38 protein-coding genes and 2 pseudogenes are annotated in these 46,674 nt (G+C 70.2%); 20 read left to right on the forward strand and 20 right to left on the reverse strand.

What is annotated here, in order from left to right; translation table 11 throughout:
- Positions 1–103: 103 nt before the first annotated feature.
- A complete protein-coding gene (locus HET64_RS39815; protein ID WP_308369862.1) occupies positions 104–271 on the reverse strand; it encodes a hypothetical protein in 168 nt (55 codons plus the stop codon).
- Positions 272–343: 72 nt separating this feature from the next.
- Between HET64_RS39815 and HET64_RS40005 the strand changes: the two genes are divergently transcribed.
- Both HET64_RS40005 and HET64_RS06665 read left to right on the forward strand, forming a co-directional pair.
- Positions 344–508 (forward strand): hypothetical protein, encoded by a 165-nt coding sequence (locus HET64_RS40005; RefSeq protein WP_374105542.1) that lies wholly within the window; start codon positions 344–346, stop codon positions 506–508.
- A 60-nt stretch (positions 509–568) separates the two neighbouring features.
- Positions 569–976 (forward strand): annotated as a pseudogene (locus HET64_RS06665) (site-specific integrase); the annotation flags it as partial.
- Positions 977–1,211: 235 nt separating this feature from the next.
- Here HET64_RS06665 and HET64_RS06670 read toward each other — a convergent pair.
- The 5 genes from HET64_RS06670 to HET64_RS06690 all read right to left on the reverse strand — a co-directional run bounded on the left by HET64_RS06670 (position 1,212) and on the right by HET64_RS06690 (position 15,934).
- Positions 1,212–1,667, reverse strand: coding sequence for a DUF4240 domain-containing protein (locus HET64_RS06670; RefSeq protein WP_215103114.1), 456 nt, complete (start codon positions 1,665–1,667; stop codon positions 1,212–1,214).
- Positions 1,668–1,678: 11 nt separating this feature from the next.
- Positions 1,679–8,578 carry an RHS repeat-associated core domain-containing protein gene (locus HET64_RS06675; protein ID WP_251144893.1) on the reverse strand — a complete coding sequence of 2,300 codons (6,900 nt, stop codon included), beginning with the start codon at positions 8,576–8,578 and terminating at the stop codon, positions 1,679–1,681.
- Between the two features lie 133 nt (positions 8,579–8,711).
- Positions 8,712–12,383: a LamG domain-containing protein gene (locus tag HET64_RS39820; protein WP_215103115.1), complete on the reverse strand. Its 3,672-nt coding sequence runs from the start codon at positions 12,381–12,383 to the stop codon at positions 8,712–8,714.
- A gap of 29 nt (positions 12,384–12,412) precedes the next feature.
- The gene (locus tag HET64_RS06685) at positions 12,413–13,915 is read right to left on the reverse strand and encodes a VCBS repeat-containing protein (RefSeq protein WP_308369865.1); all 1,503 of its coding nucleotides are present in this window, start codon (positions 13,913–13,915) and stop codon (positions 12,413–12,415) included.
- Positions 13,916–14,851: 936 nt separating this feature from the next.
- Complete coding sequence (locus tag HET64_RS06690; protein WP_215103116.1) at positions 14,852–15,934, reverse strand: GH25 family lysozyme; 1,083 nt, start codon at positions 15,932–15,934, stop codon at positions 14,852–14,854.
- 117 nt (positions 15,935–16,051) lie between these two features.
- Here HET64_RS06690 and HET64_RS06695 point away from each other — a divergent pair, with 117 nt between their 5' ends.
- On the forward strand, positions 16,052–16,921 hold the full coding sequence (locus tag HET64_RS06695) for a peptidoglycan DD-metalloendopeptidase family protein (protein WP_215103117.1): 870 nt from the start codon (positions 16,052–16,054) through the stop codon (positions 16,919–16,921).
- A 3-nt stretch (positions 16,922–16,924) separates the two neighbouring features.
- On the opposite strand, the gene HET64_RS06700 is transcribed toward HET64_RS06695, so the two are convergent.
- Positions 16,925–17,386, reverse strand: a complete 462-nt coding sequence (locus HET64_RS06700; RefSeq protein WP_215103118.1) for an ATP-binding protein — start codon at positions 17,384–17,386, stop codon at positions 16,925–16,927.
- Between the two features lie 154 nt (positions 17,387–17,540).
- Here HET64_RS06700 and HET64_RS06705 point away from each other — a divergent pair, with 154 nt between their 5' ends.
- Positions 17,541–18,419 (forward strand): helix-turn-helix transcriptional regulator, encoded by an 879-nt coding sequence (locus tag HET64_RS06705; protein WP_215103119.1) that lies wholly within the window; start codon positions 17,541–17,543, stop codon positions 18,417–18,419.
- The gene (locus HET64_RS06710) at positions 18,416–18,661 is read left to right on the forward strand and encodes a DUF397 domain-containing protein (RefSeq protein ID WP_215103120.1); all 246 of its coding nucleotides are present in this window, start codon (positions 18,416–18,418) and stop codon (positions 18,659–18,661) included. Before HET64_RS06705 ends, HET64_RS06710 begins: the two co-directional genes overlap by 4 nt.
- Before the next feature lie 22 nt (positions 18,662–18,683).
- Here HET64_RS06710 and HET64_RS06715 read toward each other — a convergent pair whose 3' ends face one another.
- Positions 18,684–19,541, reverse strand: a complete 858-nt coding sequence (locus HET64_RS06715; protein WP_251144894.1) for a trimeric intracellular cation channel family protein — start codon at positions 19,539–19,541, stop codon at positions 18,684–18,686.
- Positions 19,542–19,552: 11 nt separating this feature from the next.
- Positions 19,553–21,406, reverse strand: a complete 1,854-nt coding sequence (locus tag HET64_RS06720) for an alkyl/aryl-sulfatase (protein ID WP_215103121.1) — start codon at positions 21,404–21,406, stop codon at positions 19,553–19,555.
- A 175-nt stretch (positions 21,407–21,581) separates the two neighbouring features.
- On the opposite strand from HET64_RS06720, the gene HET64_RS06725 reads away from it, so the two are divergent.
- Both HET64_RS06725 and HET64_RS06730 read left to right on the forward strand, forming a co-directional pair.
- On the forward strand, positions 21,582–22,055 hold the full coding sequence (locus HET64_RS06725; RefSeq protein ID WP_215103122.1) for a hypothetical protein: 474 nt from the start codon (positions 21,582–21,584) through the stop codon (positions 22,053–22,055).
- A gap of 56 nt (positions 22,056–22,111) precedes the next feature.
- Positions 22,112–22,768 carry an SIMPL domain-containing protein gene (locus HET64_RS06730; protein ID WP_215103145.1) on the forward strand — a complete coding sequence of 219 codons (657 nt, stop codon included), beginning with the start codon at positions 22,112–22,114 and terminating at the stop codon, positions 22,766–22,768.
- A gap of 78 nt (positions 22,769–22,846) precedes the next feature.
- On the opposite strand, the gene msrB is transcribed toward HET64_RS06730, so the two are convergent.
- From msrB to HET64_RS06750, 4 genes are all read right to left on the reverse strand, one after another.
- A complete protein-coding gene (gene msrB / locus HET64_RS06735) occupies positions 22,847–23,254 on the reverse strand; it encodes a peptide-methionine (R)-S-oxide reductase MsrB (RefSeq protein WP_215103123.1) in 408 nt (135 codons plus the stop codon).
- Between the two features lie 50 nt (positions 23,255–23,304).
- On the reverse strand, positions 23,305–24,705 hold the full coding sequence (murC, locus tag HET64_RS06740; protein ID WP_215103124.1) for a UDP-N-acetylmuramate--L-alanine ligase: 1,401 nt from the start codon (positions 24,703–24,705) through the stop codon (positions 23,305–23,307).
- Between the two features lie 67 nt (positions 24,706–24,772).
- Entirely contained in the window at positions 24,773–25,225 is a 453-nt protein-coding gene (locus tag HET64_RS06745) for an indole-3-glycerol phosphate synthase (protein WP_215103125.1), read from the reverse strand.
- Positions 25,226–25,388: 163 nt separating this feature from the next.
- On the reverse strand, positions 25,389–26,207 hold the full coding sequence (locus HET64_RS06750; protein WP_215103126.1) for a pyrimidine reductase family protein: 819 nt from the start codon (positions 26,205–26,207) through the stop codon (positions 25,389–25,391).
- Between the two features lie 37 nt (positions 26,208–26,244).
- Between HET64_RS06750 and zapE the strand changes: the two genes are divergently transcribed.
- The 5 genes from zapE (at position 26,245) to HET64_RS06775 (ending at position 32,236) form a co-directional block, all read left to right on the forward strand.
- Positions 26,245–27,339 carry a cell division protein ZapE gene (zapE, locus tag HET64_RS06755; RefSeq protein ID WP_215103127.1) on the forward strand — a complete coding sequence of 365 codons (1,095 nt, stop codon included), beginning with the start codon at positions 26,245–26,247 and terminating at the stop codon, positions 27,337–27,339.
- Positions 27,340–27,431: 92 nt separating this feature from the next.
- Positions 27,432–27,857, forward strand: a complete 426-nt coding sequence (locus HET64_RS06760; RefSeq protein WP_215103128.1) for an OsmC family protein — start codon at positions 27,432–27,434, stop codon at positions 27,855–27,857.
- A gap of 139 nt (positions 27,858–27,996) precedes the next feature.
- Entirely contained in the window at positions 27,997–29,370 is a 1,374-nt protein-coding gene (locus HET64_RS06765) for an alkaline phosphatase PhoX (protein ID WP_215103129.1), read from the forward strand.
- A 134-nt stretch (positions 29,371–29,504) separates the two neighbouring features.
- Positions 29,505–30,350: a polysaccharide deacetylase family protein gene (locus HET64_RS06770; protein WP_215103146.1), complete on the forward strand. Its 846-nt coding sequence runs from the start codon at positions 29,505–29,507 to the stop codon at positions 30,348–30,350.
- Positions 30,351–30,529: 179 nt separating this feature from the next.
- Entirely contained in the window at positions 30,530–32,236 is a 1,707-nt protein-coding gene (locus HET64_RS06775) for a discoidin domain-containing protein (RefSeq protein WP_215103130.1), read from the forward strand.
- A gap of 72 nt (positions 32,237–32,308) precedes the next feature.
- Here the strand turns inward: HET64_RS06775 and HET64_RS06780 are convergent, their stop codons facing one another.
- The 4 genes and pseudogenes from HET64_RS06780 to HET64_RS06795 form a co-directional block, all read right to left on the reverse strand.
- The gene (locus HET64_RS06780; RefSeq protein ID WP_308369871.1) at positions 32,309–32,512 is read right to left on the reverse strand and encodes a hypothetical protein; all 204 of its coding nucleotides are present in this window, start codon (positions 32,510–32,512) and stop codon (positions 32,309–32,311) included.
- An 8-nt stretch (positions 32,513–32,520) separates the two neighbouring features.
- Entirely contained in the window at positions 32,521–32,874 is a 354-nt protein-coding gene (locus HET64_RS06785; RefSeq protein WP_374105543.1) for a hypothetical protein, read from the reverse strand.
- An 85-nt stretch (positions 32,875–32,959) separates the two neighbouring features.
- Positions 32,960–33,085, reverse strand: a pseudogene (locus HET64_RS40010) (ABC transporter); the annotation flags it as partial.
- Positions 33,086–33,101: 16 nt separating this feature from the next.
- Positions 33,102–33,776: an AIM24 family protein gene (locus HET64_RS06795; protein WP_215103132.1), complete on the reverse strand. Its 675-nt coding sequence runs from the start codon at positions 33,774–33,776 to the stop codon at positions 33,102–33,104.
- A 71-nt stretch (positions 33,777–33,847) separates the two neighbouring features.
- On the opposite strand from HET64_RS06795, the gene HET64_RS06800 reads away from it, so the two are divergent.
- The 5 genes from HET64_RS06800 (at position 33,848) to HET64_RS06820 (ending at position 39,653) form a co-directional block, all read left to right on the forward strand.
- Positions 33,848–34,576, forward strand: a complete 729-nt coding sequence (locus HET64_RS06800) for a peptidyl-tRNA hydrolase (RefSeq protein WP_215103133.1) — start codon at positions 33,848–33,850, stop codon at positions 34,574–34,576.
- Between the two features lie 138 nt (positions 34,577–34,714).
- The gene (locus HET64_RS06805; RefSeq protein ID WP_215103147.1) at positions 34,715–35,461 is read left to right on the forward strand and encodes a DUF4142 domain-containing protein; all 747 of its coding nucleotides are present in this window, start codon (positions 34,715–34,717) and stop codon (positions 35,459–35,461) included.
- A 123-nt stretch (positions 35,462–35,584) separates the two neighbouring features.
- On the forward strand, positions 35,585–36,889 hold the full coding sequence (locus HET64_RS06810; RefSeq protein ID WP_215103134.1) for a DUF692 domain-containing protein: 1,305 nt from the start codon (positions 35,585–35,587) through the stop codon (positions 36,887–36,889).
- A gap of 5 nt (positions 36,890–36,894) precedes the next feature.
- Positions 36,895–37,962 carry a TIGR04222 domain-containing membrane protein gene (locus HET64_RS06815; protein ID WP_215103148.1) on the forward strand — a complete coding sequence of 356 codons (1,068 nt, stop codon included), beginning with the start codon at positions 36,895–36,897 and terminating at the stop codon, positions 37,960–37,962.
- Positions 37,963–38,090: 128 nt separating this feature from the next.
- Positions 38,091–39,653, forward strand: a complete 1,563-nt coding sequence (locus HET64_RS06820) for an alpha/beta hydrolase (protein ID WP_215103135.1) — start codon at positions 38,091–38,093, stop codon at positions 39,651–39,653.
- 153 nt (positions 39,654–39,806) lie between these two features.
- On the opposite strand, the gene hemQ is transcribed toward HET64_RS06820, so the two are convergent.
- Both hemQ and hemG read right to left on the reverse strand, forming a co-directional pair.
- Positions 39,807–40,535, reverse strand: coding sequence for a hydrogen peroxide-dependent heme synthase (hemQ, locus tag HET64_RS06825; RefSeq protein WP_215103136.1), 729 nt, complete (start codon positions 40,533–40,535; stop codon positions 39,807–39,809).
- Positions 40,536–40,539: 4 nt separating this feature from the next.
- On the reverse strand, positions 40,540–42,015 hold the full coding sequence (gene hemG / locus HET64_RS06830; RefSeq protein WP_215103137.1) for a protoporphyrinogen oxidase: 1,476 nt from the start codon (positions 42,013–42,015) through the stop codon (positions 40,540–40,542).
- A gap of 126 nt (positions 42,016–42,141) precedes the next feature.
- On the opposite strand from hemG, the gene HET64_RS06835 reads away from it, so the two are divergent.
- Both HET64_RS06835 and HET64_RS06840 read left to right on the forward strand, forming a co-directional pair.
- Positions 42,142–43,125, forward strand: a complete 984-nt coding sequence (locus HET64_RS06835; protein ID WP_215103138.1) for a DUF4349 domain-containing protein — start codon at positions 42,142–42,144, stop codon at positions 43,123–43,125.
- Positions 43,126–43,192: 67 nt separating this feature from the next.
- Complete coding sequence (locus HET64_RS06840; RefSeq protein WP_215103139.1) at positions 43,193–44,581, forward strand: FAD-dependent oxidoreductase; 1,389 nt, start codon at positions 43,193–43,195, stop codon at positions 44,579–44,581.
- A 48-nt stretch (positions 44,582–44,629) separates the two neighbouring features.
- Here HET64_RS06840 and hemE read toward each other — a convergent pair whose 3' ends face one another.
- Complete coding sequence (gene hemE, locus HET64_RS06845; RefSeq protein ID WP_215103140.1) at positions 44,630–45,727, reverse strand: uroporphyrinogen decarboxylase; 1,098 nt, start codon at positions 45,725–45,727, stop codon at positions 44,630–44,632.
- Positions 45,728–45,819: 92 nt separating this feature from the next.
- Between hemE and HET64_RS06850 the strand changes: the two genes are divergently transcribed.
- The gene (locus tag HET64_RS06850) at positions 45,820–46,479 is read left to right on the forward strand and encodes a DUF3000 domain-containing protein (protein ID WP_215103141.1); all 660 of its coding nucleotides are present in this window, start codon (positions 45,820–45,822) and stop codon (positions 46,477–46,479) included.
- Positions 46,480–46,674: the final 195 nt, after the last annotated feature.

A 46,674-nucleotide genomic window follows, 5' to 3' on the forward strand; every position in this document is an offset into this window, starting at 1 on the left:
GTGCGGCGGGGGTGAGCGGGAGTCGGGGGCGATCTCAGGCCGCCCCGGCCCCGCCCCGGAGGCTCATGGCGACGCGGTCCGGCATCCGCGGGCAGCGCATCCATCACGCCTGGTCCCCCGGGGTCACCGCCCCGTTCAGAACGGTCTTCACCGCGTACACCGGGTCGAGGGGCTCCACGAGTTCTCTGGTGGCGACGGCCACGAGGCGGGCCGGCGCGTCGCCCTGCAACAACGCGCCCACGTACTCGATGGCTTCAGCGGGCGAGAGCACGGGGAGCCTCCGGCGCAAGGTCCGCACAGCGTGCATGCGTCCGCGCGTGATAGCGACGTCACGGAGCGCATCGTGGAGATCATCCACGGCGGTGCGAACCGGCACCCCCCGGATACGCCCCCGCGACGTCGCCCGGAACGTCAAGACCACTACGCACCGGCCGAGGCCCGCGAGTTCCTCGACGCGGCCCACGCTGACCGGCTCCACGCGATGTACGAACTAGCCCTGCGCACCTGACTCCGCAAGGGCGAACTCCTCGGCCTCCACTGGGAAGACCTCGACCTCGACGCAAGCACCGCCACCATCCGCCGCTCACTACAGCGCACCCGAACCGGCGGCCTCACCCACCTGCCCACCGAGACCCGCGCATCCGAACGCCGCATCGCCCTCCCCGCCGAATGCCTCCACTCCCTCAAGGAGCACCAGGAACGGCAGGACGAGGAACGCGAAGCGGCAGGATCAGCCTGGCAAGACAGCGGTCTCGTCTTCACTACGCCAACCGGACGGCCTCTCGATCCGGCCAACCTCACCCGCCGTTTCCGCAGCTTCCTCAACCGGGCCGGACTCCGACGCATCCGCTTCCACGACCTCCGCCACTCGACCGCCACGCTGCTCCTGGAGCAAGGCGTCGACCTCGTCGTCATCAAGGAACTCCTCGGCCACGCCCACATCGGCGTCACCGCCAGTGTCTACGCCCACGTCTGACTCCGCCTCCAACGCCAAGCCATCGACACCTTGGGCAGCGTCCTCGGTAGCAAGGCTGCCAGCCAGTAGCACTGCACTCATCCAGAACGGCCGACGGCCCCATGAGAAGACTCGTGGGGCCGTCGACGTCCGGCTGCGTTGCCGTCAGCGTTGCCGTCAAAGCAGCTCAGAGGACCGCTGGCGGAATGCCAGAAGACCACTGGCGCGTTTGCGTAGCACGCCGTTCACGGTAGACCTATTCCGCCCAGCCCTGCGCATTCGACATTGATTCAGTGGGGAATCCGCCGACCGCCCCCATTTCACTGCCGAATTTCTTCTTGTAAACGCTAGGAGCGAGATAGAGAAGCCCCTCGGCGGCCTGGAAGAGTGGCCTGACGAAACACGTAAACTCTGAGGTCGATCTCAAGACCGCATCGTACGCATCCCTCCCATCCAAGATGCACGCGCAACGCGCATACAGGAAGTGGTCACTTGTTTGCGGCAGCTCCAAGCCAACCGCCAACACCACCGGGATCTCCGCTAGCTCCCGCCTGTCAATCCTATAAAGAGCCTCGCGCAGCTCTTCGGAAAACTTGACCAAATCGGTCGCATCCAGCCGATCAAGTCGCCCAGAGACCCGATCGAGAGCTGACCGCACATCGTCTCCCGACTGAGCGGGATTCGACCCGATGATGCTCCAGAAGTCGGTCACGCGATCCACCCTCACCAGAGCTCCAATTGCTGAAACCCTCTTTGTTGCAGCTTCTTCTTACCAGGCGAAGTAATGTCGTTACCCAACTGAACCCCTTGGCGCTTCAACTCCCCCATGCGGAGGTGCTCAGCGATGAAAACGTCGTCCTCTGTGCCGCATACGTGCGTGCACTTGACGTCATCGAGGCTCTTCAACCGCCCACTGTCAAGGTGATCCTTGAGCCTGTTCTTGAAGTTCAGCGTCTTGCCGACGTATGTCTTCCCAGGGTTCCACTGATCGGGAAACTCGTACACGCCCTGATTCTTGTTGCAGTTATGAACGAGAACCGGCGTGGCCCCCGCCAGCACATAGTACGTGTGGATGTCGCGGATCGTGAGGTCGTGGGTGCGCTGGCGCTGTTCAAAGGTGCGGGTGGCGGCGACTGTGGTTGTGTCTCCGTCGGCGGTGCGAAGGGTCATGCCGGGCTTGAGGTTCCCGGCTTCGACCCACTTCCGCTCGGAGGGTGACCAGAAGGGGTGGTTGACGGTGGAGGTGAGCGTAGCGTTCGAGGTGTTGTTGTTGCTGTTTGCCTCGTCTGTTACGCCTCCCCGGCTGGCCCCGGAATCTTTCTCTGCCTTGCCGTCCACTCCAGCGGGCTTCGTGCCGATGGTTAGGTTGATGAAGTCTTTGTCGTCTTCGGTGGTGATGGTGCGGACGACTTCACGGACGGTTGTTTTGCTTGTTTTTGGGTCAGTGGCGATTATCTTTTCGCCGAGCTTGACGTCCTTAATGGGCTTGGTCTTCCCATTGGCGGTCAGAACCTTGGTATCGGGCAGGAAGCTGTGCTTCTCGCAGATCCCGGAGGCGGCTTCCGCTGAACGCTTCTGCGCTGCTTTCAGGGCTGATTCAGCCCGCGCCAATGACTCCTTCGCCTTGGTGACCTTTTTGGAGGCGCTGATCATTCCGGCGACCCCGCCGACAATGTCATCCACTAGGCCGACGACTCGCTTGAGTAGCTTTCCGCCCTTTTCCCATCCCCAGGGGGCTCCGTATTTCGCGAAGAGCTTTCCTGCTAGGCCGCCGGAGAAGCTCCCTGCGATGTTGAGGACAGTTTCGCCACAGGCTCCCAAGTCTCCGGTAGAGAGGCAGTCGAGGCCGGCCGTGATGCCGATCTCGTCCATGAGGATCTTGACGATGGCCTTGGCGGCCCGAACGGTGCGCTGTCTGGCAGAGGAGAACTGCTGCTCGGCAGCCGCCTGGCTTGATGCGGCCTCGTCCCGGCCCTTCTCTGCCTTTTCCTCGTCTGCTTCAGCGCGGTTGGTGATCGGTGTGCGGGAGCAGCTCCGGGGGTCGGAGGAGCCGCAGTCCGCGTAGAGCCCGCTGGGGTCGGACAGTGTGACGGGGCTGTTGTCGGCGTAGGCGTAGCCGTTGATCTGTTGAGGGCGGGTGTAGTCGATGATCGGGTCGACGGAGATGAATTTGCCGAGTTGGGCGTCGTAGGAGCGGGCGCCGATGTGGGTGAGGCCGGTGGAGGCGTCGATGGTGCCCCCCACGAAGCCCTTCTCACCGGGCCAGGTGCCGTTGGCCTCGCCACGATCAACGCCGTAGGGGTCGGAGCGGCGCTGGGTGACGGTTCCGGTGGTGGCGTCGATGGCGAGTTCGCCGGTGCCGTGGTGGTCGGAGGCCAGGAAGGACAGCTTGTTGTCGCTGGTGCGGACGGCGATGGTCTGGCCGGCGTGGCTGTAGTAGCGGGTGGCCTTGACGGTGCTGGAGCCGGCAGCGAGGGAGAGTTCCATGCCGGGGAGGTAGACGGTGGTGGCGTTGGGGTCCTTGCGGACCAGGCGTGAGCCGTCGGGTCCGTAGATGTAGGTGGTGTCGCCCGCGGAGGTTTTGATCTTGGCGGGTTGGCCGGTGGTGTTCCATTCGAGGGTCTGGGTGTTGCCGCCGATGACGCGGGTTTTGGTGTTGCCGCCGTCGTCGTAGGTGTAGGTGGACTGGCTGTTGCCGGTCGGGGTGTTCTCTACGACTTTGGTGACCTGGTGGGGGCCGTCGCCGTCGGTGCCCGCTCCGCCGTAGCTGTAGGTGTGGGTGATGTCCTTGGTCGCGTCGCGGCCGACATCGTGGAGGACTTCCTTGTTCCGGTTGCCGATCGCGTCGACGCTGTACGACTTCCAGTACGGGGCCGGCCCGTTCAGCGCGGTCGCGCCGGGAGCGGCGTCGCAGGCGGAGGGCTTGGAGGCATCGAGGCCGTTGCTGCCGAGGGTGCCCGCGCCTTGGGCTGTGGCGGTATTCGCGGCGGGGGTCCACGCGTCTTTCAGGCGGGCGCCGGTGTCGTAGGCGAAGCACTGGACATCGGTGGTCGCCGTGGAGTTGGTGTTGGCGGTGTCGGCGATGGAGAGGACGTTGCCGGCCTGGTCGTAGGTGTAGGAGGAGCGTTTGACCGGGTTGGTGGCGCCGGCGACGTCGACGGTGGAGGTACGCAGCCGGCCGGTGCCGGCCTCGTATTCGAAGGTCTGGCCGACTTTCCTGCCGCTGCCGGTGTACAGCTCCAGGCCCAGGACCTGGCTGATACCGGAGTAGGTGGTGCCGGTGACGTAGGAGGTGGTGCCCGTCAGGGTGGTGGGGCGCTGGAGCTCGTCGTAGCCGTAGGTGAGGGCTTCGGCCGGAAGGCCTCCGGCAGCGGGCAGTCCGGTCCCGCGGACGGTGCCGTCACGGTTGTAGGCCGTTGTGAACTCATACGTTCCGCCGAGTTCGCCCTCGGTGTTGGGTACGGCGTAGAGGGTCTTCAGTGGACGGTAGAGGTCGTCCATCGAGGTGACCGAGGAGCCGATGTACTGCGTTGCGTTCACGTAGCGCATGGACGCCCATGCGTGGCCGAGCCAGCCGGCCTTGTCGTACCGGGTCTCGGTGAGCTTGGTGCCGGTCGTCGGCTCGCCTTCCCACGTGAACGTGGGTCGGGACAGGGAGTCGTACTGGGTGGAGACCTTCTTGCCGTTGCCGTCGATCGCCCATTGCACACGGTCTAGTTCGTCGTAGTGCGTGGTGGTGGTGCCGGCATCGGGGTCGATGGATGTGACCTTGCGGCCGAGCTGGTCGTATCCGTAGGTCCAGACGTTGTTCTTGGCGTCGGTTACGGTCTTGAGCTGGCCGTTGAGAGTGTAGGTGTACTTGGTGTCGTCGTAGCCGAGCAGCGCGTCGGGACGGTCCCCGCGGTAGTGGCGCAGCGTGGTGGTGCGGCCGTCGGCGTCGGTGGTGGCGGTGGAGGCGACGCCGCCGGTGGGCGGGTCGGTGTGGATCAGTTCGCCGTCGTAGCGGGTGGAGGTGCGCCACTGCTCGGTACCTGCGTGGAGGCTGATTTCGGCGGTGGGGCGGCCGAGGCCGTCGTACTCGGTGCGTGTCTGTGCGCCGACCGCGCCGTTGCCTGCGGTCACGAGTCCGTCGCCGGGAACTCCGGCGGCTCGGTAGGTCGAGTTGGTCTTGACGACCTTGCCGACTCCGTCGTACCAGGCGTCGGCGACCATGCGGGTGCCGCCGGGGCCTTCGGTCTGCTTCTGACGGCCGCGCAGGAGGCTGTCGAAGAGCTCGTACTCAGTGCCGTACGTTCCGTCGTTCTCGACCTTTTCGGTCTTGATGGCCGTGGGCAGGTTGGTGCGGACCAGGTAGGAATACTTGATGCTGGGGGTCTGGGACTTGGCGCGGTCGGGAAGCCAGACGGAGGTGAGGCGGCCGATCGCGTCGTGAGCGAGATCGGTGCGCTTGCCGTTCGGGTCACTCTGGCCGGTGGCGGCGCCGCGCGCGGGGTTGTAGTCGGTGATGGTGATGTGGCTGGCGGCGTTGGCGGCGGTGGTCCGGGTCAGCAGGCCGTTGGTCTCGGTGTACTGGGTCTTTGTTTCGTTGTTCTTGGCGTCCTTCTGCCACAACGGGCGTCCGAAGCCGTCGTACCCGGTGGTTCCGGTGGTCTGGTAGGTGGGGGTGGTGCCGTTGTGGGCGGTCATCCTCTCGGTTTTGGTGGCGTCGCCCTTGGTGGGGGGCGCGCCGAACGCACCGTTGTCGTAGGAGGTGCGCTCGTCGGCCAGGACTTGCTTGGAACGGTCCGGTGTGGTGGCGCACTTGACTGTCACCACCTCGCTGCGGGATGGCAGTGAGAGGATGTTCTTGTCGGCGTTGTCCGCGTAGTACGTGCGGGTGCAGGTGTCATCGGTGGCGGTGGAGACGTCACCGAGGTCCTCGACGTGGGTGACCCGGCCGGTGCGCGTGGCGGTGTCGTAGGTGGTGGTGCTTTTGGTTTCACGCCAGCCACCGGCCGATAGCGGGGTGAAGCCCCGTTCGACGCGCGGCTTGGAGATCACGGCGTATCGTGTTCCCCAACTGCGCGTCTGGGTCGCGGTGTTGTGTTTCCACGGCTGGCTGATAGTCCGGGAGGCGATGGTGCTGCCGTCGTAGGTGACTGCTTCCAGCTCGTGGCCGGTGTGCTCCTCGGCATCCGTGTGCTCGGTGCCCTGGGAGTCCTTGACCTTGACGTTGCGCGTGGCACCGTCGACGTCCTTGTCGCCGTCCATGCCCTGGAGATAGGTGTAGTCGATGCGGGTGGACTGTTTGTCCGCGGTGCCGCTGGTGACCGAGACCTTTCCGTAGCCCTGCCAGTTGCCCCAGGTCAGGAACTTGTCTTCGGTGATGCCGTCGGGCTTGGCCTTCCGCCATGCCGCGTCGCCCTGGTAGTTGTAGCGGGTGACGCTGCTTTCGCCGCCGCCGGTGCGGTCGGTCTCGGTGATCTCGGCGACGACGTACTTGTGGAACCAGTCCGTAGTGGGTTCCAGATGGCCTGGAGGCGCCCATTTCACCGGGTAGCAGCGTTTGGTCGACTCGCCTGGCTTTGGCAGGGTGGACGCGGTGCAGTTGGTGGCGGCGTAGTTGACGGTCAGCTGGGAGCCGGTCTCGCTCAGTACGGTGGCCAAGCGGTAGCGATGGAAGGGGGCGATGTTGTCGCCGACCGTGTCCACCCGGTTGACCAGCTGCTCGCCGAACAGCTCGATGGCCGGCATCTTTACGGCGGTGCCGTCCCGGCCCTCGTGCTGGATCTTGTCGAGCCAGAGGGCCTTGGAGTCGTCGCCGTTGTCGTGAAACCTGTGGGTGAGCGACCAGTGGTCGACGTCCCGGTATGTGGTGGCGCCTGTGCGGATCTGGGAGGTGATGCCGGTCAGCCGCTTGGTGGTGAAGAAGGTCTGGCCCACCGTGCACTTGGTACTCGCAGCGCACTCTTGGTCGACCGGGACGTCGGGCCAGTTCGCCGCGTTGGCTTTGGTCCGCTTGGACGGGGCGCAGTCGAAGGTGTCGGTGGGCAGGCAGCGCTCGGTGACCTTGAAGTCGATGCGGGCCGGGGCCTTGGCCGCGTAGGCCTGGCCGTCGCGCTGACCGTAGTCGATGCGCTTGAGGTGACCGCCGCGGTGGTAGGCGGTGCCATTGACATCCGTCTTGCCGTTCAGGGCGTAGTAGTTGGTCTCCGGCTCGTAGAAGTAGGACATCACGTTGCCGTGCGTGTCCTTGACGTAGTCCAGGCTCCAACGCCAGGCCTGCTTGCAGTGGGCGGAGGTGAACGTCGCGTTGTAGCAGTGCTCGCCCTTGTCGTCACCGAAGACCGGCGCGGTCCACGTGGACTTGGTCTCTTCGTTGCCTGCCGCCCATCCGGGCAACTGGTTGAGGCCGAAGGAGTACTCGGTGCCGTCGGTAGTGGTGACGACCCAGTGCTCTCCGTCGTTGTCGCCGTTCTTCGCGCCGGTGCGCTGCTCGACCTTGGCGCCGTCGTCACTGGACAGGTGCCACTTTTTGGTGGTGTCGTCCTGGATCAGCTCGCTGGACTGCCCGTTCAGCAAGATGGTGGCGTTCTCGAACGCCCAGCACTGCTCACCGGATGAGGGGTGCCCGTCCTCCGAGCACGGCTTGTAGCGGCGCTCGATGTATCCGGGGTCGTAGGAGAAGCCATCGCCCGCCCAGGAGCCCTGGTTGTTGGTGGCTGCGGTACGGCCGTCAGCGGCCTGCGAGGAGTACCCGAGGCCGACCGTCGGCACCAGACCACCGGGCGTGGGCACCGCTTTGAGCGGATAGTTCCATGAGAAGCCGCCCGAGGAAGCCGCCACGCTCCAACTCGACGACGGGGCAAGCCCGGTTGCCTTGTAGGTGCCCTGCGCCGAGGACGGCCCCGCTGCCACCGCGAACAGACCGGGGGCGCCAGCCTTGCCGCCGGTGGCTCGAGGAGAGGCGTTCACCTCGGCAGACAAGGTGCGGGCCTGCGGGTCATTGGTCGTCGCCAGGACCTTGGGGGTTGCCGGGCAGGCCTTGCTGCCTGGGGTGGCCACCGCCGCGCACGCCGGCAGCTCGACCATGCGCAGACGTGAACCGTAGGAACCGCCGTAGCCCTCGGCGAAGGAGGAGTAGTCGATGCCGAGGCGTACGGGTGCGGAGCGTTCCGCGTCGTCGGCGCGCTGCACCTTGAGTACGGCGCTCGCGCCCAGGCGCTTGGCGTCGGCGGCGCCCAGCACCTCGACCGCGATCTTGTCCGGGGCGGTGGTCGTCCGCCTGCCTTGGACGGAGGCGGCTGCGACGGGGAGGGAGCCGACCATTACGCCGCGGGAGGTCTTTGCGCTCGGGGCCGCGACCGTGATCTCGGCTTCGGCCCTGCCAGGCCAGGATGGCTTGTCGAGACGAGGGTCGACGGTCTTGCTCATGGTGTTCGTCGGCCGCTTGGCTGCCTTGGCCTTGGCCCCCTCGACCACCGGGACCGGGTCCTTCGCCCGCTCCAGTTCCGTCGGCCTGTCCGCGGCTGACGCGACCGGTTGTAGCAATGCGCCGCCGAGCGCGAGAGAGAGGGCGAGCGCGAGAGATCCCCCCACGCGTCTGGGTATGAGCTGGTCGACCAACCGGCCACGGAACGGCATCTGGACTCCACACATCGGTAGCGGCACAACGGGCGCGCGGGCATGTTGGCCGGGCGCATGCATCATGCGAGAGGAATGAAGGACGCGAGAGCGGTGAGGGGCAGGGTGTTTTCGTCCCGCCCCTCACCCCGGGCTACATGTCGGGTATGGCGGTCTGGACCGACATCTGCTTCACCACGGTGAGGTCGAGTGCCCCGTCGTACGCGCGGACCTCGTCGATCGCTCCGGCGAAGTGCTCAGCCGAGCCGAGCGCCGATCGCCCGACCTGGAGTCCCTTGGTGGTGGACCACAGGGTGTTGTCCGTACCGTGTGCTGTGCTGGCGAGCTGACCTTCCACATAGAGACGGATCTCGTTCGCGAAGGCGTCATAGACCACGGCCAGGTGCTGGCCGGAGCCGCCGGTGTCGGGCAGTGCCTGGTCGTCCTGAAAGACCTTGACCGCCGCCGACGCGGAGTCCGTGTCGGCCACCGCCAGCTCCCAGCGCGATGCGGTGCCGCCGTTCGGATCGGGACGGAACCGCACCTGTACGCGGTTGGCGGCCGCGCCCGGCAGGGAGAGCACCGTCTGCGGGACCGTGCCGTCGATGGCGGTGAGCTGGGCGCGAGCGGTGACCGTGAAGCTGCTTGCCCCGTTGGACGGAGCGGCTGCGGTGGCCGCGTAATCCCCTGCCCCGTCCAGCACCAGGTGCCCTGCGCCGACCAGGGCCGGCGGATCGGGTGAGGCGAACGGATCATCTGGATCGGCCGGTGCGGGCCTGTAGACCCGTGCGTCACCGGCCAGGGTCAGGGCCTGCCCACCACCGGTCTCCGCCGACGTGGTGCCGTTGGCTGAGTCAAGCTGCCAGTAACCCTGGCGTGTCGGCTTGATCGTCATCAGCTCCGCTACCTGGCCGGCCGGCAGGACACGATCGAACACCCGCACCTCGGCGAGGTCGCCCTTGAAATGGTTGCGGTATCCGCTCTTTGCCAGGGCTCGGCCGATCTGGAGTGAACCGTAGGTCTTCCAGGCCGAGCGACGCTGCGCTGTACCGACGGAGGTCTTGTTCACGTACAGGCGCAGTTGCGGACCGCCGGAAGCCTGCGCGTCGTACACGCCGGTCAGCAGCACCCACGCGTCCTTGACCGGGACGAGGGGATTGCCGTCCGTTCCCCTGGCCACAGCCTTCCACTCCCCGAGAGTGTCCACGTCGGTCAGCGGCGTTCCGAACGCCCACGTGCCGACCGTGGTGTCGTAGCCGAGGGTGAAGCCGGGCACTCCAGTGCCGTCCTGGCTGACCACCGTCATGTCACGGCTCAGATCCGTGGGCCGCACCCAGGCGCTGACGCTGAAACTCCGGGCGGTGTCCAACACCGTGTTGACCGAGTCGAGATAGGAGCTCTCCGTACCGTCGAAAGATGCCGCGGCATCCGCCTTGCCGCCCGGGCCGACTGCCCCGAAGGCGACGCCGGAACCCTTGTCGGCAGCGAATTTGTCGCGCTCGTCGTGCGCCGAGGTACTGCCCGCCGCATCAGCAAGGTTCCACTGCGCGGTGGCAGGCCTGCCCTCGGTCACCAGGAACTCGTAGCGGGCCTTGGTGCCGGCGTTCCCCGCCTTGTCGACGGAGACCACCTCAACCCAGTTGCGGCCCCACCTCGAAGGCGTCCACGTAACCGAGACCGGCCCGCCGGCCTTGGAGGGCTTGGCAGCCGTAGTGGGGTCCGCGTCGCTGTTGAAGCCGTACCGGTAGGACTCCACGTCGGTGTCCGGGACGGAGTCGTTGGGGTTGGGCGCGAAGGTGAAGGTTCCCGCTGTGCCCACGCCGTCGTGCTCGACGGAATTCGACGGATACTCCAGCGAGTTCACCAGCGGCTTACCTGGCTTGGTCTTGTCGAGAATGAACTCACAGCGCTGCGGAGCACCGTCCGTGCTCCACGGCCCCCAGCCGTCACCGTCGTAGGCCCGCGCGCTCCAGTAGACGACTACGCCTTCCGGAATGACCGTCTTCACCCGGTGCCTGTATGGAGTGGTGGAGGTCGGCGACAGATATGAGGTGTCGTACGTGTACGAGGTCTCGGCAGCTGCGCCCTTGGGCGTCCACGCCACCTTGAACTGCACCTTCACCTTGTCCGTCTTGCCGTCGCCGTGGTCGGGGTCGGAAGCGTAGGCGGTCAGCATCGGAGGCTCTTCCGCATACGGCCGCGAGCTGCCCCACTTGCAGGAACCGCCGGGGTCCGACGACATCTTGGCAGTCGACATCTGTCGGGGCAGGTTGTTGTAGCTGACCGACAGGTAGGCGTTGCCACAGATCCGCTTCCACTCCGCGAACCGCGACTCGTCCGCGGCACGCAGCCCCAGAGTCATCGACGACCAGCCGTCTGTCGCGGCCGCCTTGAGCGCACCGGTCAGCTCCCCGGACGCGCCGCTCTCGAAGTGCAGGTTGGCCTCACCGCCGCATGAGGTCGGCGAGATCGCCTTGTCCACGGTCTCCAGGTGATCGACCCACTCGTCCTTGGTGTTGTTCCAGTCACTGGAGGACGACAGTGCGCGGTTTTTGCCACCGACCCTGTACAGCCGGATCGGTTCAGCCTTCGGGGTCGCGCTGTAGATGTGGGCGACGCGGGCGGAGAACGAAGCGCCCAGGACCTGCTTGCCCTTGTAGAACGAGATCGGCATCGTGTACAGCACCCGGCGTACGCCGACGCCGTTGCAGGAGACCGGGTTGTAGTCGGTGGGGCACTTACCCACCCCTGCGGAGTCGGAGTACTTCCAGTCCTGCTCTGACGGCATCCCCGACATCACACCGGTCCAGGACGTGCGCGGGGTGGTCCGCTGGGTCGGGTCGATCACCACCGGCCACACTGTGTCGGCGCCCTTAAGCAGCGCCTGGTCTGGCATGAGAGTCAGCTTGCCCTTGCTGACCTCGATGTCCAGGGGTGCCCTGCGGCCGCCTCCGCCCGGCCCCTCCAGGGCCGGATCGAGCTGGGCTTCTCCGTTCTGTGCAGCCGTCCGCGACCGCTTCACCCCCGACAGCCCGGCCCGGGGCGTTCCGCTCTCGGCGGTCGCGGCCGAATCCCACATGGTGGGCCGGCCTGCCTCGAAGACCGTGCCGTCGACCTCAGCGTCCTTCGCCACGATCGCGCCGGACGGGTCCTCCACGACCTTCAGCCCTGACGTCTTCAGCCCAATGTCGATCTTCGCCATCTCGGGGTCGGCCGCTGCCTGAGGCGTCTTGACCACGAGCAGATGTCCGAAGCCGTCGGCCTCGGCCCGCACCACGAGGTCGACTCCGGGGTGGACCTCCGAGTAGGTCGCGGTGGCCCCCTCGACACTCGGTGCAGGAAGCACACCTTTGGGCCAGGTCAGCGACATCTCCCTGCCCGCGCGGCGCAGCGTCACGAACGGCTCGTTCGTCGCCCCTCCTGCGAAGGACAGATCGACGGTCGCGGCCTTGGGACCCCACCGGCCGTCCTTTCGCTTCACGAGCGTCTCGTCGACCTTCACCCACGTGCCGGACCGGATCGTGCGGATCGGCTCGGTGTACTCCCTCGCCTCGAACGTGCCGTCCGGCTGGGCGAACACCTCCCGGCGCTCAGAACGCAAGCCGACCACCTCGACCGGCGCACCGCTCCTGTCCGCCGCGGCCGACGCCGCCGCTTCCGTCTGCGCCGGCCCCGACGCCGCCACCGGAGCCGGCGTCAGCGCCGGATCGGTGGTCTTCAGGTCCGGCTCGGAGTCGAAGGTAAGCCCGGTGGCCATCACGGCCCCGGCAAGCGTGGCTGCCAAGGCCGCGCGCAGCGCGAGACCGCTGCCGATTCGTCTGGACACTCGTCCGCTCTCCATGTCATTCATCGCGGTCAGCGAACGGTTGCGCCGAAGGCGGCAACGTCGGTCGGGATCCCGCCCTCACCGGGCCTAAAGGCCTGGGTGGGAGCACCGCCCGAGGAGACGTTCCACGGGAAGCCGTAGACAGCACGGCCTTGGGCCGGGCCATAGGGCATACCCACGAACAGCAGGGAGGGACTGCTGCCCAGGCTCATGCCGAGGAACTGGCGGGGTGCGGGTTCCCCGGGGATGCCGTGGCCGGGCTCGATCCAGCTGTCCGCAGCGCCGGGTGCACCCAGCATCGAGAACAGGGCGACGCCACCGCTCTCAGTGCGCTCGGCTCCGTACTCCTCACCCGGCACGCCGACGGCAAGACGCATGGTCGCAGCCGTACTGACCGAGTTGGGGGCGCTGTTGACGGCGGCGACTTTCTGTCCGAAGAAGTCGCCGGGCTCAGCCTCTCCCTCGACGTCAGGTGCGTTCTGATCAATCCACTGGGTATGTACGACGGACTGGTCGGCCTTGATGTGGTAGACCTGCACCGCTCCGGCATCGACCGTGGTGGAGAGGTCCTCACCTGGTGCTCCCACGGCCAGCATCGAGTCGGTGGCGGTAGCTGACCCGCTGGGCCGGTAGGACGCCATCGCCAGCGAGGTCCCGTAGCCGTCACTGTTTTGCGCGGCGCTGTCGGGGCCCTCGACTCTGCCCTGCCCCATGCCGAACATCGGATCCGGTATGCCACTGGTGTTGAGCGAGGGCCGGAACGCGAGGACGGCACCGGCGAACTGCACGGCACCGATCGACTCACCGGGCGCACCGACGACGAAGTGTCGGTCGGTGGATGCGATCGAGGAACCGAAGCGGTCGTAGGGTTCGGTGTCCTCCCAGACGCCTGCGCTGTCCTGGCCGAACGGCGCGGACTCCAGGTTTGTACCGTAGACGTAGTGCGCTATCCCGATATCCGCACCGCGGGGCCCGTCCTCACCCGGCACGCCGACGACCAGGAAGGGAACGTTGGTCGCCGACTTGCCTGCGGCCAGGGCGTATCCAACCCAGTCCTCAGCCTCGTAGCCGTCGGCCAGTTTTCCGTCGGATCCCTGTCGCAGCCCCACGGAGGCAACAGTTCCCTGTCCGAGGCCGGTAGGCGATCCATAGATCAGATGCACCAGACCGGCGTCCTTCACGGTGCCGACATCCTCATAGGGAATGCCGACCGCGATATCGGAGCATCCGTCCAGGTTCGCGTCGTACACAGCGATGGAGAATCCGAACTCGTCGCCGCGCTCGGCCCCGTCGGAAATGTTGGGCGTCTCCTGACTCAGCTCGAGAGTGCCCTTCCCGCCGCCGTAGACGATGTGGACGAGCCCTGCCCGCTCGATTCCGGAAACGGTTGCTTCCGGGTCCGCTATGGCCACGTCGCGTATGCCGTCTCCGTTGAAGTCGGAGTCCGCTCCGGAACAGGCAGCGGCTGCCACCGAGCTCTGGACGACCGTCCCCGGCGCCGGCGCAGCGTTGAAGGCCAGTGCGGTGGCCACTACAGCCCCGGCAAGGCCGGCCGCCAGGGCTGCACGCAGCGCGAGTCGGCGTCCCGCCCTTCTGGTCGAGATCTCGCTACGGCTCGACTGCAGGAAACCAGCGGGGATTTCAGGGGGAACACGCCGGGACTCTGTCACATCACCACCGCGCCGAGGGGCTTGCTGCCGAGGCTCGAAGACATTCCTACCGCGGGACAGCGGCTGAACAGGCCGTCGTCGTCAGGGCCGCCACGGAAGCGCTCCGGCTCCTGCGAGGACCGCAGGCCGCCTTTGCCACCAGCGCACGCCATGTACACCACGTCGGCATCAGCAGGACCGTCGATCGTCGCCCCGGGAGAGGCGGTGAGCCGGTCCCGATGCCCGCTTTTGTTGAGATCCGGCTCCGCACCGAACGGAAATGCCGTTGCGGCCCTAGCCGGTGCAGCCGCGCTCTCTCTGAAACGCGCTGCGCCCAAAGCAAGCGAGCACGTATGTGTGCGCCTCATCCCCACCCCGTGTACGACCTGTGAAATACCTGTGACCATGCAGCAGTGGAGACTACTTTTCCGGATCATGCTCTTGTCAAGGTTCCGCTCACGCAGAGACACCAAGGCTCACTGAATTGGCCATTCTTGACTGGTTCTCACCGAGCTCAGGCGGGTTGGTCTGCTCAGGAGGTCCGCCCCGGGTCGGTGGCCTCCGCTGCGTCCGCCGGCGCGCTGCCGGGCCTGGCGGGATACTGGACGGGCCATCCGCAGAACCGAGGGCCGGGTCGGCGGCGGAGCTGCGGCGCCCGACTCACCCGCGCGGGCGCCGCAGGCACATCCCTGCCCCTGGACCAGCCGCAGCCCGGCACGCCTTGTCGCAACTGGGCGGGGCACGTCTCACCGAGCATGGCGATAGTCGGCAGCGGCGGCTTGGTTGTACTGGGGACAACAGCGCGGAAGAATTGTCGAATCAGTCCCAGTTGTTCTGGTTGAGGAAGCGGGCGAAGCCGCGCCAGGAGTTGGGTCCCATCGCGCCGTCGATCGGGCCGGTGTAGCCGTGTGACGCGGCCAGGCGCTGGACCGCCGCCCAGGAGTTGGGGCCCATCACTCCATCGATCGGGCCGGTGTAGCCCCAGCCGCGCAGACTGCGCTGGAGCGCCGCGTAGGTGTTCGGGCCGGGAACACCGTCGATCGGGCCGGTGTAACCGGATGTGATCCGCAGCCAGTTCTGCGCCCGCCGCCACATGACGGGCCCGGGAACACCGTCCTGCTCCGTCGTCGACTTCGGCAGGGGGTTCTCCCCGGGATCCGGCGGGTCGGTCGGCTCGGTGACGTCGAAGGCGGAGGGACGGGCGACATTGAGGTCGACCCGCTCGACTCCGCCCACGGAGCCGACGGACGTGTACTGGTGGGCGGACCAGTCGGGGTAGCGGCCGCCGAGCTCGGGCGGGCCGTGCAGAGTGCCGTCGTTGGGGCCCCAGGAGGCCGCCCACAGGTGGGCCCCGGCGGCGACGGTGTGGCTCCAGGTACGGGTCCGGAGCGCACCGGTGCTGATGTAGAACCAGGGCACGTAGGCCCCGACGTGTTCCCGGACCCGGTTGAACCAGGCGGACACCTCCCCGTCCTCCCACAGGCGGGTGGAGTCGTCGAGCACCTCGACGTCCAGCGCGAGCACGTCGCCGACGCGGTAGTCGTGCAGGTTCTCCACGAAGAAGTCGGCGGCGGCGGTGGGAGTGAGGAAGTCGCCCGACAGGAAGTAGTGGCCCACCCGCAGGCCGGCGGCGCGGCTGCCGTCGACGTGACCGGAGTAGGAGGAGCTGACGTACGGGCCGTCGGCGAGCTGGCAGCCGCCCGCCTTGACTATGGCGAACCGCTGGCCCTGCTCGGCGGCGAGGGCGTAGTCGATGCCGCTCTGGTAGTTGGAGATGTCGATGCCGTACAGGTCGGCTGCCCGGGACCCGGGAGAGGCGACCGCGGCGCCGGCGGCCGTCGCGATTCCGGCCGGGGCCAACGCTGTCGCGAGGGCGCCTCGTATCCAGGTTCTCCTGCGCATACTTCCTCCGGGAGCCACACGAGACTGGCATGTCCGTGTCAAATTATACGCGCGTAGGTTACCGTGGTCGCGCTTGCTTATGCCATATCAAGTCGCCTGTGCAGACGAGGAGTTGACGTGTGCGATCACCACGGATCCGATGACGGGACCAGGGACCGACCACGCCCCGGACTCAGTCGGCGCACCCTGCTGCGCGGTTCGGTCACCACGTTCGGTCTGGTCACCGGCGGCAGCCTGCTCCTGGCCGGTCCCGCGCAGGCGGTGGACATCTACCACCCGTTCACCGGCTACCCGCACACCGACGGCTGGCAGGACCACCTCGACCGGGGCTCGTTGGGCGGGCTCGACTATGCGATGTCCGTCGGCACCCCGCTGCCGGCCGCAGGCGCAGGCACCGTCACCAACATCCCGAACAACGGCACCGGCGGTCACACCGTGACCATCACCCACAGCGACGGGTACCGGACGCAGTACATGCACCTGTCGCAGTTCTCGCTGGCCAACGGCTCCTCGATCGGCAAGGGCGGCATCGTCGGCCTCTCCGGCGGCGCTCCCGGCGCACCCGGGTCCGGAAGCTCCGACGGACCGCACGTCCATTGGCACCTGATCACCCCCGGGGGCACCCGGGTCAATCCACTGGACCACCTGGGCGGCGGCAATGGCGGCCTGCCGAAGTCGACGACGGAGCAGGACGGCGTTCCCGGGCCCGTCATGTGGCGGCGGGCGCAGAACTGGCTGCGGATCACATCCGGTTACACCGGCCCGATCGACGGTGTTCCCGGCCCGAACACCTACGCGGCGCTCCAGCGCAGTCTGCGCGGCTGGGGCTATACCGGCCCGATCGATGGAGTGATGGGCCCCAACTCCTGGGCGGCGGTCCAGCGCCTGGCCGCGTCACACGGCTACACCGGCCCGATCGACGGCGCGATGGGACCCAACTCCTGGCGCGGCTTCGCCCGCTTCCTCAACCAGAACAACTGGGACTGAGCGTCAGTACAGCAGGTCCAGCTCCGCCCGGACCGTCTTGCCCGGGCTGCGGTCGAGAACGGCCCAGCGGTCGGCCAGGGCGTCCACGATCAGCAGCCCGCGCCCGCTGTCGGAGCTGTCCTCCGGCGCGGCGATCTCGCCGGGACCGGGCGGCCGGCACTCGCCCCGGGTGTCGGACACCTCGATCCGCAGGAGGCCGGGCGTCTCCGGGTCGCCGGGCAGGTGCGACAGGCGCAGTTCGAAGTCGCGGTCGGGGACGCGTCCATGGGTCGCCGCGTTGGCCGTCAGCTCACCGATGATCAGGGCCGCCGACTCCGAGGCGTCACTGAGGTACGGGATGCCCCAGGTGTGCAGCTTGTGGAGCCCGACGCGGCGGGCGAGCCGGGCACCGCGTGGATCCGCGTCGAATTGACGCTTGAACACACGTACGGTTACCTCGGGTTGGGGCTTCGTGAGTGCTTCCATGCCCCCAGATTCCGGGCTTCACCGCTCTCCTCACCAGGTCAGCAACCCGTACGCTGAGTCAGCGTACGGGTGCGAAGGGTGGACGGTACGGGTCACGTTCCGTGAGCATGGACGGGTCGCGGACCAGGACAGGCGCACGGGGAGGTGGCCGTACATGACGCACGGCACGGACAGCATCGACAGCCCGATCTACGGGACCTTCGGCAACGGCAGCGGGCGCAGTCCCGAGCCGGAACCGCAGTACAGCCTCAAGATGTTCGGGGAAGTCGTCAAGACCTTCCGCAAGCGGGCACGGCTGACGCAGGAACAGTTCGCCCCGCTCGTCGGGTACTCACCCGAGACCGTCGCCTCCGTCGAGCAGGGCCGCCGCCTCCCGCCGCCCGACTTCGCGGAACGCGCGGACAACATTCTCGACGCGTTCGGGGTGATCCTGGCGGCGGCAAAGCATCTGACGCGGCGGAAGGGGCTGGCGAGTTGGTTCCGGCAGTGGGCTCTGCTGGAGCTGGAGGCCCTGAGCCTTTACACCTACGAGTGCCGGTTGATTCCGGGGCTGTTGCAAACGCCGGCGTACGCGCGGACGCTTTTCACCAACCAGTTGCCTCCGCTCGATGACGAGCAGATCGAGGCCCAACTCGCAGCCAGGCTGGAACGTCAGCAGCTGCTGCGGAACCGACCCAACACCTCGTTCAGCTTCATCCTCGAAGAGCATCTGTTCCTGCGGGACTTGGGCGGCGAAGTGGTCACCAGGGAGCTGATCGACCACGTCCTCGACCTGTCCGAGCTGCGCAATGTGGATATCCAGATCATGCCGCTGGTACGGCATCATCACGCTGGTCTCGGCGGCCCCGTGCAGCTACTGGAGACGCCGGATCACCAATGGTTCGGTTACTTGGAAGGGCAGGCGCACGGGCAGTTCGTTTCCGACCCCAAAGCGATCAGCGTGATCCAGATGCGGTGTGCCAGTATGCGTTCACAGGCTCTCTCGTTGGACGACTCCAAGAGCCTGATGCGGCGGATGCGAGGAGCGAGATGAGCGCCACACCCCTGGCCTGGTTCAAGAGCAGTTACAGCAGCGGCGACGGAGACTCCTGTGTGGAGGTCGCCCTGGAGTGGCACAAGTCGAGCTACAGCAGCGGCTCCGGCGACGACTGCGTCGAGGTCGCCGCCTGCCCCTCCACCGTCCACGTCCGCGACTCCAAGCTCGACGCAAGCCCGCAGCTCGCCCTCGCCCCGACCTCCTGGACCCACTTCCTCGCCTACGCCTCCCAGGGCTGAGCAAGCACGCTCGACCGCCGGATCACGGTCGACCACCGTAGTCACCCCGCGCGGGTCCCGCAGCGGGTGGCCCCTGCTCGTCGGGTTCGACGGTCAGGCCCAGCAGGCGCAGTTCGCGGGTGGACCTGCCCGCGATCTTGCGGCCGAGGAGGGGGCGGCCGTCGTCGTGGCGGTAGACGCCGGCGGGTTCGGCGGCCAGGGGCTCCTCCCAGCCCCGGTACAGGGCGGTGAGGCGGACGGTGAAGCCGACCATGAACGCGAGCGGAGCACTCGCGGCGCGAGGCAGCCCCGCCTGGTCGAGGGCGATCCACACGGCGCCGGTCAGCGCGGCGACGGCGACGAACCACTCGCCTCGGACGAACTGCTTGGGCGGGACGCCGCAGGAGACGTCGATCAGGAAGCGCCCCGCCGTGGGGCCCACGACGGCGAGGACGAGGGAGCCCAGGACAGGCAGGCCGACGTCCGCCCCGGTCTGCGCGCCGACGATGGCGTACCAGGGCAGGGCGAAGGACGTGACGAACTGGAAGAGCCCTTCGCGGAACAGCTGCCCCTGGGAGTAGGCCAGTCGGTGTCCGAGGTATCCGGCGATCAGGCACAGCACGACGTACGAGGAGTTGGTCAGTGCCGCCGGTACGCGGCCGACCATGACGTCGCGGCTGATTCCGCCGCCGATGCCGCCGAGCAGCGCCATGAGCAGGATGCCGACCACGGTGAAGTTCTTGTAGTGGTCGGGACGGCGGGCCAGCAGGGCCCCGTTGAGAGCGTTGGTGGTCGCCGCGACCAGGTTGATGAACGTGCCGCCACCCGTGAACTCGAACGACCCGAAACCGACGGTGCCGATCGCCAGGTGCGCCGTCATCACCTCGGCCGGCGCGTGCAAGGCCTCGATGGTCAAGGCGTGACGAGGGGGAAGTCGGGGTCGGGGGTGTCGAGCAGCCCGGCGAGGGTCGCGAAGACCTGCGGGTCGCCCTGGACGCCGACGCCGTCGAGTCCCTTGCCGGCGAGGACCCCGAGCAGTTGCGGTTTGGTCAGGGTCAAGGTCAGGTCGGCGGCCGGTACCGGTCCGGTCGCCCCGGCGGCGGCATCGGTGCTGCGGTGGGTGAGGGCTCCGTTGGACAGCAGGAGGTGCCAGGCGCGGCCCTCGTCGGTGACGTTCCAGGTCATGGTGAGCTTCTCGTCCCACGCCCGGGGGCCGTCGACGCGGACAGCGAGCGAGTCGATGAGCATGTCGACGGTCAGGGCCATCGCCATCTCGGGGTTGGTCGTCTCCAGCGAGGTGTGCGCGATGGTGCCGCGCAGTTCCTGGGCGCCCATCAGGTAGAAGTTGCGCCAGGTGGCGTTCTCCGCGCCGAAGCCCAGCTTCTCGTACACCGACGCCAGCGCCTGCTTGGCGAGCGAGTCGCCGGGCGCGGCGAAGACCGCGTGCCCCAGCAGCGTCGCGGCGAACCGCAGATCCCCCGAGGCCGCGTACTCCTCGCCCTTGGCCACCAGTGCCGGCACACCGCCGTAGTCGGCGGCGAACCGCTGGGCCTGCTCGACGGGCGGGTGCTCCCAGAGGTGGGCCGGATTGCCGTCGAACCAGCCCATGTAGCGCTGGTAGATGGCCTTGGCGTTGTGGCTGACGGAACCGTAGTAGCCCCGGTTCGCCCACCGGTTCGCGATCACGGGCGGAAGTTCGATCCGCTCGGCGATCTCCGGCCCTGTCAGTCCCTGGTTGGTCATGCGCAGGGTCTGGTCATGGAGGTACGCCCACATGTCGCGCTGGCCCGCCAGGTGGTCGACGATGCGGTCCCGGCCCCAGGTGGGCCAGTGGTGGGAGGCGAACGCGACCTCGGCCCGGTCGCCGAACAGGGTGATCGCCTCGTCCAGGTAGTGCGCCCAGATGCGGGTGTCGCGGACCACCGCCCCGCGCAGGGTCAGGATGTTGTGCATGTTGTGCGTCGCGTTCTCCGCCATGCACAGGGCGCGCCGGTCGGGGAAGGAGAAGTTCATCTCCGAGGGCGCCTCGGTGTCCGGCGTCATCTGGAACACGATCCGCACCCCGTCGACGGTCTCCTCCTGGCCCGTGCGGGTGATGTCCACCGTCGGCGGGACCAGGGTGATGGTGCCCGTGGACGTCGTCATGCCAAGGCCGGCGCCGATCTGCCCGGCGGGCCCCTTCTTCAGCTCGGCGCCGTACATGTAGACCGCGCGGCGGGTCATCGCGCCGCCCGCGTACACGTTCTCCGCCACGGCGTGCTCCAGGAACCCGGCGGGGGCGATCACCGGTACGGGGGCGTGGCCGTGCGGCAGCACCCCGCGGGAGCCGCCGAAGTGGTCGCCGTGGGAGTGGGTGTAGATCAGTCCCGTGACCGGGCGGTCGCCGCGGTGCTCACGGTAGAGCGCGAGAGCGGCGGCCGCGGTCTCCGCCGAGATCAGCGGGTCGATGACGATGACGCCGGTGTCGCCCTCGACCAGCGTCATGTTCGACAGATCGAGGTTGCGGACCTGGTAGATCCCCGTCGTCACCTCGAACAGGCCCTGCTTGGCGCACAGCCGGCTCTGCCGCCACAGGCTCGGGTGCGCGCTGGGCGGGCACTCCTCGTCCAGGAACCCGTACGCGTCCCCGTCCCAGACCACCCGGCCGTCCTCCGTCCGGATCACCGCCGGGGAGAGGGCGGCGACGAAGCCCCGCTCGGCGTCGTCGAAGTCGGACGTGTCCGCGTAGTCGAGATCATTCGTGGAGGGTTCATCCGTGGAGGGCATGTAGCCCAGAAGACCCCATATCGCCCGGACTCGCATCACGTGTCCCGTGGTGTCCACCCGCGCGAACGGACGCCCGCCCGGTCCGTGCGCCGGTGCCGGGCGGGTAACGTAAAGAGGTACTGACTGATTGACTCATGGGCCTCCTGGCGGGCTGCGTGAACCCAGGAGGAGCAACATGACGACCAACCGCGGACGCAAGGACGTCATCCGTGACCGGATGGCCGCCACCGGCGAGTCGTACAACGTCGCCGCCCGCAACCTCAAGGCCATGAAGGACATGGGCGCGACCCGCGAGGCCGTCCTCGTGCAGCGCTGGAAGCCCGCCGACAGCTTCGACGTGCCGTGTCCGTGCGGCGGCACCTGCGAGCCGGGCGAGACGTGCGACCACTGCCACGCCCGCCACCGGCACGTGAAGCGCTACCCGGGCTCCACCACCGACGTCGAGACCTGGGCCGACCGCTACGAGTGCACCGGCTGCTCCTCCTCGTACACCCTGACCATCCACCTGGCCGGTCGGCCCTGGGGCGTCGCCGAGACCGTCGTCCGGGGTGGGTCGGCCGAGGAGGTCGTGCTGGCCAGGGTCTTCCCCGGTGTGATCCACCCGCTGCTGCGGTCCGAGGCGTCCGACGGCGGGGACGACGAGCAGTGATCCGCTGTCCGTAAAGGGCCCGTGCGGACGGACCTTCTGCTGCTTGGATGAGCCGCATGAGAATCGACCAGTCCGTAGAGACACCCTGGGGCATATCCGTCTTCGGCGCGGCGAGCATCGACGCCGCCCCTGACGTGGCGCGACTCCGGGTAGCGATCAAGGAGACCCGGCAGCAGGCCGGAGAGGCGTTCGAGGTCACCCGGCGCGGCGTCAACCAGGTCCGGGAGGTCGTGCGTGGCCACGGCGTGCCGGACCGGCACGTGTCCACGTCCCGGCTGAACCTGGAGTCCTCCTACGTCTACGGCGGCGAGCGCAAGTTCGTCGGTTACGAGTGCACGGCGTCCTTCGTGATCGAGCTGCGTGCTCTGGACACCCTGGAAGCCGTACTGGTCGACGTCGTGGAGGCCGGGGCGAACGAGGTCGGCGGCGTCGAGTTCGACGTGCGGACGAAGAAGGAACTCCGCGCCGAGGCGCGCAGGGCCGCCGTGGCCGCCGCTCGTGAGAAGGCGGCGCTCTACGCGGAGGCCGCCGGTGTCCGGCTCGGCAAGGTCGTCCACATCAAGGACGTGGACTCCGAGCAGTTGCAGAACAGCTACCGCTCGCACGGCACGAGCGCGGGGGGCAACGGCGAGGGAGACCTCACGCCCGGCAGGGTCACGGTCACCGCGGGAGTCGTCATCGGCTTCTCGATCATCGAGGACGTCGTGAGCTGAGACGCCCGGAGCCGACAGGGAGGGCCCGGAGCCCGCGGCCCGCGGTGCGAGCTCCTGGCCCTCCCTGTCGGGCCGCTCTCAGCTCCCGTCCGGCGCCAGGGTCAGCGAGATCGAGTTGATGCAGTAGCGCTGGTCCGTCGGGGTGGGGTAGCCCTCGCCCTCGAAGACGTGGCCCAGGTGCGAGCCGCAGCGGGAGCAGCGCACCTCGGTGCGGACCGTGCCGTGGCTGCGGTCCTCGACCAGCTCGACCGCGTCGGTGTCCTTCGGGTCGTAGAACGACGGCCAGCCGCAGTGCGACTCGAACTTGGTGTCGGAGCGGAACAGCTCCGCGTCGCAGGCCCGGCAGGAGTAGACGCCCGCCGTCTTGGTGTCGGTGTACTCACCCACGAAGGCGGGTTCGGTGCCGGCCTGGCGCAGCACCGCGTACTCGGCGGGGGACAGCTCTTCCCGCCACTGCTCGTCCGGCTTCTCGACGTCGTACGACACGGCTCGCTCCTCAGCTCGACAGGTGGTCGCTCGATCCGGTCGCCACTCGGCTACCGGCCGCTCGACAGGTGGTCCAGGATGCGCGGGCCGAGGTCGGTGACATCGCCCGCTCCCATGGTGAGAACGAGATCGCCGGGCTTCGCCATTCCCGCGACGGCGGCGGGTACGTCGGCCTGGTCGTGGACGGCGGTGACCTCGGCGCCCGCCGCCTTCGCCGCGTCGATGATCAGGGCGCTGGTGATGCCCGGGATCGGGTCCTCGCGGGCCGGATAGATGTCCAGGACCACGGAGGCGTCGGCCAGCGCGAGGGCCTGGCCCATCTCGGTGCCCAGCTCCTGGGTACGGGAGAACAGGTGCGGCTGGAAGACGACCAGGATGCGGGCGTCGGCGGCCGCACCGCGCATGGCCTCCAGGTCGGCGGTCATCTCGGTGGGGTGGTGCGCGTACGAGTCGATGACCTGCACGCCCGCCGCCTCGCCCTTGAGCTGGAGGCGGCGCTTGACCCCGGTGTAGCTGCCGAGCGCGGAGGCCAGGTTGTGCGCCGGGATGCCGAGGGCGACGCCGGCGGCGAGGGCGGCGACCGCGTTGTGGGCGTAGTGGCTGCCGGGCACCGAGACGGTGAAGGTCAGGAACCTGCCGTTGAGGAGGACCGTGACCTCACTGGTCAGGCCGCGCGGGGTGACCTTGTGGACGCGTACGTCGGCGTTCTCGGCGGAGCCGTAGGTGACGACCTTGAGGTCGGAGAGGTCGCGGACCCGGCGGGTCAGCTCGACCGCGCCGGGCTGGTCGGCGGAGACGACCAGGGTGCCGCCGGGGACGACCTTGCCGACGAACGTCTCGAAGGAGTCGTAGATCTCGTCCATCGAGGCGTAGTTGGCGTGGTGGTCCAGCTCGACGTTGAGGACGATCGCGACCTCGGGGTCGTACTTCTGGAAGCTGCGGTCGCTCTCGTCCGCCTCGGCGACGAAGATGTCCCCCTCGCCGTGCGTGGCGTTGGTGCCGGGGCCCTCCAGGTCGCCGCCGATGGCGTACGAGGGGGCCAGGCCCAGCGTGGAGAGGGCGACGGCCAGCATCGACGTCGTGGTCGTCTTGCCGTGGGTGCCGGCGACCGCGATGGCGCGCAGGCCGTTCATCAGGGAGGCCAGCGCGTCCGAGCGGTGCACGACGGGGATCGACAGCTCGTTCGCGCGGAGCAGCTCCGGGTTGTCGGCGCGGATGGCGCTGGAGACGACCACGCAGGACGCGTCGTCGGCCAGGTGGCCCGGCGCGTGTCCGATGTGCACGGTCGCCCCCAGCGCCCGCAGGGACTCGGCGGTGGCGGACTCCTTCGCGTCGCTGCCCGCCACCTTCGCCCCGCGCTGGGCGAGGATCTTCGCGATGCCCGACATTCCGGCGCCGCCGATGCCGATGAAGTGGGGTCGTTCCATGGCGGCGGGAATGCCGGGTGCCATCTGTGCTCCTGCGTGATCGCTGCGGTTCGGACGGCGGCCGGGTGCCGTCCCGGACCGCGGGGCCAGCCTATTCGCTGTGCGCGAAGAGCTTGAGCACCGGGACGCCGACCTTGTGCCGGGCGCGGGAGGCCCAGTCGCGGTGGAAGAACTCCTCGACGTAGTGCGGGGCGGTCAGGACGATGACCTCGTCCGCGCCCGCCTCCTCGACGACGGTCGTCAGTTTGTCCAGGGGGTGATTCTCGATCACCTGTCCGATCGCTTCGGAGCCCGCGTCGCGCAGGGCCCGGAGGGAGTACTCCAGGCCGATCTGCGCGGTCTCGCGGGCCTCGTCGCCCTCCGGCTCCTCGCCCTCGCGGACCGCTTCCTTCAGCTCCCCCATCGCCACGTCGTCGATCGCGCGCAGCAGGACATCGGCCTGGTCACCGCGCGGCTGCAACAGAACGACGAACGAGATCCGCTCCTCGCCGTGGAGGGTGGTGACAAATTCCACGTCCTCGGGAGTGAGCGGCTTCTCGATCATCAAAACGCTTGTGAACACGACAGGCGCCCTTCCGCTTCTTCTTCTCGTCGACTGCCGGCTCGACCGTCGACGGTCGTTTGCTGAAACCATCCTTCCCCGTGCCTCCACGGGGACTGCAGGGGTAAGTGTGCCCAGCCGGAGCTAAGCGGAACGATAAATTCCGCTATCTGTCGGTCCGACGGTACCGAGTGAAGAGGAACCCGGCCTCTTCCAGCAGCGATGCCAGGAAAAAACGTTCCGGCACGGTGACCCCGGGACCCCCCGCGATCCGCTGGGCGTCGCCGGCGGTCAGCATCGGGGAGACCGTCAGGCACAGCTCGTCCAGCACACCGGCCGCCACGAACTGGCCGAGCAGCAGGGGCCCGCCCTCGGTGAGCTGCCGGGTAAGCCCCCGGTCGGCCAGCGCGCGCACGACACGGGCCGGGTCCACCCGGGCGCCCTCGCCCGCGATCACCACCTCGGCGCCCGCCTTCCGGGCCTCCGCGATCCGGCCGGCCGGGGCCCCGTCCCCGGTCACCACGAGCGTCGGGACGAGCGGCTCGGTGAACAGCGGCAGCGAGAAGTCCAGGTCCAGGGAGCCGCTCACCACCGCGACGGCGGGAGCGGGGCCCTGTCCGGCGGCGGCCCGCCGCGCGGCGAACGCCTCCCTGGCGCGGGCCGGACGGTACCCCTCCAGGCGTACGGTCCCGGCCCCGGCGATCACCACGTCGGCCAGGCCCCGCAGGGTGCCGAAGATCCGCATGTCCGCCGCGCAGGAGATGCCCTGGGAGCGGCCGTCGTGCTGGGCCGCCCCGTCGAGGGTGGAGACCATGTTGGCGCGCAGCCAGGGGGTCGCGGGCCCTTCGGCCGGGAGGCCGGTGGGGTAGGCGTAGGCGTCCGCCAGCTCGTCGAGGCTCCACTCGCGGTCGATGAGCGGCCCGGACGGGTCCTCCGCTCCCGAGGCGCTTTCTGTCAGGTCCGTCACAGGGAACAGGCTTCGCATGGGTTGCAGTCTGGCATGAGCCTTAGGGTGGAGAGTTGTGTCGTCATCCACCGCGTTTCCGGGGCAGAGCCCCCTTGCCAAAACGGCCCCGCTGTCCCTGTGCGCCCGTGAGCCGCACGTTCCCGCAGACCGTCTGGTCGCCGAGATGGTGCCTCCGCCGCGCTTCGACTCGGTGCGCTTCGACACCTACGTCCCGGACCCGAACCAGCCCAGCCAGAGCGAGGCCGTCACGGTCCTGGCGGGCTTCGCCGCCGGGCTCGGCGGGGCGCACGCGACGGGGTCCGGCCGTCGCAAGTGGTTCGGGAGCAAGAAGCCGGCCGCTCCGGCCGGGCCGCGCGGCGTGTATCTCGACGGGGGCTACGGCGTCGGCAAGACCCACCTGCTGGCCTCCCTCTGGCACGCCACGCCCGCCGAGCCGTCGCTGAAGGCGTTCGGCACGTTCGTGGAGCTGACGAACCTCGTGGGCGCGCTGGGCTTCCAGCAGACCGTGCGGACCCTCAGCGGGCACCGGCTGCTGTGCATCGACGAGTTCGAGCTCGACGACCCGGGCGACACCGTGCTGGTGTCCTCGCTGCTCAGCCGGCTCGTGGAGGCCGGGGTGGCGCTCGCCGCGACCTCGAACACGCTGCCGGGCAAGCTCGGCGAGGGCCGGTTCGCCGCCGCCGACTTCCTGCGCGAGATCCAGGGCCTTTCCGCGCACTTCCGCCCCCTGCGCATCGACGGCGAGGACTACCGGCACCGCGGTCTGCCCGAAGCCCCGCCGCCGTACGACGACGAGCAGGTCACCCGGGCCGCGTACGCCACTCCGGGCGCGTCCCTCGACGACTTCCCCGGGCTGCTGGACCACCTGGCCCGGGTCCACCCGAGCCGGTACGGCGCGCTGACCGACGATCTCGGCGCGGTCTGTCTGACCGGGGTGAGCGCGGTGCCCGACCAGTCGACCGCGCTGCGCCTGGTGGTGCTGGCGGACCGGCTGTACGACCGGGAGGTCCCGGTGCTCGCCTCGGGGCTGCCGTTCGACCGGCTGTTCAGCGACGAGATGCTGAACGGGGGGTACCGGAAGAAGTACTTCCGGGCGATCTCCCGGCTGACAGCACTGGCGCGTGACGCGAAGGGGCTGGTGGCGCAGTAGGTTCGGGGGCGTAACGCAACGGGACACCGCACGCTGTGTGATGCCCCGTCTTATCCCGTACCAACCGCGCACACCGTTCGAAGGGATCCAGCATGGCTACCACGCGCCAGGCGCACACGAATTGGGAAGGCAACCTGATCGAGGGCAAGGGGGTCGTCACCTTCGACTCCTCCGGCATCGGCGACTACCCCGTCTCCTGGCCCGCCCGCTCGGAACAGGCGAACGGGAAGACGAGCCCCGAGGAGCTCATCGCCGCCGCCCACTCCAGCTGCTTCTCGATGGCGCTCTCCCACGGCCTCGCCGGGGCCGGCACCCCGTCGACCCGCCTGGAGACCAAGGCCGAGGTGACCTTCCAGCCCGGTACGGGCATCACCGGCATCCACCTCACCGTCGTGGGCGAGGTGCCCGGTCTCGACGAGGACGGCTTCCTGAAGGCCGCCGAGGACGCCAAGGCGAACTGCCCGGTCAGCCAGGCGCTCACCGGCACGACGATCACCCTGACGGCCTCGCTCGCCTGACCTTCCGCGTACGGCTGCTCCCGTCGGGGTCGCCACAGCGGCAACACGGGGCGCGGGGGCGCGCATGGTTCCCCCGCGCCTCTGTGCGTGCTACACACGTGCGGGTCACTTCACCTGTCCGCCAACAGGGAGTCACCTCATGTCATCCGCACCCCGCTCCACCGCGACACGACGCCAGGTCCTGGCAGGCAGCGGCGCAGCCGCCGCGATCGCCTTCACGGGAGCCTTCTCCGAGCTCTTCGCGGGCACGGCCGCCGCGCGCGGCCACGACGGCTACGGCCCGCTCGTCCCCGACCCCGCCGGCCTGCTCGACCTGCCGAAGGGATTCCGCTACCGGGTGCTGTCCCGGGAGGGCGAACCGCTGCGCTCCGGCGAGGGCCCGGTGCCCGGCAACCACGACGGGATGGCCGCGCTGCCCGGCCGCAACGGCCGGGTCCACCTCGTCCGCAACCACGAGAACCGGCACACCGCCAAGATCGGCGTACCGACCGTCGAGGGGCTGACCTACGACCCGGCGGCCAAGGGCGGCTGCACGTCCCTGGAGCTGGACGGCCGCAACAAGGTGCTCGGCGAGCGCGTCGCCATCGCCGGTACGGCGGTCAACTGCGCGGGCGGGCCCACCCCCTGGCGCACCTGGCTGACCTGTGAGGAGAACGAGGACAAGGCCGGGACCAACGGGTACACCAAGGACCACGGCTTCATCTTCGAGGTGGACGGCGCCGATCCGCGCCGCACCGGGGCCGTCCCGCTGACCGCGATGGGACGCTTCCAGCACGAGGCGATCGCCGTCGACCCGAAGTCCGGGATCGTGTACGAGACGGAGGACGCGTTCGACAAGCCGTTCGGGCTCTTCTACCGCTTCCTTCCCGAGAAGCCGCTCGGCGGCACCGGTTCGCTCCGGGCGGGCGGTGTGCTGGAGGCGATGCGGGTGCCGGGCGTGCCCGACCTCTCCTCCGTCCAGGAGACCGGTACGAGCTTCGACCGGATCGAGTGGGTCCCCGTACCGGATCCGCTGGCCGCGGAGACCGCGATCCGCTTCCAGGACTTCGGCCCGAAGGGCGTCACGCACGCCCAGAAGCTGGAGGGCTGCTACTGGGGCGGCTCGTCCGTCTACTTCGTCTCCAGCTTCGCCCGCAGCGAGGAGGGTTCGGCGGCCGACCACTATGGCCAGGTCTGGCGCTACGAGCCGAAGAAGCGGCGGCTCACCCTGGTCGTGATCTTCGGCCCGGACACCGACATCCAGCTGCCCGGCGAGTCCCCCGACAACATCTGCCTGGCGGCCGACGGCGGGCTGATGGTCTGTGAGGACGGCGGCGGCGCGCAGCACGTGCTCGGGGTGACCCGGCGCGGCGAGGTGTACACCATGGCGCGCGGGCGGCAGAACATCGGGACGCCCGAGGAGCCGGAGTGGGGGGAGTTCGCGGGGGTCGCCTTCTCCCCGGACGGCTCGACGATGTACGTGAACTGCTATACGCCGGGGACGACGTTCGCGGTGACGGGGCCGTGGTGCTGAGGTAGCCGGGGCGGCGCTCCGGAGGTGACCGGGGCGGTGACGCTCCGCCAGACACCGGAACACCACCGCCCTATATGACCTGATTATCAGACATTTTCCGTTATTTTCCGTGAGTGATCACTGCTGCGCGGAAGATGCGGAAGACGACGACTCTGACGGTCGCGGGGGTACTGGCCGGCGCCGCCCTGGCCGGGTGCGGGGGCCCTGCCCCCGCACCCGCTCCCCCAACCGCCCCCACGGCCTCCGCCGCACCGGAGAAGCCGCCGACGATGGCCCCCGGCCCGGCGGGCCGCACCCCGGTCTTCGAGCGGAGGCCGACGGGCGGGAGCGCGGCCGGCCGCGCGACGGAGAAGGTCGTGGCGCTGACGTTCGACGCCGACATGACGGCCGGCCAAGGCGCCCGGGCGGCCTCCGGCGAACGCTTCGACAACCCGGAACTGGTCGCGCTGCTGCGCCGACTGAAGGTGCCCTCCACCGTCTTCATGACCGGGCGCTGGGCCGAGGAGTACCCGGCGCAGGCGAAGGCCATCGGCACGGACCCGCTGTTCGAGATCGCCAACCACTCCTACAGCCACCACGCCTTCAGCTCCCCCTGTTACGGCCTGCCGGTGGTCGGGAAGGACACGATGGCCCGCGAGGTAAAGCGTGCCTTCACGGCGTTCCGGAAGGCGGGGGCGCGGAACGTGGTGCCGTACTTCCGTTTCCCCGGCGGCTGTTACGACGACACGGCGCTGCGCGCGCTGGCCCCGGCGAACGTGACGGCGGTGCAGTGGGACGTGGTCAGCGGCGACGCCTTCGCCACGGACGCGGACGCGGTGGCCGAGCAGGTGCTGGACGGGGTGCGGCCGGGCTCCCTCGTGGTGATGCACTGCACCCGCAGCGCGGCCCCGGCCACCGAGGCGGCCGTCCGCCGGATCGTGCCGGAACTGCGCGAGCGCGGCTACCGCTTCGTGAAGGTGTCGGAGTTGATGGAGGGCTGACCCCTCCGAGTGGGGAGTTCCGCATTTTGCTCGCGAATCTTTGTTTTTTGCGCAGACTCATGGACTTCATGCGGAGCGGCTTCTAGCCTTCTGGCATTCACCACCCCCACACGCCTCAGAGCCGCATGACGTGAGCCCGCTCCGCTCTCCCTTCGCTCCCCACTCGAAAGGACGTCACCATGGCACTCTCCAGACGGACCGTCATAGCCACCGCCGTCGCCGGGACCGGCACCCTGGCCGTCGGTCTCGTCCCGTCCGCCGCGCAGGCCGGACCCGTTCCGCGGGCCGCGCCCGCCGCCTCCCCACCCGGGGACGTCGTCGGCAGGATCACCGTCGGGTACCAGGGCTGGTTCGCGTGTTCCGGCGACGGCGCGCCGATCAACGGCTGGTGGCACTGGTCGCACGACTGGGGCCTGCCCCCGTCACCCTCCAACACCGCCATCGTGAGCTGGCCCGACGTGCGCGACTACACCCGCACCTATCGCAGCGCCTATCCCGCCCTCGGCAACGGAGCGCCCGCGACGCTGTTCTCCTCCTACGACCAGCAGACGGTCGACACCCACTTCTCCTGGATGCGCGCGTACGGCATCGACACCGCCGCTCTCCAGCGCTTCAACCCCAACGGCGGCGAGGGCGCGACCCGCGACGACATGGCCGTCAAGGTCCGCGAGGCGGCCGAGCGGCACGGGCGGAAGTTCTACGTCATGTACGACGCCACCGCCTGGACGAACATGCAGCCGGAGATGAAGGCGGACTGGACCGCGAAGATGCGGGCGCTCACCGCGTCCCCCGCCTATGCCCGGCAGAACGGCAGGCCCGTCGTCGGCATCTGGGGCTTCGGCTTCAACGAACCGAACAAGGCCTGGTCCGCCGAGGTGTGCCTGGACGTCGTCAACTGGTTCAAGGAACAGGGCTGTTACGTGATGGGCGGGGTGCCGACCCACTGGCGGCGCGGGGTCGAGGACTCCCGGCCCGGCTTCCTCGGCGTCTACCACGCCTTCGACATGATCTCGCCCTGGATGGTCGGCCGGATCGCCACCATCGCGGACGCCGACCACTTCCACGCCAACGTCAACACCCCCGACCAGGCCGAGTGCGACGCCCACGGCATCGACTACCAGCCGTGCGTGCTGCCCGGCGACCTCCAGTCCGGGCACCGGGCGCACGGCGACTTCATGTGGCGGCAGTTCTACAACATGAAGCGGATCGGCGTGCAGGGCATCTACGTCTCGATGTTCGACGAGTACAACGAGGGCAACCAGATCGCCAAGACCGCCGAGACCGCCGCCCAGGTGCCGGCGGGCTCCGGCATCCGCGCCCTCGACGAGGACGGCACCCCCTGCTCCTCGGACTACTACCTGCGCCTCACCGGGGACGGCGGCCGGCTCCTCAAGGGGGAGCTGGCGCTCACCCCGGTCCGCCCCACCCCGACCACCACCGGCGGCCCCGTCGACCCGCCGCCGACCGGCGACCTCGCACTGCGCAGGCCGGTCACCGCCACCAGCCACACCCAGGACTACGGGGCGGGCAACGCGGTCGACGGTGACCCGCACAGCTACTGGGAGAGCGCCAACCAGGCCCTGCCGCAGTCGGTCCAGGTCGACCTGGGCACGGTGCGTCCGGTCACCCGGGTGGTGCTCACCCTCCCGCCGGTCGCCGCCTGGGACGCTCGCACCCAGACGCTCGCGGTGACCGGATCGGCCGACGGCGCCGTCTACGCGGCGCTCAGCGCCTCGGCCGGCCGCCGCTTCGACCCGGCGACGGGGAACACGGTCACGGTGACCTTCCCGCAGGCTCCGGTGCGGTATCTGCGTGTGCAGATCACGGCCAACACGTCATGGCCCGCCGCGCAGCTTTCCGGGTTGAGCGTCTACGCGACGCCCTGACGGTTCGGCGGGACGCCCGGGGCGGGTGTTCCCCGGGGCGCCCCTCGATCCGGGCGCCCCGGGGGACACCTCCTAGCCGGAGCAGGCCGTCCGGCCCGCCTCCTGCCAGGCGCAGACCGGGCAGAGCGTGGCGCCCTTCGTGGACTCCGGGTATTCGGTCGGCTCGCGGCACAGCACGCACTCGGCGTACGGAGGGCCCTCGGCGGCACCGCCCGCCGGGGCCGGTGCGACGGTCCCCGGGGTCTCGCAGTACGGGTCATCGGTGTCCACGCCCACGAGCCTACTCACCCGCGCCGGGCTGCGGTCCGGCAGCCGAGCAACGCCAGCGCCGCGGCGAGGGCCACCGCCCCGAGCAGGGGCAGGACGGGCGGCTGGACCGTTCCGGTCCGCTCTCCGGTGACCAGGGAGGTGACCGCTTGGCGCGCCGGGGATCCGGTGGTCACGAGGGCGAGGAGGGACCCGAGGAGGGACCCGAGCACGGCCGCCGCGACGGACCAGCCCCGGCGGAGCGGCACCGGACGGGTGCTCAGCGCCCCCACGGCCGCGCCCAGCAGCACGCAGCACAGGACGGCGGTCGACGAAGACCACGGTGGCGCCCGCCGCGACGCGTTCCGCCACGGCGCGGTCCAGTTCGGCACGGGCGGCGGTGTCGAGGCCGGTCCAGGCCTCGTCCAGGACCAGCAGATCCGGTTGGGCGAGCAGCGCCTGGGCGACGGCGACCTTCTGGCTGGTGCCCTTGGAGAGTTCGCCGAGCGGGGTACGGGCGTGGTCCGCCGCCCCGAACCGGGTCAGCCACTCCCCCGCCCGCCGCTTCGCCTCGGCACTCCGCAGCCCGTGGATCCGGCCCAGGCTTTGAGTTCCAGGATCAGTTGGAGGTCTTCTCGGGCCTGGCCTCGCTGGGCCGCACGATGACGAAGCCCTCGCCCTGGAGCATCAGCTGGACGGCCTCGCCGGACCCGCCGCGCACCATCGAGCCGACGCTCTGCGAGCGGTTCAGGCTGGTCGTGAGCTGCTGGCTCCAGCCGACGACCGCGTCCGTGTCCACGTACACCGGCTGGGCACCGGTCACGGGGATCACGATCGGGGTGCCCTCACACATCAGGCCGAGCTTGCCGTAGCCCGTGAACACGCTGTTGAAGAGGCCGCCGCCGACCATTCCGGCGCCCTTCACGGTCTTGATCTCGTAGGCGAGCGTGGGGTCGAAGCAGAGGACGTTGCGGCCGTTGATGGTGATGGAGTCGCCCTGGTCCAGCTCGACGATGAAACAGTTCGCCGCCTCGTGCGCGAACCACGCCTCGCCCTGACCCCGGACGGCCATGAGCGCCAGGCCCTCGCCCGTCACCGCGCGCTTGAGCATGCCGCCGATGCCCTGGCCCTTGCGCTCGAACTGGAGGTTGCCGCGGAAGGCGATCATCGAACCCTGCCGGGCGTGCATCTCCCCGTTGACGGCGTACTTGATCGATTTGGTGTTCTGCAGGGTCATGCCGGGGGCGGTGGCCGGCTGGGCCATGTGGTCGCTGGAAAAGAGATCGCTCTTCATGCGGAGCATCCTCACCCGGACCCGGTCGTTCCGCCAAGCAGGTGACGGGTCCGGCCTGGCAGACTGGGACGGTGACCAGCAACGACACTCCCGCCCCCACCCCCGAGAGCCCGTTCCACGACGGTCCGACCGACCGCGACCAGGCGCGGCAGTTCGTGCTGCCCCTGGTGCTCCACCTGGAGAAGACGGCCCCGCCCGCCCGTACCGACGCGCTGCGGAGCGCCGCCCGTGCGGTGCTGACGATCCTCTCCGACGAGCGGTCCCTGGGCGACGGCGAGTGGTCCGGGGCGATGCGGGACTGGCAGGACGCCCGGATCCGTAAGGTCGTGCGCCGGGCGCGCGGCGCGGAGTGGCGCAAGGCCGCCGCGCTGGACGGCATCACGGTGACGGGTGAGGACGGCGCGGAGGTACGGGTGTTCCCGCCGATCCCGCTGGACGGCTGGCCCAAGGAGCTGGCCAAGCTCCAGGTGTCGGGGACGGATCTGGAGGACGCCGAGCCGCCCGCCGCGCCCGATCTCTCCGGGCCGGTGCTGTGGCTCAACCCCGAAGTCGACATGTCGGCGGGCAAGACGATGGCCCAGGTCGGGCACGGGGCGCAGCTCGCCTGGTGGGAGCTGTCCGACACCGAGCGCAAGGCGTGGCGCGAGGCCGGGTTCCCGCTCTCCGTCGCCACCCCCGGTGCGGAGCGCTGGCGGGAGCTGACGGTGAGCGGGCTGCCGGTGGTGCGCGACGCGGGGTTCACCGAGGTCGCTCCGGGGTCCTGCACGGTGGTCGCCGACCACCCGGCGCTGCGCCGCTGAACACTTCTCGTTCCTGCTCCGTATCTCCCGGTACTGCCCCCTGTCGGCATTACCGCCAAGTAGCCTGCACGGCCAGTCGGTTGGCGGTTGATCGACGCCTGTTCGACGCTGTCACGCCTCGGCCCGGGAGACACCTTGTTGCGACGCATCAACGGAACGGCCCTCATCATCGCGGCGCTGGTCGCCACACTCGGCGCGCTCGCCTTCCCCGTCTGGTCCTATGCGGACCGTTCGGGCACCGGCGAGGCCCGGCTCAACGCCTCCAGCGTCGCCACCCAGTGGGGGCCCCTGTCCGCGACCGACCGGGACTTCCTGGTCAAGGTGCGGCTCGCCGGGCTGTGGGAGCTGCCCGCCGGGCAGCAGGCGATCGAGCGGGCGCCCAGCGAGGCGACGAAGGCCGCCGGGGACCATCTGGTCGTCGGGCACACGGACCTGGACCGGCGGGCCCGGGACGTGGCGGCGAAGCTCGGGGTCGAGCTGCCCAACCAGCCGACGGAGCAGCAGCAGGCGTGGCTCGCGGAGCTGACGGCGGCGAGCGGGGACGCGTACGAGCGGAAGTTCGCCAACATCCTGCGGGCCGCCCACGGCAAGGTCTTCGGCCTGATCGGCCAGGTCCGCCACACCACCCGGAACACGCTGATCCGGCAGCTCGCGAGCGACGCCAACCAGACGGTGCTGGACCACATCACCATGCTGGAGGCCACCGGCTTCGTCGACTTCGACGCCCTGGCGCGGGAGGCGGCGGGCGGGTCGACGGCCGGCCCCTCGGGCCCGTCGATGCCCCGGGACGGGCAGGCGCCGCAGGTCCCGCTGCCGGTGACGCCGACCGGCGACCAGTCCTTCACCTCACGTCCGGTGCCGCCCACGATGATGCCGATGCCCTGACGAGGGCAAGGGCCCGGGAACCTCAAATCCAGCTCTGAACGTCCCCCTGGTCGGGTTCATCGCCGCCTGACGGGGCCATGACCCCTGAACAGAACGAGGTGTACGGGGGACGGGGGAAACGCCATGGAACTGGGCATCGGCATCGGCTGGCGGCCGGAGATCGCGGACGAGGTGGAGGCGCTGACGGGGATCGACTGGGTCGAGGCCGTCGCGGAGAACCTCTGCGACGGCCACCTCCCGGACTCCCTCGTACGGCTCCGGAAACGCGGCGTGCGCGTCGTACCGCACGGGGTGGCGCTCGGGCTCGGCGGCGCCGACCGCCCGGACCCCGTGCGCCTCGCCTCCCTCGCGGCGCGCGCCGAGCTGCTGGGGACGCCGCTGGTGACCGAGCACATCGCGTTCGTACGGGCCGGGGGGCCGCTGACCGCCTCACCGAGGCTGGAGGCGGGGCACCTGCTGCCGGTGCCGCGCACCTGGGACGCGCTGGACGTGCTGTGCGAGAACGTGCGGATCGCGCAGGACTCGCTGCCGGTGCCCCTCGCCCTGGAGAACATCGCGGCGCTGATCACCTGGCCGGGCGAGGAGCTGACCGAGGGGCAGTTCCTCGCGGAGCTGGTCGAGCGGACCGGGGTGCGGCTGCTGATCGACGTGGCGAACCTGCACACCAACCACGTCAACCTCGGCCAGGATCCGGCGAAGGCGCTGGACGAACTGCCGGTGGAGGCCATCGCGTACGTCCATGTGGCGGGCGGGGTCGAGAGGAACGGCGTCTGGCACGACACGCACGCCCACCCGGTGACCGCTCCGGTCCTTCAGGTGCTGGCCGAGCTGCGCTCCCGGGTCGACCCCCCGGGCGTGCTGCTGGAGCGCGACGACGCCTTCCCGCCGGCCGGGGAACTGGCGGGCGAACTGGACGCCATCCGGGCGACGCTGCGGAAGGCGGCCCCCCCGGCTCCGGCCGAGGGTCCGCGCCCCGCCGTACGGAGCGAGGGCCCTCCGCCCGCCGCCCCCGTGCCGGCCGGGACCCGCGACCGTACCGCCGTCGCGCAGACCGCGCTGCTCTCCGCGCTGGTGGCGGGAACCCCGGCCCCCGAGGGCTTCGACCACCGGCGGCTGCGGGTGCAGAGCCGGGCGCTGGCCGCCAAGCGCGCGGACGTCGTCGCCAAGGTGGCGCCGGAGCTGCCGGAGATCCTCGGCGACGGCTACCGCGCCGCTTTCCTCGCGTACGCCGGGGGCCGCCCGATGTCCGGCGGGTACCGGCGCGACGCCCTGGACTTCGCCGAGCACGTGCTCGTCGCGGGCGGGCCCGCCGACCCGGCGGCGCGACGCCGGCTGACGTACTGGTGGCAGGACCGGTCGGGCGCCCGGCCGCCGCGTCGTGGCACCCGTCTGGTCCGGGCGGCCCGTGCCGCCCTCGTGGGGAAGTGACCGCCATGAACCTCCTCGCGCTGCTGGCAACCCTCGCGGTCGTCGTCTCCACCGTGCTCCTCATCACGAGATCGGCCGTCTCCCGGTCCCGCATCCCGTCGGCCGGCCGTTTCCCCGCCGTCCACGACGTCTACGAGGCGGCCTTCCTGACCGGCGGTCCGGCCGGGGTCGCGAACACCGCACTCACCGCCCTGCACACGGACGGCCGGGTGCTCATCGGCGGGCCCGGCATCATCTCCGTACGGCATCCGATGGCGAACGACCCGGTGGAACGCGCCGTGTTCCAGGAGCTCTCCACCGCTCCGAGCGGCGCCCTGCACCTGGTGCGGGACGCGGTGATGCGCCACCCGGCCGTGCAGGAGATCGGTGACGGGCTGGCGCAGCGGGGCCTGCTGGTTCCGCCCGGCGAGGGCCGCCCCGTACGACGTTGGGGGCTGATCCAGGGAGTGAGCTGCTTCGTCGCACTCCCGCTGTCGATCGTCCTCACCGTCCTCCAGTACGTGACGACGGACGTGAGCCTGAGCATGCCGGTCCCGTTCGTCCTGAAGGTGCTGCCCGCGATCCTGCTCGGCGGGATCAGCGGGCTCGTCGTCGCCTCGGCCGCGGCCAAGCGGATCACCGGAGCGGGCCGCCGGGCCGCCCAGGCGTGCCGGGCCGCCCCGGTCCACCCGGAGACCCCGGCCCACCTGGTCGCCACGCGGGGGCTGCGCGCGCTCCCGGACCGGGCGCTGTGGGAGCAACTGGTCGCGGCGAGCCGCCTGAGCGCGTCGGCGAGGCGGACACGGTCCGGCTTCGCGGGGAGCGGGCGGCCCGGGTACGCGGGGAGTACGGCAGGGGCGTCGGCCTTCGCGGTGGCGACGGTCTGGTGCGCCGCCTCCAGTCCCGGCGGCTCCAGTTGCGGAGGGTCCAGCGGAGGCGGTTCCGGATCGAGCTGTGGGGGCGGCTCCGGATGTTCCTCGGGGTCCGGCTGCGGGGGCGGCGGCGGTTCGAGCTGCGGGGGCTCCGGCTCGGGAGGCTCCAGTTGCGGCGGCAGCTCGGGCGGATCGAGCTGCGGCGGGGGCGGCGGCTCCTGAACCGGGCCCTTTACCGGCGGGGCTGACCGCCCATCAGGGTCACGATCACGGACATGCTCGGGCGGTGCTGGACATCACGTCCCGCCCGCCGGACCATCCCTCTCCGCATCCGCAGAGAGGCACCGCGCGTGAGAACTGCTGCGCTGTACACATCGATCGGCTCCCTGGTCCTGTCCGCCCTGGCCGTCGCTCCCGCCGGGGCCCGTGAGGGCCGGGGCTCCGCCGAGGCCCGGGGCACCGCGATCGCCGCCGCCCGCGCCACGGCCGCCGGGATCGATTTCGTCTCCTGCCCGGAGAAGGAGATGCTCCCGGACTCCCTGAAGTGCGGCACGGTGAAGGTGCCCCTCGACTACGCCGAACCGGACGGGAGACAGCTCGAACTGACGGTCAGCCGCACCGGGGCCACCGGCCCGCCCGAAAGCCGGCAGGGCGCGTTCGTCTACAACCCGGGCGGGCCCGGCGCCTCCAGCATCACCTTCCCGATGGCCGGGGAGCTGCCGGAGTGGAAGGAGATCGCCGAGGCGTACGACCTGGTCGGCTACGCCCCGCGCGGGGTGAACGGCTCCTCCGCCCCGCTGACCTGCCAGGACCCGGCGGCGTACACGAAGGGCCCGACCGACGCGCCGACGCATCCGACGCGGGAGTACAAGGAGCGGCGCGTCGCCCGGGCGAAGGCGTACGCGGAGGGCTGCGCGCTCCGCGCGGGCGAGACGCTGCGGCACTACACGTCGCTGAACAACGCCCGTGACCTGGACGTCCTGCGGGCCGCGCTCGGCGAGGAGCGGCTGACCTTCATGGGGGCGTCCTACGGGACGTACTTCGGCGCGCTGTACGCGACGCTGTTCCCCTCCCACGTACGGCGCATGGTCTTCGACTCGGTGGTCGACCCGGACCCGGAGCAGATCTGGTACCGCTCCAACATGGGCCAGTCGCTGGCCTTCGAGGCGCGCTGGGAGGACTTCCGCCGCTGGGTGGCCAAGCACGACGACGTCTACCACCTGGGGGACACACCCGAGTCGGTGCAGCGGCACTACGACGAGGTGCGCGCCGAGCTGGCGGAGAAGCCCGCGGGCGGGAAGGTCGGGCCGGGGCAGCTGCACTCGGCCTTCCTGGGGGCCGGTTACTACGACGACTACTGGGCGATGCGGGCGACGGCGCTCTCGGAGTACGTCCGAGGCAACCCGGAGCCGCTGGTCGCGCAGGCCTCCCCGCGCACGGTGGCGGCGAAGGACAACGAGAACGCCCAGGCGGTGTACACGGCCGTCGAGTGCAACGACGCGCCCTGGCCCGAGGACTTCGAGGTGTGGGACCGCGACCACACGGACCTGGCGCGCGTCGCGCCGTTCGAGACCTGGGACAACGCCTTCGCCAACCTGCCGTGCGCCTTCTGGCCCGCGCCCCGGCAGCGGCCGCTGGAGGTCGGGACACGGTGGGGCGAGCTGCCGCCGGTGCTGATCCTGGCGGCGGAGCGGGACGCGGCGACCCCGTACAAGGGGGCGCTGGAGCTGCGCAAGCGGCTGCCCGGGTCGTCGCTGGTGACCGAGCGGGACGCCGGGACGCATGGCATCGGCGGGGCCGGGAACACCTGCGTCGACGACCATCTGCGCCGGTATCTGCTGACCGGTGAGGTGCCGGGGCGGGGTGCGGACTGTGCCGCGCACCCGGAGCCGAACCCGGTGTCGCTGGACTGACGCGGAGCGCGTACGGAGCGGGGGCCGCCGCACCATCACGGTGCGACGGCCCCCGAAGCCGAACCCGGTGTCGCTGGAGGAGCGGACGGCACGATCGGTGCCCGGTGCCCGCCCTTCTGATCTTCCGGGTTGGGGTGGTGCGGGACTCGCTGGTTATGCGAGCCCGGCCACCAGGTCGGTGACGCTCTTCCTGCGGCCCGTGTAGAACGGGACCTCCTCGCGCACGTGGAGACGTGCCTCGGAGGCGCGCAGGTGACGCATCAGGTCGACGATGCGGTACAGCTCGTCCGCCTCGAAGGCCAGGACCCACTCGTAGTCGCCCAGCGAGAACGAGGCGACGGTGTTGGCGCGGACGTCCGGGTAGCCCCGGGCCATCTTGCCGTGGTCCGCGAGCATGCGGCGGCGGTCCTCGTCGGGCAGCAGGTACCAGTCGTAGGACCGGACGAAGGGGTAGACGCTGATGTAGTCGCGCGGCGTCTCGTCGGCGAGGAACGCCGGGACGTGGGACTTGTTGAACTCGGCCGGGCGGTGCAGCGCCATGTTCGACCAGACCGGGTCGAGGGCACGGCCGAGCCTGGTGCGCCGGAAGAGGTTGTACGCCTCCTGGAGCTCGTCCGAGGTCTCGGCGTGCCACCAGATCATGAGGTCGGCGTCGGCCCGCAGCCCGGAGACGTCGTAGGTGCCCCGGACGGTGATGTCCTTGGCCGCGAGCTGGTCGAACAGCTCCTGGACCTCGTCGGCGTACCCCGCGCGGTCCAGCGGGAGCACGTCGCGCAGTTTGAAGACCGACCACAGGGTGTAGCGGATGACCTCGTTGAGGTCCTTGGCCTTCTTGCCGGCGTTCGGACTCTTGCTTGATGTCACAGTCTCAGGAGCACTCATACGGCTATTGTCCCGCCTCGCTCCCCGTGCCCCGAACCAGGGTCGACGTGGCGATGATCTCTCCGGTGATCTCCCGCGCGATCTCGTCGGCCGCCCGGCGCCCGCTCGCGATGCAGGCGGGGATGCCGACCCCGTCGTAGACCGCGCCGCAGACCCGCAGCGCGGGGAGCCCCGCGACCTCGTCGCGGATCCGGGCGACCCGGGCGAGGTGGCCCACCGGGTACTGCGGCAGGCCGCCGATCCAGCGGGTGACCTCGGTGTCCACGGGCCGGGCGGTGAGCCCGGTGGCCGCGGCGAGGTCGCGCAGGGAGACGGCGACGAGCTCCTCGTCCTCGCGGTGCAGATGGTCCTCCTCGCCGTACCGGCCGACGGAGGTGCGGAGCACGAACAGGCCGGGGGCGCTGTCCGCGACCCACTGCCATTTGTTGCTGGAGAACGTGGACGCCTTGATCGTGTGCCCGTCGACCGGCGGCACGAGGAAGCCGGAGCGGCCGCGCAGGGCCTCGTACGCCTCGATGTCGGCCCGCCGGAAAGCGAGGGTGACCAGGGCCATCGAGGCGTACTCGACGCCGGACAGCTCGGCGGACGCGGCCGGGCACTCGGCGGCCAGCAGGGTGCCGGCGGACCAGGCGGGGGTGGCCAGGACGATGCCGTCGGCGGCGATCGTCCGGGTGTCGGTGCGGACGGCCCAGCCCGGCTCCGTACGGGTCAGGCCGAGGACGGGGGTGCGGTCGAGGATCTCCCCGCCACCGGCCCGTACGGCGTCGGCGACGGCTGCCGGGAGGGTGCCGATGCCGCCCTCGATGCCCTGGAAGACGGGTCCCGTCTGCTGCTTGGCGGCGGCCCGCTCCTGGATGCGGCGTACGCCCTCCAGCAGTGGCCCGCCCTCCTTCACCGCCTCGAAGAGCTGGGGCACGGCGGCGCGCATCGAGATCCGGTAGGCGTCGCCGGCGTAGACCCCGCCGAGGAGGGGCTCCACCAGCCGGTCCACGACCTCGCGGCCGAGCCGGTCGGCGACGTACGCGCCGACCGCGACGTCGTCGCCGACGGGGGTCGGGGTCAGGTCGCGCTCCTCGGCGATCCGGGCCAGCCCCTCGGGGGACAGCACCTCGCCGAGCACCGCCGGGTCGCCGGGGACGCCCATGACGTGTCCCTTGGGCATGGGGCGCAGCGCGTCGCGCGTCCACAGCGAGGCGGTGGCGGTGGCGGGCGGCTGGAGGCGGTCGGCGAGGCCCACCTCGCGGGCGAGGGCGACCGCCTCGGGGCGCCGGGCGAGCATCGACTCGGCCCCCAGGTCGACCTGGACGCCCGCGACCTCGCCGGTCATGAGCTTGCCGCCGAGCCGGTCCGTCGCCTCCAGGAGGGTGACCCGCAGTCCGGTGCCGACCAGGTGATGGGCGGCCGCCAGGCCGGCGATGCCGCCGCCGATGACGACGACGTGACCCCGGGGCGTTTCCGCACGCTGTTGAGAACGCTGCATGGGTCCACTCTCTCAAACCCGTACCGCGTCCTGACCGTGACCACTTCGAAACCGCCCACCGGCAACCGGTCCCGGGGCGGCCACGTCGAACCGGCACCATCAACCACCGTCCTGGGGGGACCCGTTATGGAATGGAACAGCAGAGGCGATCGATCCTCGGCCCGCGGGCGAGCCGCGCTCGTGGCCGGGGTGTTCGGTCTCCTGCTCGCCGTCGGCGGCTGCGGGGCGTCGAGCGACGCGTCGGGCGGCAACGCGAAGGCGGCGGACAGCAAGTACGCGCCGCCCGGGGAGAGGGCGGGGGCCGGAGAGGACGCCGACGGGGCCGCGTCGGCGGCCGAGGATCGGGCGGACGGGAAACCGTCCGGGGCGAAGGCGGCGCCGAAGCCGGGGGCGGCGGCCACCCACGTCATCCGTACGGCCACGCTCTCCGTCGAGGTGAGGAGCGTGCCGAAGGCGGTCGCCGCCGCGCGCGCCGCCACGGAGGGCGCGGGCGGCCTCGTGGCGACGGAGAACACCGAGCGGCTCGACGACACCTACGAGACCTCGCACCTGGTGCTGCGGGTGCCGCAGGACCGCTTCCAGGAGGTGCTGCGGGAGCTGGCCGGTTCCGGGAAGCTCCTGTCGCGCACCTCGAACGCGAAGGACGTCACCGACGAGGTGGTCGACGTGGACAGCCGGATCGCCACGCAGCGCGCGAGCGTGGCCCGGGTGCGGGAGCTGATGGACCGGGCGGAGAAGATCAGCGACGTGGTCGCCCTGGAGGGCGAGCTGAGCAGCCGTCAGTCCGACCTGGAGTCGCTGCTCGCCCAGCAGTCGAGCCTGAAGGACCGCACCTCGCTGGCGACGATCACCCTGGACCTGACGCCGCCGGACGCCCCGGACGACGACGGGCGGGAGGAGGACACCGGGTTCCTGGACGCGCTGGGCGGCGGCTGGGACGCGTTCGTGACGATGCTGCGGTGGATCGCGGTGGCGTTCGGGGCCGCGTTCCCGTTCCTGCTCACCGCCGCTCTGGCGCTGCTGGTCTGGCGGGTGCTGCGGGCCCGGCGGGCGGCCCGCAGGGCCCCGGCGGCGCCCCGGCCGGAGCCGGAGGGCACTCCCGCCCCCTGACCGCCGTAGCGTGGGGCTCCGACGTGGTGATGCGCCAGGCAGGCGCATCGGCGAAAGGGGACCCGGCATGGCAGCGGAGCGACTGGTGGTCATCGGCGGTGACGCGGCGGGCATGTCCGCCGCGTCACAGGCCCGCAGGCTGAAGGCGGCGGACGCGCTGGAGATCGTCGCCTTCGAGCGCGGCCACTTCACGTCGTACTCCGCGTGCGGCATCCCGTACTGGGTGAGCGGCGACGTCGAGGCGCGCGACGACCTGATCGCCCGCACCCCCGAGGAGCACCGGGATCGGGACATCGATCTGCGGATGCGGACCGAGGTGACGGAACTCGACGTGCCCGGGCGGCGGGTGAAGGCGCTGGACCGGGAGAGCGGGGAGACGTACTGGACGGGCTACGACAAGCTGGTGATCGCCACCGGGGCCCGTCCCGTGCGCCCGGCGCTGCCCGGGATGGACGCGCCCGGGGTGCACGGGGTGCAGACCCTGGACGACGGGCAGGCGCTGCTGGACTCGCTGGACGCCCTGGGCGCGAAGGAGAGCCGGCGGGCGGTCGTGGTGGGCGCGGGGTACATCGGCGTCGAGATGGCCGAGGCGATGCTCAAGCGGGGCTTCGAGGTGACCGTCCTCAACCGGGGCGAGCAGCCGATGGCGACGCTCGACCCCGACATGGGGCGGCTCGTCCACGACGCGATGGACGGGCTGGGCATCACCACGGTCAACGGGGCCGCGGTCACGAGGATCCTCACCGGTCCGGACGGCCGGGTGAGCGAGGTGGCGACGGACGCGGGGACGTATCCGGCGGACGTGGTGGTCCTCGGCATCGGCGTGGAGCCGGAGACGGAGCTGGCGCGCGGGGCCGGGCTCCCGGTGGGCCCGCACCGCGGACTGCTCACGGACCTGTCGATGCGGGTGGTGGGCCACGAGAACATCTGGGCGGGCGGCGACTGCGTGGAGGTCCTGGACCTGGTGGCGGGCCGGACCCGGCACATCGCGCTGGGCACGCACGCCAACAAACACGGCCAGGTGATCGGTTCCAACGTCGGGGGCGGCTACGGCACGTTCCCCGGCGTGGTCGGTACGGCGGTGAGCAAGGTCTGCGACCTGGAGATCGCCCGGACCGGGCTGCGGGAGAAGGACGCCCGCGCGGTCGGGCTGCGCTACGTCACGGCGACCATCGAGTCGACGGGGCGGGCGGGCTACTACCCGGGGGCGAAGCCGATGACGGTGAAGATGATCGCGGAGCTGCGCACGGGCCGGTTGCTCGGAGTGCAGATCGTCGGCCGGGACGGTGCGGCGAAGCGGGTGGACGTGGCGGCGGTGGCGCTGACCGCCGGGATGACGGTGGAGCAGATGACGGCGCTCGACCTGGGGTACGCCCCGCCCTTCTCGCCGGTCTGGGACCCGGTGCTGGTGGCCGCCCGCAAGACGGTGACGGCGGTGCGGGGCGCGGGGAGCTGAGAGCCCTGGGGGCCGGTTCTTTCGTCCGGCCCCCGTACGACCGGTCGTTCAGCGCGCGGTCTGCTCGTGGACGTGGCCCACGAGGCGGGTGAGCGCGTCCGGGTCCATGTTCGGCATCACGCCGTGGCCCAGGTTGAAGATGTGGCCCTCCAGCCCTGCGGCGGCGTCCAGCACCTCGCGGGTCTTCGCCTCGACGGCCGGGGTCGGCGCGAACAGCACCGCCGGGTCGAGGTTGCCCTGGAGCGCCTTGCCGGGGCCGACGCGGCGGGCCGCCTCGTCCAGCGGGACCCGCCAGTCGACACCGACGACGTCCGCGCCGGCCTCGCCCATCAGGCCCAGCAGCTCGCCGGTGCCGACGCCGAAGTGGATGCGGGGGACGCCGTAGGGGGCGACGGCGTCGAAGACCTTCGCGGAGGCGGGCAGCACCGCGCGGCGGTAGTCGGCGGGGGCCAGCGCGCCGACCCAGGAGTCGAAGAGCTGGACGGCGGAGGCGCCGGCCTCGATCTGCACCTTGAGGAAGGCGCCGGTGATCTCGGCGAGCCGGTCCACGAGGTCGGCCCACAGCTGCGGGTCGCCGTACATCATGGCCTTGGTGCGCTCGTGGTTGCGCGAGGGGCCGCCCTCGACGAGGTAGCTGGCCAGCGTGAAGGGGGCTCCGGCGAAGCCGATGAGCGGGGTGGCGCCCAGCTCGGCGGTGAGCATCCCGATGGCCTCGGTGACGTACGGGACGTCCTCGGGGGTGAGGTCGCGCAGCCGGGCCAGGTCGGCGCGGGTGCGGATGGGCTCGGCGATGACGGGGCCGACGCCGGGCTTGATGTCGAGGTCGATGCCGATGGCCTTCAGGGGCACGACGATGTCGCTGAAGTAGATCGCGGCGTCGACCTTGTGGCGGCGTACGGGCTGCAGGGTGATCTCGGCGACCAGCTCCGGCATCATGCAGGAGTCGAGCATCGCGATGCCCTCGCGGACCTTCAGGTACTCGGGCAGCGAGCGCCCCGCCTGGCGCATGAACCAGACCGGCGTGTGGGGGACGGGTTCGCGGCGGCAGGCCCGCAGGAACGCCGAGTCGTGGGTGGCGTGGCGGACCGCGTCGAGGCTGGCGGAGGTCGTCGTCTGCTGGCCCGAAGGGCTGTCGTTGGCACTCACGCACAGAATCTTCGCACGCGCGCCGAAGGAGCCCGGCCCCGCACGGGTGTCTCTCCCTGCGCGGGGCCCGGCTTCCGCCTACTCTTCCCCGCATGGCTCCGGCTCAGGGACAATTTTCCGATCATTCCGACGGCGTGGAAAGCGAGGACCGCGCGGAGGGACCTTCCGTGCCGCCCGCGTTCCTGGCGGCGGTCGACGCGCTGCGTTCCGCGCGGCTCCGCCCGGAGCTGGAGGTGGAGGTGACCAGGCCGCCCCAGCGGCTCGCCCCGCACGCGTACGCCATGGAGGCGGCGGTGGTGGACGGCGAGGACGACCTCGCGGACGGCAGGCTGGTCCTGCTGCACGATCCGGCGGGGCACGACGCCTGGCAGGGCGCGTTCCGGCTGGTGACGCTGGTCCGGGCGGAGCTGGAGCCGGAGATGGCGGCGGACCCGCTGCTCCCGGAGGTGTGCTGGTCCTGGCTGACGGGTGCGCTGGACGCGCGGGGCCTGTCGTACGGGGAGGCCGGCGGGACGGTGACGCGCGCCGGATCGCACTACTTCGGTGCGCTGTCCACGCGCCGCCCGGCGACGCAGATCGAGATCCGCGCCTCGTGGACGCCGAGGGAGTCGCGCGGCGGTGTGCCGGACACGGCGTCGCACCTGATGGCCTGGGGTGATCTGCTGTGCCAGATCGCGGGACTGCCGCCGTCGGATCCGGCGGACGCGGCCGTGGTGACGCTGCCGCAACGGCGCGGGCCGCAGGTTTCGTAACACTCCGTCACCCGTTTCGCACAAGCACCGGCGCTCTTTTCGTACAATCGATCGCGCGTCCTATTTGCCCGAATTGTTACTCACCAAATCGCGATCTTCCCCTAAAGGAGGACGGGTCCGCTGCCGAAGAGGTCAATGACCCTTCAAGCACGGTTCGCCCCCGGCTTCACCCCCCGAGCCGGCCCGTCCCGCCAC

Source organism: Streptomyces sp. McG3 (assembly GCF_018619185.1).
Taxonomy (GTDB): domain Bacteria; phylum Actinomycetota; class Actinomycetes; order Streptomycetales; family Streptomycetaceae; genus Streptomyces.

Coding starts and splice junctions, on each gene's coding strand:
- HET64_RS06675 (WP_251144893.1), bottom strand. CDS start 8,578: ATGCCGTTCCGTGGCCGGTTGGTCGACCAGCTCATACCCAGACGCGTG.
- HET64_RS06690 (WP_215103116.1), bottom strand. CDS start 15,934: ATGCGCAGGAGAACCTGGATACGAGGCGCCCTCGCGACAGCGTTGGCC.
- HET64_RS06700 (WP_215103118.1), bottom strand. CDS start 17,386: ATGGAAGCACTCACGAAGCCCCAACCCGAGGTAACCGTACGTGTGTTC.
- HET64_RS06705 (WP_215103119.1), top strand. CDS start 17,541: ATGACGCACGGCACGGACAGCATCGACAGCCCGATCTACGGGACCTTC.
- HET64_RS06710 (WP_215103120.1), top strand. CDS start 18,416: ATGAGCGCCACACCCCTGGCCTGGTTCAAGAGCAGTTACAGCAGCGGC.
- HET64_RS06720 (WP_215103121.1), bottom strand. CDS start 21,406: ATGCCCTCCACGGATGAACCCTCCACGAATGATCTCGACTACGCGGAC.
- HET64_RS06725 (WP_215103122.1), top strand. CDS start 21,582: ATGACGACCAACCGCGGACGCAAGGACGTCATCCGTGACCGGATGGCC.
- HET64_RS06730 (WP_215103145.1), top strand. CDS start 22,112: ATGAGAATCGACCAGTCCGTAGAGACACCCTGGGGCATATCCGTCTTC.
- murC (WP_215103124.1), bottom strand. CDS start 24,705: ATGGCACCCGGCATTCCCGCCGCCATGGAACGACCCCACTTCATCGGC.
- HET64_RS06745 (WP_215103125.1), bottom strand. CDS start 25,225: ATGATCGAGAAGCCGCTCACTCCCGAGGACGTGGAATTTGTCACCACC.
- HET64_RS06750 (WP_215103126.1), bottom strand. CDS start 26,207: ATGCGAAGCCTGTTCCCTGTGACGGACCTGACAGAAAGCGCCTCGGGA.
- HET64_RS06760 (WP_215103128.1), top strand. CDS start 27,432: ATGGCTACCACGCGCCAGGCGCACACGAATTGGGAAGGCAACCTGATC.
- HET64_RS06765 (WP_215103129.1), top strand. CDS start 27,997: ATGTCATCCGCACCCCGCTCCACCGCGACACGACGCCAGGTCCTGGCA.
- HET64_RS06770 (WP_215103146.1), top strand. CDS start 29,505: ATGCGGAAGACGACGACTCTGACGGTCGCGGGGGTACTGGCCGGCGCC.
- HET64_RS06775 (WP_215103130.1), top strand. CDS start 30,530: ATGGCACTCTCCAGACGGACCGTCATAGCCACCGCCGTCGCCGGGACC.
- HET64_RS06795 (WP_215103132.1), bottom strand. CDS start 33,776: ATGAAGAGCGATCTCTTTTCCAGCGACCACATGGCCCAGCCGGCCACC.
- HET64_RS06810 (WP_215103134.1), top strand. CDS start 35,585: ATGGAACTGGGCATCGGCATCGGCTGGCGGCCGGAGATCGCGGACGAG.
- HET64_RS06815 (WP_215103148.1), top strand. CDS start 36,895: ATGAACCTCCTCGCGCTGCTGGCAACCCTCGCGGTCGTCGTCTCCACC.
- hemQ (WP_215103136.1), bottom strand. CDS start 40,535: ATGAGTGCTCCTGAGACTGTGACATCAAGCAAGAGTCCGAACGCCGGC.
- hemG (WP_215103137.1), bottom strand. CDS start 42,015: ATGCAGCGTTCTCAACAGCGTGCGGAAACGCCCCGGGGTCACGTCGTC.
- HET64_RS06835 (WP_215103138.1), top strand. CDS start 42,142: ATGGAATGGAACAGCAGAGGCGATCGATCCTCGGCCCGCGGGCGAGCC.
- HET64_RS06840 (WP_215103139.1), top strand. CDS start 43,193: ATGGCAGCGGAGCGACTGGTGGTCATCGGCGGTGACGCGGCGGGCATG.
- HET64_RS06850 (WP_215103141.1), top strand. CDS start 45,820: ATGGCTCCGGCTCAGGGACAATTTTCCGATCATTCCGACGGCGTGGAA.